Below are 56,195 nucleotides of genomic sequence, written 5' to 3'. Positions count from 1 at the left end.
AGAGGCAAAGGCGGACTTCTCTCAGCCCCTTTGCGCCGCAGACGACAGCGATCATGTCCGGCTTGAAATTCGGATTGGCCTGAGCGAAGTCGCGGCGAATATCGTCCGGTGATGCAACCTGAGTCTCAAACGGGTTGCGGAAGCGCTGCGGAATGTTGATGCCGTCGAATAGGCGATGCGCCGTCGCGAAGTAGCGCGCCGGGTCCATTCCCGAGCATGTGCCATGCGCCCGGTATTCGTGAATGACGAGCCCGCGGCTCGGCATGATGTCGAGCATGCTCGAGATGACGTTATCCGGCACGAAGGGACGCCGAGGCAGACGGCACTCGGACGGATAGCCGTAATTGTATTGCGGCCAGAGCCCATGCAGGATGAACGAATAGCGCCGCCCATCGCGTCGGTTGCATTGCGCGTCGTCGTCCTGGCCTTTTTCCGCGCAGTACGTCGGGCTCCACGAAAGCACGAGTGCGTAGTAGTCGAACTGTCCGGGCACGTCGCGGTCGCCGCCGTTGCCGTAGCTGTTCCGGCCTCGATCCCTGTAGCCGTCGCCGCTGCTATAGCCGTTGCCGCCGCCCTCGGAACGATTGTCGGCGGTCTCCGTGCGATCGGCTGAACTGGTCTGATTGCCCGTCGCGACGGACACGTTCTGCTGCCGCGTCATATGCACGGCAAACCCTGCGATGAGCAGAAGAACGATGGCAGTCAGAAGTAGATGCGGTTTCAACATGTCATGGTCTCAAGCGGCACGGGGCAGGGAATAGAAACGAGCGAATGAATTTTTACGCAGCCTTCGCAGCCAGCGCCGCAAGGATGCGCGCCCAGCTTCGCGCCCCCTTCTCGAAGCTTCGCATGTTGTACTTTTCGTTTGGCGAGTGAATGCGGTCGTCGTCGAGGCCGAAGCCGATCAGCAAGCTGTCCATGCCGAGCGCATCACGGAAGGACGTGACGATCGGGATCGATGCGCCGCTGCCCATCAGCACGGCGGGCTTGCCCCATTCTTCTTCGAGTGCTTTCGCGGCCGCTTGCATCGAAGGGTCCGCAGTGTCGAAGCTCACCGCGCCGGAACCATGATGGCCAAGCCACGTCGCCGTGCAATCGGCGGGAAGCACGCTCTCGACATAGTCGTGCAGCGCCGTCATCACCTTGTCCGGGTCCTGTCCTGCGACGAGCCGGCACGTGATCTTCACAGACGCCTTCGCCGGAATGACCGTCTTCGATCCGATGCCCTGATAGCCGCCGGTCACGCCGTTGAACTCCAGCGTCGGACGCGACCAAAGCTGCTCGATGACCGATCTGCCTTTTTCACCTGCAGGCGTTTTGAGGCCGACCGAACCGAGGAAGGCTTCGCCCGTCAAGCCGAGTGTTTTCCATTGCGCGAGCTGCTCCGGCGCAGGCTCTGTCACGCCGTCATAAAATCCCGGCACGGCGATGCGACCGTTGTCATCATGAAGCGCGGCCATGACCTTCGCCAGCGCGCGGATCGGATTCGTCACTGGCCCGCCGTAGATACCCGAATGGAGATCGCGGCCCGGACCGCTGATAACGAGTTCGTCGCCGACGAGACCGCGCAGCATCGTCGTGATCGCAGGTGTGTCCTTGTCCCATTGTCCGGTATCGCAGACGAGCACGAGATCGGCTTTCAGCTCATCGCCGTACTTGGCGAGAAATTCGGGGAGCGATGGCGAGCCGCATTCTTCCTCGCCTTCAATCAGCACCGACACGGCAATCGGAAGCTTTCCGGCGACGGTCATCCAGGCGCGGGCGGCTTCGAAGAAGGTCATTAGCTGACCTTTGTTGTCCTCCGCGCCGCGGGCGACGATCACCTCGCCGTTGTGAGGTTCGCTCGTAACGCGCGGCTCGAACGGCGGCGACTTCCAGAGATCGAGCGGATCGGCGGGTTGCACGTCGTAGTGCCCGTAGAAAAGAACATGCGGGATGCCGGGCTCGCGGTGCGTGCGATCATGCGCGACGACCATCGGATGCCCGCTTGTTGGCACAACCTTAGCCTCAGCAAAGCCGATGTCTTTGAGCGTCGCGGCACACCAATCCGCGGCTTTGCGGCAACTTGTCTTGAACGCTGGATCGGTCGAAACGCTATCGATGCGCAAAAGCTCGAACAGCCGCTCGAGCCCGGCAGCCTTTGATTGACCAAGTGTATCGAGAACGGTTTCCAGCGCGGTCATCTTAGTAGACTTTCCAAAAGGCGAACGAAGCCAGGAAGGCTTCAGCTAGGAATACGGAACTCCATTTGCTATGGCACGTCTCCTGACGCGGATCATGGCAGCATGAAGACCGCACCGGAGGTCTGATGGCACAGCCGGACACGGACGGCAAAAAGAAATGGGTTTACGCCTTTGCGCCAGGTCGCGCCGAGGGCGGCGCCGACATGTCGGAACTGCTGGGCGGCAAGGGAGCCAATCTTGCTGAGATGGCGACGCTGGGCCTGCCCGTTCCTCCCGGCTTTACGATTACGACCGAAGTTTGTGACGCTTTTTTCGCGGCTGGAAACAAGCTGCCCGAAGCACTGAAGGCCGACGTCACGAAGGCGCTCGACGAAGTCGGCACGACGGTCAACGCGCACTTCGGCGACTACAAACGGCCGCTGCTGGTCTCCGTGCGTTCCGGTTCGCGCGCGTCGATGCCGGGCATGATGGATACGATCCTCAATCTCGGCCTCAACGACAAGACGGTCGAAGGCCTGGCCGCGTTGACGGGCGATGCGCGCTTTGCGTTCGACAGCTATCGGCGCTTCATCCAGATGTACGGCGACGTCGTGCTCGGCGTCGATCACGGCGCGTTCGAGGACATTCTCGAGAACTTCAAGAACCTCAACGGATTCGCGGCCGACACCGATCTCGACGAAGAGTCCTGGCGCGAAATCATCGCCGACTACAAGGCCGCCATCGAGCGCGAGCACGGGAAGCCGTTTCCGCAGGACACCGGCGAACAGCTTTGGGGCGCCATCGCTGCCGTGTTCAATTCCTGGCACAACCCGCGTGCGCAAACCTATCGCAGACTGCACGATATCCCGGATGATTGGGGCACCGCCGTCACAGTCCAGGCGATGGTGTTCGGCAACCTCGGCGACAACTCCGCGACCGGCGTCGCCTTTACGCGCAATCCGTCGACGGGCGAGCGAGAGATATTCGGCGAGTACCTGCCGAACGCGCAGGGCGAGGATGTCGTCGCAGGCATACGCACGCCGCAGCCGCTGACGAGCAAAGGCGCACGCGAGGCTCCCGGAACGGCGCTCGAGTCCGCGATGCCTCGCGCATTCAACGAGCTCAAAGAGATTTTCGATCGGCTCGAGCGGCACTATCACGACATGCAGGACGTGGAATTCACGGTCCAGCTCGGCACGCTGTGGATTTTGCAGACGCGATCCGGCAAGCGCACCACCGAGGCCGCGCTGAAGATCGCCGTCGATCTCGCGGCGGAAGGCTTGATCAGCCAGGACGAGGCCATTCTGCGCATCGAGCCGGCGCAGCTCGATCAGCTTCTGCATCCGGCGATCGATCCGGCGGCGGAACACGATCTGATCGCGAAGGGATTGCCCGCGTCGCCCGGCGCCGCGTCCGGCGAAATCGTCTTTCATTCCGAGATGGCCGAAGCGCTCAAGGCCAAGGGGCGTGATGTCATTCTGGTTCGCTCGGAGACGAGCCCCGAGGATGTGCAGGGCATGCACGCGGCCGTTGGCATCCTGACCGCACGTGGTGGCATGACGAGCCACGCCGCGGTCGTTGCGCGCGGCATGGGACGGCCGTGCGTCTCAGGCGCAGGCACGCTGCGCATCGATACCAACGCTGGAACGATGCGCGCTGGCGCGCGCATTTTCAAATCCGGCGACATCGTCTCGATCGACGGCAGCACCGGCCGGGTTTATGCGGGCAAGGCGAAGATGCTGCCGCCGCAGCTGTCCGGCACGTTCGCGACCGTGATGCAATGGGCCGACGGCGCGCGCCGCATGAAAGTCCGTACCAACGCGGATACGCCGCGCGACGCGCGACAGGCGCGCGAATTCGGCGCCGAGGGTATAGGCCTCTGCCGCACCGAGCACATGTTCTTCGAGGAAGGCCGCATTCTCGCCGTGCGCGAGATGATCTGCGCCGAAGACGAAGAGGGGCGGCAACAGGCGCTCGACAAGCTGCTTCCCGTTCAGCGCGCCGATTTCGAAGAACTGTTCGAGATCATGGCCGGGTTGCCGATCACGATCCGTCTGCTCGACCCGCCACTGCATGAATTCCTTCCGCACGAGGATCGCGAGGCCGCGCAGGTTGCGGCCGCGCTGGGCATGGACCTGATGCGTCTCAAGGCGCGCGTCGCGGAGCTTGAAGAATTCAATCCGATGCTCGGCTTCCGTGGCTGCCGTCTCGGGATCAAATATCCCGAGATCACGCGCATGCAGGTGCGAGCTATCTTCGAGGCCGCGATCAACGCTCAGAAAAAGACGGGCGATGCCGTGCGTCCGGAGGTGATGGTTCCGTTCGTCGCGTATCGCCGAGAGTTCGACGTCCTGCGCGAGGTCATTATCTCGACCGCCGAAGCGGTGCAGCGCGAATTGGGCGTCGAAATCCCCTACGACGTCGGCACGATGATCGAGCTGCCGCGCGCGGCTTTGAGAGCCGCCGACATTGCCCGCGGGCCGGCGGGCGCGGACTTCTTCTCATTCGGCACGAACGATCTGACGCAAACCGCGCTCGGGCTCTCTCGCGACGATGCCGCGCCGATCCTTTCGAACTACCTCGAGCATGAAGTGATCTCGACGGACCCCTTCGTCACAATCGATCAGGGCGGCGTCGGTGAGCTTCTGAAAATTGGAGCCGAACGCGGCCGCGCCGTGAAGCCCGATCTCAAAACCGGCATCTGCGGCGAGCATGGCGGCGATCCGAAATCGATTGCGTTTTTCGAGGGCATCGGCCTCGATTACATTTCCTGCTCGCCGTATCGCGTGCCGATCGCTCGCCTCGCTGCCGCCCAGGCCGCAATCCGGCTGCGCGACGCCAGCAAGCCTCAGCCGTCGCCTGAGCAAGAGTAGTCGCGCAAATTAGGCTGATGAATCACAACGGGCCGTTCTGGTGACGATCGATATCGTCGAGGCTTGGCTGGCGCGGACGTGGGCCTTTGTTCTTCGGCAGGAACAATAGCCAGAGCACGACCGGCGGCACGAAGAAGCACCACGCCATCCAATAGGAATAGTCACGGTTTTTGATGCCGGCCAGAACGGCGGCAAGCAACGACGCCGTAACGGCCGTAATGCCCCAAGCCACGATCCACTGCATCGCCATCGAATCCTCACTTCAATCCGCCGTCGCTGTCAGTTGGTGCAAGCGCATCTGGCGACATTAGCCAGTTGGGCAGCGACTATGGCGAATTCATGCTTGAATTGCCGCCTGCTTCGGCGACGCGATGAAATCCAGTCCGAGATCAAGAACCGATGCTGAATGCGTCAGCGCGCCAACTGAAATCAGGTCAACGCCGGTTTGCGCGATTTCCGTAACGGTTTCAAGATTAACACCGCCCGAAGCCTCGGTGAGGCAGCGTCCGCCGATGATCGCGACGGCTTCCACGAGATTTGCAGGCGTCATGTTATCGAGCAGGACGCAGTCGACTTTTTCCCGCATCACGATTTCGAGCTGCGCCAGCGTGTCGACCTCGACCTCGATTTTGGTCATGTGTCCGGCAGCAGCCTTTGCCGCTTTGATCGCGCTCGCGATGCCGCCCGCGGCGACGATGTGATTGTCCTTGATGAGTACGGCGTCGAAAAGTCCGACGCGGTGATTGTAGCCGCCGCCGCAGCGCACGGCGTATTTCTCGAATGCGCGAAGTCCTGGCGTCGTCTTGCGCGTATCGACGATTTTCGCGTGCGTGCCCGCAACCTGGTCGACGTACTGTCGCGTCAGCGTCGCGATGCCGGAGAGCCGGCCGAGAAAGTTCAGCGCGACGCGTTCGGCCGTGAGCAATGCGCGTGCATTGCCCGAGACGCGCGCGATCACGGCTCCGGGCTTGACCGTTTCGCCATCGCCGATCTCGATCGTGAAATCTGTTTCCGGCTCAATGGCGCGAAACGCGGCTTCCGCGAGCGCAAGGCCCGCAACGACCCCAAGTTTGCGCGCGGCGATGACGGCGTTGGCCGTTGCGTTCGCCGCGACCGTTGCATTCGTCGTGATGTCGCCGGCGAGCCCGAGGTCTTCATCGAGCGCAACGCGAATAGCGGCGTCGACGAGAGTCTGCGGCAGCGACGGCAGGCTGCGTGTCGAGCTGCTCATGGTCGGCACGCCGCTGCGGACACGCTGCGGGACGCACGCGGCGCCGCTTCGGTCGCTTTCAGATCTTCAACCGTGATGAAGGTGCGTTTGGCGAATGCCGGATCGGCCGCGGGATAGTCGACGCGGTAATGACCGCCGCGGCTTTCCTTGCGCGCCAGCGCCGCCGCAGCAATCAGACGAGCGGTCAGGATCATATTTGAAAGCACCGTATCGTCGGCCGCTGACTCGTCGAGCTTCTTGAGAGCCGCAAGCGCAGCCTTCAGGCCCTTCGCGGAACGCTGAACGCCGACGTGCTTCGTCATGATCGCGCGCAGCGTGTCGATGGCTTCGCTGCGTTGTTCGGGCGCCGACGCGCGATTGCCCGGCACGCGGCGCGGGTGAACGAAATGCCCGACGCGATCGTGCGGCAGGTATGCGCGAATGTCGGCGGCGGCGCGCGCGCCAAAGACGACGGCTTCGAGCAATGAGTTCGATGCCAGTCGATTTGCTCCGTGCAATCCGGTCGACGCGACTTCGCCGACCGCCCAGAGTCCGGCGAGGCTCGTGCGCCCGCGAAGATCGGTAGCAATGCCGCCCATGTGATAGTGTTCCGCCGGCGCAACAGGGATCAAATCCTTGGCGGGATCGATGCCTGCGCGCTGGCAATGACTCCAGACCGTAGGAAATTCGTCCTTGAAATGCGCGCCGATCGCCTCGCGGCAATCGAGGAACACGCCGCGACCCGCGTTGAGTTCATTGAACACGCCGCGAGCCACGACATCGCGCGGCGCAAGCTCGCCGCGCGGATCGATCGCCAGCATGAAGCGTTCGCCGAGGGAGTTGACGAGCGTCGCGCCTTCGCCGCGCAGCGCTTCCGTCGCGAGCGGCGCGGGATCGATCCCGGCATCGATTGCTGTCGGATGGAACTGCACGAATTCGGGATCGGCAATCACCGCGCCCACACGTGCCGCCATCGCGATGGCTTCGCCTTTTGCGTAAGAGGGATTGGTGGTCAACGCGAACAGCGCGCCGACGCCGCCGGTTGCGAGCACGATCGCGGATGCTGGCACGAAAACGTAGCTGCCGGTTCCGTGCGTGCGCGATCTGATGAGGCGAATGCCTTCGATCCGGTCGTTGTCCGCGATCAGGCCGTCCGCTTCATAGCCTTCGAGCACGCGGATCGATGGCGTGTTGCGAACCGCCGCGATGAGAGCCTGCATGATCGCGGCTCCGGCGCGGTCGCCGGATACGCGGACGACGCGCTTCTCCGAATGCGCCGCTTCCTTCGAGAGAACGTAGTGACCTTCGAGGTCGCGATCGAAGGGAACACCGTAGCTCAGCAGATCGCGGATGCGATCCGGGCCTTCGTCGGCGACGACGTGTGCGACCTGCGTGTCGACGATGCCGCCGCCGGCTTCGATCGTGTCGGCTGCGTGCTTATCAGTGCTGTCGCCTTCGCCGACGGCAGCCGCGATGCCGCCCTGAGCCCACATGCTCGACGCACCCTCGCCGAGCGGCGCCGCGGCGATGACCGTCACCGGCAGCGGCGCGAGTTTGAGTGCGGTGAACAACCCCGCAAGCCCGGCCCCGATAATGACGACGTCGCCCGGGCCGGGCTTACCTTCGAAAGGGACGAAGGATCGTGCCTCCCGTTGTCTTTGTGCAGTCATTGCATCGCCTCCCCGTGAGTCGTCGCTCAAAAACTAATTGGTCAGGTTGACCATGCGCTCGACAGCGCGACGGGCTCGATGAGCAACATCCGGATCGACAGTCACCTCGTGACGCAAGTTGACGAGACTGTCGTAGATGTTCTCGAGGCTGATCCGCTTCATGTGCGGGCACAAATTGCACGGCCGGATGAATTCGACGTCCGGAACTTCGATCGCGACGTTCGATGCCATCGAGCATTCGGTGACGAGCATGACCTTCGGCGGGCGTTTGTCCTTCACCCACTGAATCATGCCCGACGTCGAGCCGGTGAAGTCCGCGGCGGCGATGACATCTGGCGGGCATTCGGGGTGCGCGATGATCTTGAGGCCGGGCTCGGCCTCGCGCATCGTCTGAAGTTCTTCGCCCGTGAAACGCTCGTGCACCTCGCACGCGCCCTTCCAGGTGATGACTTCGACCTTGGTCTGCGACTGTACCCACTTCGCCAGGTACTGGTCTGGTATGCACAAAACGCGGGGCGCGCCGAGGCTTTCCACAACTTTCACGGCATTGGACGACGTGCAGGTGATGTCACATTCGGCTTTGACGGCCGCCGATGTGTTCACATAGGTCACGATCGGAACGCCCGGATAGGCTTCGCGGAGCATGCGAACGTCTTCCGGCGTGATCGAGGACGCGAGCGAACAGCCGGCGCGCATGTCCGGAATGAGAACGGTCTTGTCCGGCGACAGCAGCTTCGACGTTTCCGCCATGAAGTGCACGCCCGCCTGAACAATGATCTTCGCATCGACGCGCGCAGCCTCCTTGGCGAGCTGCAGGGAGTCGCCGCGAAAGTCCGCCACGCAATGAAAGATTTCGGGCGTCATGTAGTTGTGCGCCAGGATGACGGCGTTGCGCTGTTGCTTCAGCTCGTTGATCGACTTGATCAGCGGCGCGTAATGCGGCCATTCCATCGGCGTCACGACGTGCTGAACGCGCGCGTACAGCGGCGCCATTTCGGCTTCGAGCGCCTTGGACCAGGAATAGGGCGGCACGGCTTTGGCGGCCGGGTGCGCTGCAGTGGCCGGTTTCGCCAGTCGCTCAAGGGTTTGAACCATTGACCCGTCTCCCGTAAGAGCGTATATGCTCTTAGTGAGCATATACGGGATAAAAACAACGTCGGCACCGCAAGCCGCACTTCACGCCCTAGAAATGCTCTCCAGGAGCACTCTTGGATGTTATTAACATAGTGGAGTTGCAAACAAATTTCCAGGGCGACGGTTCCGTCGGCCCTGGATTTGTCATGACAGCGTCGTGTGGATCAATTCCGAACCGGCGGAGCGGAAACTCTGACGCCCGGAGCCGGTCGCTCCAATAGAACCTCGCGGCGGAAGCGGAACAGCTTTGCCGGACGACCGCCCGTTCTGGTTTTGACATCGCCCGTCGGCTCGACAAGGCCCGCGCCTTCGACCAGCCGGCGAAAGTTCTGCTTGTGCAGATGCGGTCCCAGAATGGCTTCGACGGTCTTCTGCAGTTCGTAAAGCGTGAATTCGTCCGGCATCAACTCGAATACGACCGGGCGGTATTTGATCTTCGATCGGGTCCGGCTGATCGCGGTCGCGAGAATACGCCGGTGATCGGACTGCATCGCAAGCCCGAGCTTCGGGCGATCGGTCCATTCCCTCGCGGCGCCTCGGCCGTCACGCAATGCTTCGTCCACGAGGCCCGCCTCGTAGAGCATTTCGAAGCGCTCGAGCACCTTTTCTTCGTCCCACGCCATGCCGTCGAGACCGAAGCAAATGCGAACACGGTCGGCTCTCGGAATGGGCGATGAACCCGCCTTCGGAGCGCTGGGCTTCTCGGCCCAGGCTTTGAGGCGCGGCTCAATCTCGTGTGCGATGATCTCGGGACGCCCGCGACGCCAGTCTTCCCAGGGAAAATACTGATACCAGCTCCGCCAGACGCCGTTCGTCAGCCCATGATGGCCGACAGCCTGGGTCAGAGCGAGATAACCGATCGACACGACATGCGGAGACGCATCGTCCGTTTCGGTGTGACGGCCGCGATCTGCGAACGTGTAGAGCTGCTCGGCATAGCCGAGATCAAGGCCTGTCTGATTGTGAACCCAGGCCCGCAGTCCGCTTTCCAGCGTACGATGTTCAATTGGATCGAAAGGACCAAATGGCAGGATGTCGGTAGCGCCGATCCGGTCCGGCTCGCCGCGCACGACGAGCGCGACAGGCTCATTCTCGGCGACTGCAACGATAGCCGCATTAAGGCCAATGCCGACCGACGGAGAAAGCTCCGTGTCGGTATCTGGAGTCCGATGAGCTGTCTCGGGCGTCGGCTTTCTCCGGCCTGAAAGTTCCATGTTCATCTAGTCTTCCCCGTGCTCCCCATGAGGCGAGCTAGTGGGCGATCGTGGCGATTTTCAGATAGCCTGCGCAACTAAAACCTACACTTCTGCCGCAAATTGGCCCGATTGTCAGAGACGGCAAAGTGCTTTGAATTCAGCGACAAATCCGGCTTGGGCATCGCTAGTAGAATGCGGCGTGAGCCTCCTAAGTTCCCTGTCGATTACATCAGGGAGTTCGGGGCGGCCGAAAAAGCGTTTCGCCTCTTCGGGATCGAACCCGGCGAGCGTCACCGCTTCGTAGTAGGCGGCGATCGTATCGGCGCGCTTGATGGTGGAAATGACGTGGGCGTCCATCCGGCCTAAGCCGAAGCGTTCATGGATGGCGGCGAGCAGCTTCTGCTCGAACGCCTTGTAGTCGAGTCCGATGGCTGCTTTGAACGGGCTGATTAAATCCCCGATGACATATTCAGGCGCGTCATGGAGCAGTGCCGCGCACAACTCGCGCGCTCCGAATAGAGGCTCGATCGTCCGCACAATGTCTGTCACGACGAGACTGTGCTGAGCGACGGAAAACGCGTGCTCGCCGACGGTCTGTCCGTTCCAGCGCGCGACGCGCGCAAGCCCATGCGCGATATCTTCGATCTCGATATCGTCCGCCTGCGGATCAAGGAGATCGAGACGGCGGCCCGACAGCATCCGCTGCCATGCCCGCTTCGGAGGCGTATGTTCGCCGCTCATAGGCCGTCGATCTTGAGTGACTTCTGCAATTTGGCGCACGGCGCATGGCGAAAGCAGGTCACGATGTGATCGTTGACCATGCCGGTCGATTGCATGAAGGCGTAGAGCGTCGTCGAGCCGACAAAACGGAAGCCTGCGCTCTTCAATGCTTTGCTCATGCGTTTCGACGTGTCCGTTTCTGTCGGCGCATCCTTGAAATTTTGCAGCTTGTTGATGACCGGACGTCCGTCGATCAACCCCCAGAGAAAATGCGAAAACGGCATCTTCTCGCTGAGCGCGAGATAAGCCTTGGCGTTCGAGATCGTCGCTTCGATCTTGGCGCGATTGCGAATGATGCCTTCATCGGTCATCAGTCGCGCGATGTCGCGTTCGCCGAAGCGCGCGATGCGCTCCGCATCGAAATCGTGAAACGCCTTGCGGAAGTTTTCGCGCTTTCGAAGGATCGTGATCCACGACAATCCCGCCTGAAAGCCTTCGAGAGTGAGTTTTTCGAACAGCGCGCGATCGTCGGTCATCGGGACGCCCCACTCGTCGTCGTGGTAGCGCGCATACTCCGTGCCCGTCGCTCCCGCCCAGGGACAACGTTCGCGTTCGACCTGCCGGGTCATGATGGCAAGGCTGCCGAAGGCCGCGCCGCCGCCGATTTGCGATAACGACCGGCCGCGTCGGCATCGATGTCGATCGCAATACCATCGGCGCGCAGACGCTGATTTTTGTCTTGAGCTTCGATGGCGCGGTCGAGGCGAACCATCGCAAGCCCATGCAGTCCGTCAACCGTGCCGACGCGGCCGATGGCGACGTCGCCAAGATGGATTTCGGCTCCGGAGATCAGCGGTGCGGTGGCGGAAATTTTCACGACGCGCTTGCGCACGACGGTCTTGTTCTGCATTCGCGCGACGATTTCCTGGCCGACGTAGCAGCCTTTGGTGAACGAGACGCCGTTGAAGAGATCGTAATCCGCTTCGTGCGGATAGGCGTCGCCGAACTCGAAATCCTTGCCCGCTTCGGGAACGCCGAGGCGGACTCGTAAGGCGTCGTAATCGATATGCGCCAGCTCGACGACCTGCGCGTCGGCCGGCGGCGGCGATTGCATCAGCCAGCGGACGCCCATCGCCGGATGGCGCGGGTCATTGAAATGGACACACGCGCGCGTAGCGGTCAGCGCGGCGGCACCGTCGTCCCAGACGGCGTAGACGGCAAAGCCCGGCGAGGCGTCGGTGATCGTGACATCGGCGCGGAGCTTATACATCGTCAGGCGCTTGACGAGATCGGCGGCCTTGGCGGCGGCAACGTCGAGAAGATAGCCCATCTCGGTACGGACGATGAAGAAATCGAACAGGATTTTGCCTTGCGGCGACAGCAACCCCGCAAAGCGCGCTTCGCCCGCGTTCAGCCCCTCGATTTCGTTGGTGACGAGGCTCTGCAACAATTTTTCGCTGTCGGCGCCATCGACGCGAACGACGCCACGGTCGGTAAGTCGCGCGATCTTTACGCTGGACATTAGCGTTCGCCTCGATTGCAAACAGAGTGAGAGTTACGTATGCGGGGTTCAAGCCGAAGGCAAGTGTGAGGAGCGCCGGCAAAAATGGCCGATACATTCGATGTCTTGATCCGTGGCGCGACAGTCGTCAACCATGACGGGGAGGGCGTCCGCGATATCGCGATTTCGGGCGGCAGGATTGCGGAAATCGGCGACCTTGGCTCGGCCGGCGCGGCTGAAATCATCGACGCGGCGGGCCTGCATATTCTGCCGGGGGTCATCGATACCCAGGTGCATTTCCGCGAGCCGGGCCTGGCGCATAAAGAAGATCTCGAGACGGGGAGCCGAGCCGCGGTCGCTGGCGGCGTCACGGCCGTTTTCGAGATGCCGAACACGAAGCCCTTGACGACGACGGAAGATACGTTGGCCGACAAGGTCCGCCGCGCGCGTCACCGCATGTTCTGCGATTTCGCATTTTTCGTCGGCGGTACGCGCGACAACATTGCGGAAATTCCGAAGCTCGAAAAGCTCGAAGCCGCGGCCGGCATGAAAGTCTTCATGGGCTCGTCCACCGGCGACCTTCTGGTTGACGAGGAAGACGCGCTCGATCGCATCATCGCTAGAATTTCGCGGCGCGCATCGTTTCATGCCGAGGATGAAGACCGCCTCAAGGCGCGAATGCATCTGCGCCGCAAGGGCGATCCGTCTTCGCACCCCGAGTGGCGCGATCCGGAGGCGGCGCTGATCGCGACGAAGCGGCTCGTCGGTCTCGCCGAAAAGCACGGCAAGCGCGTGCATGTGCTGCACGTCTCGACGGCGGAGGAAATGGAGTTCCTGCGCCATCACAAATCCTACGCCACGGTCGAAGTCACGCCGCATCATCTGACGCTGCAGGCGCCCGAATGCTACGAGCGACTTGGCGCCTACGCACAGATGAACCCGCCGGTTCGCGACGCGCGCCACCGCGCGGCCATATGGCATGCGCTGCAGTCCGGCGTGGTCGATGTCCTGGGTTCCGATCATGCGCCGCACACGCGCGAAGAAAAAGAGCACACCTATCCCGACACGCATTCCGGCATGACGGGCGTGCAGACGCTGGTGCCGACGATGCTCGATCATGTGAATGCAGGGCGGCTGTCGCTGCAGCGCCTGGTCGATTTGACCAGCCACGGGCCGCAACGGCTGTTCGGCATCAGGAACAAGGGGCGGATCGCCGTCGGCTACGACGCCGACCTGACCGTGGTCGATCTGAAGCGCCGGGTCCGGATCTCGAACGACTGGATCGAAAGCCGCTGCGGCTGGACGCCATACGACGGCGCAACGGTAACGGGATGGCCGGTCGGCACGTTCGTGCGCGGTCACAAGGCCATGTGGGAGGGCGAAATCAACGGGCCCGCGCGTGGCGAGCCCGTTCAGTTCCTCGAAGGCTTCGTTCGCTGAGGTGCGCGCGAAGCGGATGAGCATCAGCCTTCGCTGCCGGCCTTCGCGACGCGTGCGAGCCCGGCGGGCAGCCGCTTCAACACGTGTACTGTCGTCCCGACACCAGCGATCGAGGCAAGGTGCGTGACGTTGCCGTTCGTCATGCGGATGCAGCCCGACGATGTCGCCGTGCCGATGGAGCTGACGTCGTTGGTGCCGTGGATGCGATAGAGCGTGCTGCCGAGATAGAGCGCCATCGCGCCAAGCGGATTGCGCACGCCGCCCTGCATGTGAACCGGAAGTCCGGGCTTGCGCGCGCGCATCTCCGCCGGCGGATACCAGTCGGGCCATGCGACCTTGCGCGAGATCTTTTCAACGCCCGACCATGCGAAGCCCTGCTTGCCGACGGCGATCGGATAGCGATACGCCGTCGTCGAGGAGAGAACGTAGTAGAGGCGGCGGCCGGCCGTATCGATGACGATCGAACCGGGGGCGTAGCTGTTCGGGAACGACACCTTGGGCGGGGCAACGGCCGAGATATTCGGTCTGCCGCCGCCCGTCAGCGTGCCTTCGCTCGCCGATGAGCGCGCGTTGTCGTCGTCTTCGTCATCGCGTCCGCTGTTTTGCGGGCGGTCCCAGTCCCAACCCATTCCAAACAGCGGTTGCGGCGCCCGTTCGGCGCGCTGGCTGCTACGCTTCTGCTTTTTGGGGGGAACGTATCCGTAGTTTTGCTGGAATGGATGGAAGGCTTGCGCCGGTGCGGCGACGGCGCAGCTCAAAATAGCGGCTGCAAGAATACTCATACGCGTCATCAAACAAACCCTTGCTTTGCGTCTCGCTTGTAGCGGCACGCAATAAAGCAAAAGAAGACGCGGTGGCCACCCCTCTGCGGCAATTCGCAGTCAATCAGAAATTGCATTCTGATTTCGGCGCACCGTCATTCGATGCGCTTGAACATCAGCCAATTGCCGTCAGCGGCGATGACGACGCACCACCACATCCAGCGCTTTTTATCATGCATCTCAGCGGCTTTCGCCGGACTGACGAGCCGATAGAGGTCGACTTCCTCAGCCGGCGTCAGCTTGTCGAGCGGACGCTCGGCGAGATAAGGCCAGATGTAGAGCAGGTTGTTCTCGATGTCGCTGCCGAAGGGCTTTGCCGCGGGCGGCATGTTCAGAAGCTCGATCAGGTTCGCGAGAATCTCCTGTCCCTTGCCATCGGCGGACTGTGTTTTGAGCGCTGCGATCGGATCGGTGGCGCCGGGTGCGCCGATATCCGGCGTCCTGCCGCTCATTTCGAACACCGCCTTCAACTCGTCGATATTTCCCGAGCGCGCCGCCGTCAGAATGGCGTCGCGCAGATCGGCGACGTGTTCGGGAAGTTTTGGAGCTTGCACGCTTTCCCCAGCCGCAGCTCGCGAGACGTGGACAAGAGCAATGGGCGTCACTACGAGTAGAATCAGAAGTGCACGACTAATCATCGGAGCGGAGGCGTAACGGCGCAGCCGGGATCGTCTCGCCTGCGAGGAGAGTTTACTTGATGAGCGTTCCAGCATAGTCACCGAACCAATCACTTCCACCTGAGGCTCAAGACATCGCGCAGCCGGGTAACGGTCAGCGCAAACTCCACTCCCGGACGCGAGCACGCCCGCCTTGATGGACTATATTCCCAATCCCCTCATTATCCCTATCGGCATCATCGTCGGGATTCTCATCGCGGCGCCTGTTGGGCCTGTCAACGTGCTGTGCATTCAGCGCGCGATCGAGCGGGGGTTCTGGGGTGGCATCGCAGCCGGCATCGGATCGGTGTTGGGTGATGGTCTCATCGCGCTCTGTGCCGGGCTTGGCGTTGGAACGATTTCGGGCGCGGTCGAAACACATCGAGCGATCATTCAGGCGCTCGGCGGAGTGGCGTTGATCGCGTTTGGCGCGCGCCTTTACTTCACGTCGCCACGGCTGCGGATCGTCTCGGAAGCCGAGGGCTCATCCGAAAGCCTCAGGGATTTCGTCTGGGACATTCCGCAGACGTTCTTTCTCACGATTACGAATCCTGGAGCGGTGCTCGGACTCTTTGCCGTCTTCGGCGGCGTCAGCACCTTCGTTGAAGTTCATTCCACGATTGACGTTCTGCTGATGGTGGCGGCGATCGTCGGTGGCAGCATGCTGTGGTGGATCACGCTGTCACACATCATCAGCCGCTATCGTCACCGGATCGACTTGCGCACGCTGGCGTTCGTCAACAGGATCGCCGGACTGCTGCTCGGCAGTTTCGGCGCGATCCTTATCGCCGAAGTGATCTGGAAAGGCGGAAGTTTCTGACCAGCGCTTAGTGGCTGACGCGAGCGATTACTGGTCGCGGCGCGTGAGCGTGAATTCGCCTTCGACGACGCGCTTCTCAAGTCCGCGCGTCAGATGAATGACCGCGTCTTCCCCGTAAATCGCGACGAGATCGGTGAGCGCCGTAAACAACGCGGCATACGCCATCTGCTGCGGTTCGACCCCCGTGTCGACGCCCTCATCCCAAGCGGCCAAAATCAGATCGAGCGCTTTGAGCGTCGGGTTTTTGGTGTCGATGTCTTCGAAACACTGCATACAATTTCCAGCCCGTTGTCCGCCCGTTGCGGGCGGTTCCCCTAACGGAGATTGTGGACTAGCACGAGCCTCGACGGAAGTTCTAAGCGGCCACAATTCACAGTAAACCGGCCGTTCAGCAACATCTGTCGCGCTGCGGTGCACGCGTGCGTCAGGGAAAGGCTTTGAGCAAGCCTTCAGACAGCGACGAGCCTTCCGAGAGAAATCGCGTGATCGCGGTCTGTGCCGAAGGGCTGCACGTATTATAGGTGCGGCTGTAGCTGCGATAACCTTGATTGAACGCGCGGGTGAGCTTGGCGCGGCGAAGCGCGCTCGATCCTTCCGCATCCATCAGGTCGCGCATTCGGTCGCGCCAGTACTGGCCCTCGTTGGCGCCGCAAAGCTCGCGCAGATAGTGAATCGCGCCGAGAATTTCCGAGAGACGGAGCAGGCGGTCGTCGTAAGGCTTGACGTCGGGCGCGGCCGTTGCTGCATTTGCGGTCAACCCTAGCGTGCCGAACGCGAGAAGAACCGCCAGAACGGCGTTCCGGCACGTGCCGCCAAGCGGAGCTTTTCTGACTGACCGTTGCATCGCGATTGCGCTTAAATCAGATTCTGGGCCGGCGGACGGCGGCATTCTTATAAAATATTCCGATGAGACGCGAAGGGCTTCGCAATGTGCTCCCGCTACAGTCTGATCTGCTCACCGGACGACCTCTGCCGGGCGTTCGGAAGCTTTGAGGTCGAGGATTTTCCGCCCCGCTACAACATCGCGCCGTCGCAGCCGGTCCTCATTCTCCGGGCGGGCGTCAAAGGCGGGCCGGAATTCCAGCTGGTGCGCTGGGGCCTCATTCCATCCTGGAGCAAGGACCCGGCGAAATTGAGCATGCTCGTCAATGCCCGCGCCGAAACGGCGGCCGAGAAGCCTTCTTTCCGTGGGGCGATGCGCCATCGCCGCTGTCTCATTCCGACGACCGGCTATTACGAGTGGACCGGCGGGCACGGCTCTCGGCAGCCCCATCTCATCAAAGTGGCCGACCGTCCCGTTTTCGCGATGGCCGGGCTGTGGGAGGGCTGGCTCGGAGCCGATGGCAGCGAAATCGAGACGATGGCGATCCTCACCACGGCGGCGAACCCCGACGTCGCCTCCATCCACGACCGCATGCCGGTGATTGTCGCGCCGGAGCATTACGAGCGGTGGCTCGATTGCAGTTCCGGCAGCGAGAACGGCGTTCTGGACTTGCTCGGGCCGCCACCCACAGGACGCATGACCGTCATGGCCATCAACCCGAAGCTGAACGACCCTCGCGCTGAAGGGCCAGACCTGCATCAGTCTCCGAACCCAACGCTTCTTTAGAATAGCGGGTCTTTAGAATAGCGGGGCCGGGACGTTGCCACGGCCCTCGGGAAGAGATTTTCGACGCCTCCGGTAACCATGCCGACTCGCGGTGCCGCGCATTCGCGGCTAATCTCCATTAGGTCAAGAGCTTGACGATATCCGCTCGTATCAACGGCGCGGTCGAGGGTGATGTTGGTGCGTTGAGAGCGCGCGCGTGATGGGAGACGAGGTAATGGCGTACAGGGGCGAGGATCTTGATCTCAGGACTCCGCAGACGTGGACGGGCACTCCGGCGGAACTCGTAACGCCTGCCGAGATGCAGGCGGCGCAGAACGGAAAGCGCGGCGTCTATCGCTCCGGTCCGATTCTCGTCGACGAAACGGTGCTTGCCTGCTGCAATCTCGCCTACGACGTTGCTGTCGCCCATCGCGCCGGCGAAGTCCGCATCGAGCATCTCCTCAACGCGATGACGCGCATCGATGCCGCGATCGCATCGCTCGAGGCGCGCGGCATCCGCGTGCCGTCGCTCCGGCGCGAGACGGCGGCGATCGTTGCGGGAGACATTCCGCCCGCTGGCGGCAACGGCTCCGTGTCGCCGCGACGCTCGGACGAATTCGCCGATCTGCTGCGCCTCGCCGCCGCGTCCGCGAGCCGTCGCAATTCCGCGGCCGATGTCGACGACCTGCTTCAGGTGCTGCTCGATCATCGCTCCGATTTGCCGGGCTCCGACATCGTGCTGCGCTTTGCACCGCGCGCGTCGTTGCGCGAGGTCAGCGAGCCGTTGCCGCCCTTGACGCGATCCAACGCCGATCTGCGTTACACGGCGTCGAGCGGCGTTCGCTACGTTTCGGACCAGACTCGGTCTTATCGTGGTGACAATTTGGGAAGTCCCACCGATGCGCTGCAGAACTCGCGCATCGAGGCGCTCGAGCAAATGGTTCGCGCTCTGAGCCAGGATTTTTCGAATGAGCGCAACATCATCTCGGGGCTCGTGCGGGATCTCGGACGCGACGCGCAAGCGCATCAGGGCGACCAGGACCACCGCCAGAACGTCCTGCTGGATCGCATCGGAACGCTGGAACAAGCCGTGCTTGATACACGCGGAACCTCCGCGCCCTCCGACCAATCCCTCGTTACCAAGCTTGAGGATATCGAGGCAGGTCTTGAACTCCGCTTGCAGGAGATGTCGCAATCCTGGAGCGTGCTCTCGCAGCGCCTGCAGGACCTCGAAGGCTCCATTCGTGAGCAAGCGCCGTCTAATGGCGCAACCGTGGAGGACCTGCGAAACGCCGTCGATCTGAAGCCGATTTCGAGCCGCCTCGACATCATCGAGGAAGCGCTTCTCGGCGATCATCAGCGTCGCGGCGACAGCAGCGGCGAACTCGGCGAACGCTTCGACAAACTGCATGGCGACGTCCAGCGCGCGCTTTCGACGACGACCGACGGCGGCCGCATCGAAACGCTGGTTGCCGGACTCGAACACATCAACGGCCTCGCCAACAGGCTCGACGATCAGCACCGCATGGTCGCGCAGGTCACCACGAACCTCGCCGAACGCGTCGCGGGCGTCGAGCGCGCACTGACGGGCGAGATCGAAACGGCGGCCGCGAAATATCAGGCGTACGCGAACGATCTCTCCGAGCTGCACGATGCGCTGATGAAGCTCAATCAGAACCAGCACACGCTCGCCGGATCGATGGACCAGTGGCGAACCGACTCCGCGACTGATGTCGCCAACATTCTGAACCGGATTGCCGAGGTCGATCGCGACGCGGCGCTGCCGGTCGAGACGCTCAACCAGATCAACGCCCACATGGACACGATGAACCGTTTCGTCGTGGCACGATACCAGCGGCGGCACGGCTTCTGGTACTGGCTGTTCGGCACCGACGACTGGATGGGCGCGAGCTGGCCTTCCAAGAAGGAGCCCGAAACGCCAGCCTGAGGTTCGTTTTGGTGCAGGAGAGAGCGAAGCGTTAAGCGTTCGGCGGCGGCGTGTGTTCGCCGTTAACCGCGCTGGCACGGACCGTGCGTCGCCGCGTGCTGACGGTTTCAATCCAGCACGCCCGGACGCCATGACAATTCATACGCATCTCGCCAGCTCGCCACGTCTCGCCGACATTCTTTCTCCCGACCGCAACAGCTTCGGCGTCCTGCGCTTCGCGATGGCGACGCTGGTGCTCGTCTCGCACAGCTACCTCTACGCAGCCGGAACGTCGGTCGCGGAGCCGCTGCAACCTTGGCTCGGGCGCTCGCTTGGCGAATGCGCCGTACGCGTCTTTTTCATCCTGAGCGGCGTGATGGTCGCGCAAAGCTTCGATCGCAGTCGCAGCCTTGTCGATTTCACCGTCGCGCGCGGGCTGCGGATTTTTCCGGCGTTGATCGTCTGCGTTCTTGCCGTCGCGTTCGTGCTCGGACCTGTCGTCTCCACGCTGCCGGCCGGCGCGTATTTCAAAAGCACGGAACTCTACGGCTACGTCGTCAAGACGCTGACGCTCGCAACCGGCTCCGCGCCGCTGCCGGGCGTTTTTGAAACGAATGCCTATGCGGACTACGTCAACTCGTCCTTGTGGACGCTGAAATACGAGGTGGCTTGCTACGTCGCGCTCGGCCTGCTCGGCGTCGCGGGGCTGTTCGACGAGAAGCTTCGCTGGTTCGCGGCTGCCGGTCTTGGCGCGATCGTCGCGACCGTCTCGCTGTCGTTGCCGGCCAATCCGGACGACTACGGCTTTACCCAGAACCTCCGCTACTTCGTCGTTTATTTCTACGGCGGCGTGCTGGCCTATCTGCTGCGCGACTATCTGCGGATCTCCGGCGCGCTGCTGCTGCCGCTGTTTCTGATGTTTATCGCCTCCGTGCAGACGTCGTTCGCGGAAGTGGGTGCCATGCTCTTTCTGGGTTACGGCGCGCTGTGGGCCGCGACGAAAACCTGGGGCCCGCTGCGCGGGCTCTGCAATCGCACCGACGCATCATTCGGCATCTACATCTTTGCCGGTCCCGTCCAGCAGGCGCTTCTCTGGCTGTTCCCCGCAATATCACCGGTCGTGCTGACGCTGGTGGCGTTCGCAATCGTGCTGCCGCTGGCGATCGCATCGTGGCGCTTCGTCGAAAAGCCTTCGCTGCAGCTGAGGCCGGTCGTCACGAATTGGATCAGGACAGCGGGCCGTCGCGCACTGCCGATCTTCGGCTGAGCCCGTCCGCGTTCACCAAATTCCGATCACTCACCGAAAACGGCCAACAAGGGGTTGTGCCTGACCGCTCGTCCGTGTTTTGATTAAGGAAGTGTTAACGGACGTCAGGGTGCGAGGATGTTGCGTCGGTATCTGATCGTGAACGGAACGCTGACCGCGCTGATGTACGGCGCCGTCTGGGCCTTCGCGCCGTCCGTCCCGCACCTCGTCCAGTCGGCGCAATCGTCGTTCAAGACGTTCGCCATCGATAGCCCTCTGCTGCGGCCGGTCGTCGATCGCATCATCGTCGGACGCTGAGAATTTCAAGATTTCAATCGCGCGGTGCGGCCGCTCGCGCCAATCTGTCGTTGATGGCTTCGCCGAGACCGTGAGCCGGAATGGGCGTGACGGCGATGGTCGCTGCGCCGCTGCCGTCGAGCTTGCGAAGCGCCGCGAAAAGGTTCGCCGCCGCTTCGATCAGATCGCCGGACGGGCTGATGTTGATCGTTGCCTTTGAAGGATGCTCCTCGACCGCTCCGAAGGCGAGCACCGCTTCGTGCGGCTCCCACGCCGTCGCGTTCAATCGAATTCTGCTGTTCGGCGCGTAATGGCTTCTGAGCTGACCGGGCGAGGTCAGATGCTCGCCGCTCTCGCTCGCGCGCGCGATTTTCTCGCCGAGGACCTTTTCGATCGCGTCCGCGGAAATCGCGCCTGGTCTGAGCAGAACGGGAGCCGCGCCCGCAAGGCTGACGACGGTCGACTCCAGCCCGCGCGGCGTTTGCCCGGCGTCGAGAATGACGGCGGCTCTGTCGCCCAGATCCGCCGCGACGTGCTCGGCGCGCGTTGCGCTGACATGGCCCGAGCGATTGGCGGAGGGAGCGGCGATCGGCCGTTGGGCTGCCTTGAGCAACTGGCGCGCAACCGGATGATCCGGAGACCTGAGCGCCACTGTCGGCAAGCCTGCGGAAACAAGCTCGCTGACGTCCGTCGTCTCGATGCGTGGCACGACAAGCGTCAGAGGCCCCGGCCAGAAGGCTTCCGTCAGCCGCCGCGCCGTTGCCGAGAACGATCCGATGATGACAGCCTGTTCCAACCCGAGCACGTGGACGATCAGCGGATTGAACGACGGCCGGCCCTTGGCGGCAAAAACGCGCGCCACGGCTTCTCCGTTGGTCGCATCCGCCCCGAGGCCGTAGACCGTTTCGGTCGGAAATGCCACGAGGGCGCCCGAGCGGAGCAGACCGCCGGCTTCCTCGATCCATTCCGCGTTCGCAGGCACGATCCTGCCTTGCATTCGTCCATCACCCGGTTTGCTACGGCTTCGCATCAAGCATAGTGTTCGGCAAACACGCAGAGGCCCGAGACACCACCCATGACTTATCAGGCTCCAGTAGACGACATCGTTTTCGCCCTCAAGACGGCAGCGGGTCTCGATGATCTTCTTCGTCGCGGGCTTTATGCCGGGCTCGATGCCGAAACGATACGCGCCGTCATCGAAGAAGCCGGAAAATTCGGCGCCGAAGTCTTAGCACCGCTCAATGCGCCAGGCGACAAGACGGGATCGAAATTTTCCGCAGGCTCCGTGACGACGCCGCCCGGCTTTCGCGATGCTTACCGGCAATTCGCGGAAGGCGGCTGGAGCTCGTTGCCCTGCGCCGAGGAGTTTGGCGGGCAGGGCTTGCCGGAGATCGTCTCGGCGGCGGTGGGCGAGATATGGAACGCATCGAACGTCTCATTCGGGCTCTGTCCGCTGCTGACGCAGGGCGCGATCCACGCCATCGAGGCGGGCGGCACCGACGCGATCAAAGCAAAATACCTGCCGAACATGGTGGCGGGCAAATGGACCGGCACGATGAACCTGACCGAGCCGCACGCGGGCTCTGATCTCGGGCCGCTCACGACGCGCGCCGTACCGCAGGATGACGGAACATACCGCATCACCGGCACAAAGATTTTCATCACCTACGGCGAGCACGATATGGCGGAGAATATCATCCACCTCGTGCTCGCGCGACGCCCCGACGCGCCGGCCGGAACGCGCGGCATCTCGCTGTTCCTCGTACCGAAGTTTCTCGTCAACGACGACGGATCGCTCGGCGAACGCAACGACGTCGTCTGCGCCGGGGTCGAGCACAAGCTCGGCATCATGGCGAGCCCGACGTGCGTAATGAAATTCGGTGAGAACGGCGGCGCGACGGGTTATCTGATCGGCGAGGAAAATCGCGGTCTCGCGACCATGTTCGTGATGATGAACGCGGCGCGATTGGGCGTCGGCTTGCAGGGCGTTGGCGTCGCCGAACGCGCGACGCAGCACGCGATCGCCTATGCCAGGGAGCGCCGCCAGGGCAAAAGCCTCGCGTCGAATGGATCGAGTGGCATGAGCCCGATCATCGAGCACGCCGACATTCGCCGCATGCTGCTGATGATGAAAGCGCTGACGCAAGCCGCACGCATGATCTGTTTCGCGACGGCGCGAGAGCACGACATCGCGCGTCTGTCGAACGATCCATCCGAGCGCAAGGCCGCGCTCGACAAGGCGGCGCTGCTGACGCCCCTCGCGAAAGCGTTCTCGACCGATATCGCCAACGAGGTTGCGTCCCTCGGCGTTCAGGTGCATGGCGGCATGGGCTTCGTCGAAGAAACCGGCGCCGCGCAGTATCTTCGCGATGCGCGCATCCTGCCGATCTACGAAGGCACCAACGGCATTCAGGCGATCGACCTCGTCACGCGCAAACTGCCGCTCGCAAACGGCGGAGTGGTGAGCGCGTACCTTGCCGAGCTTGCGGACGTCATCGCGAAAGTCCGCGCCTCCAACCGGCCCGAGTTCGGGCGCATGGCCCAGCGGCTGACCGAAGCGCTCAGCGGCGTCCAAACCGCAACGCTGTGGATGGGCCTGATGTTGAAAAGCGAACCCGAGGCGGCGCTGGCGTCGGCGACGCCCTATCTTCGCCTGATGAGTCTGACGGCAGGGGGCACTTATCTCGCGAAGGGAGCGCTGTCCGAGGATGCATCCTCGCCGCGCGTCGCACTCGCGCGCTTCTTCGCGGAAAATCTGCTGACCGAAGCCGCAGGGCTTTCCGAAACCGTGCAAGGGGGTGCCCAATCCGTGCTCGTCGATGCACATGGGCCGCTTTTCGCATGACGGGCGACGTCGAAATTTCAGCTTCCGACGGCGTCCAGGTCTTGCGCCTGACGCGGCCAGCAAAAAAGAACGCGCTGACCAGTGCCATGTATGGAGACCTGTGCGACGCCTTCGACAGAGGCGATAACGATCCCGCGATTGCAGTCCATCTGATCACGGGTTCGGCCGGTGTCTTTACCGCTGGGAACGACCTCGGCGATTTTCTGGCAACCGCGCAGGGCACCGGCGATCTCGGCGCCAACGTGCGCCGTTTCGTTTATCTGCTGCCGATGATCCGCAAGCCGCTGATCGCAGCGGTCGACGGCGTGGCGATCGGCGTCGGAACGACCATGCTGTTTCACTGCGATCTCGTTTATGCAACGCCGTCATCGACATTCGCCACCCCGTTCCTAAGTCTCGGTCTCGTTCCGGAAGCCGGATCGAGCGTGCTCATGCCCCGTCGCATGGGCTATGCGCGCGCCTTTGAAATGCTGGCGCTGGGTGAAACGCTTTCCGCCGAGCAGGCTGTGCAGGCGGGGTTCGTCAACAAAATCGTTTCGTTCGATCGGCTCGAAGAGACGGCTTTGACGTCGGCGCAGCGGCTCGCAAGCATGCCGCCCGAAGCGCTGGCGGTGACGCGCAGCCTCATGCGCGGCAACCCCGTCGAAATTTTGCAGCAAACGGACAAAGAGGTCAGAGCCTTCCGCGAGCGGTTGTCCTCGCCTGAAGCCCTTGAGGCATTTACCGCGTTTCTTGAAAAACGATCCCCCAATTTCCGCAAACCTGTGTAGCGCACTCTTACGCCCGAGCTTGCGGCGCGCTAGCATGCCCTTTGATCGCGCTTCAATAAGAGAGAACAAGAATGGCGTCGCTCAAGGGCAAAACCCTCTTCGTCACGGGCGCGAGTCGCGGCATCGGACTGGCGATCGCGAAACGCGCGGCGCGTGACGGCGCCAACATCGCGATCGTCGCGAAGACATCCGATCCCAACCCCAAGCTCGAAGGCACGATCCATACCGCTGCGAAAGAGATCGAGGACTCCGGCGGCAAGGCGCTGGCGATCGCCTGCGATATTCGCCACGAAGACGAGGTTCAGCGCGCCGTCGAGCAGACAGTTTCAGCGTTCGGCGGCATCGATATCTGCGTTAACAACGCCAGCGCCATTTCCCTGACGCCGATCGACAAAACGGACATCAAGCGTTTCGATCTGATGTTCGGCGTCAACACGCGCGGAACGTTTCTCGTTTCGCAAGCATGTCTGCCGCATCTCAGAAAGGCGAAAAACCCGCACATTCTGACGTTGTCGCCGCCGCTCGACATGAAGGCGCAGTGGTTCTCGGGTCACGTCGCCTATTCGATCGCGAAGTACGGCATGAGCCTTTGCGTGCTCGGCCTCGCCGATGAATTGAAAAGCGACGGTATCGCCGTCAACGCCCTCTGGCCGCGCACTGCAATCGCGACGGCCGCCGTGCGCAACATTCTCGGCGGCGATAAGATGATGCGCATGAGCCGTTCTCCCGAGATCGTCGCCGACGCCGCTCATCTTGTTTTTCTGCAACCGGCGAAGTCGTTCACCGGCAATTTTCTCATCGACGATACATTCCTTCATTCCGTTGGCGGCGTCACCGATTTCGAGAAATATCGCGTCGACCCATCGGTGCCATTGGTGCCAGACTTTTTCGTTCCGGCCGACAGCAGACCGCCACCCGGCGTGACGGTGGCGCCGTACTCGAATCTCAGCTGATTGCACGGCGAAAAGACTATCAAGAAACGGCAGGCTTCATGACGACGATTCTCATCACGCATCCGGCCTTTCTCAACCATGATACCGGCGAGGGGCATCCCGAACGCCCCGACAGAATGCGTGCGATTGACAAGTTTTTGAGTGACGCCAGCTTTGCAAAATTGGATCGCAGGCTAGCGCCGTTGCGGGACGATGATCTGGACTTCGTCGCCCTGGCGCACCGGCAGGACTACGTGCAGGGGCTCAAGCGGTTCGCCGAAACCGTCAAAGAAGGCCAGCACCACATCGATGGCGACACGGTCGTGTCGCCCGGCAGTTGGGAAGCGGCACGCCGTGCCGTCGGCGCCGGGCTCGATGCCGTCGACCACGTCGTCAGCGGTGCGGCCGCTAACGCCTTTTGCCAGGTGCGCCCCCCGGGGCACCACGCCGAGAGCAATCTCGCGATGGGATTTTGTCTGTTCAACAACATCGCAGTCGCCGCGCACTATGCGCGTGCGAAGCACGGAGTCGAACGCGTCGCGGTCGTCGATTTCGACGTCCATCACGGCAATGGGACGCAGGAAATATTCTGGTCGAACAAAAATTTGTTCTATGGCTCGACGCACCAGATGCCGCTATTTCCAGGAACTGGCGCGTTGCAGGAGACGGGCGCCGGCAATATCTTCAACGCGCCCCTCAGGGCCGGCGACGGCCGCTATCATTTCGAGGAAGCGTTTCGAGACCGAATTCTTGCGCCGCTCCATAATTTTGCGCCGGACCTGATTATGATCTCGGCCGGATTCGACGCGCATCAGCGCGACCCGCTCGGTGGGCTGGAACTCGTCGAGGAGGATTTTCGCTGGGCGACCGAGGCGGTGGCGGAACTCGCGCGCCGTCATGCAAATGGCCGACTCGTATCGATTCTCGAGGGCGGGTATGATCTCAGGGGGCTCGCGCAATCCGTCGCAGTGCACGTCTCGGCGTTGATGCAGGCCGGCTCCTGAGTAAAAGACGCTAACGCCAACACGATAGAGCCGCAGGGCAAAATTCATGACCGAACCGAAAGTACCGGCCAAGGCGCTCGACGACATCAAGGCGATGACGTTCGAGCGCGCGCTCAAAGAACTCGAAGCGATCGTCGGGCGGCTCGAACGTGGCGATGTCGATCTCGAGGAAAGCATCACGATTTATGAACGCGGCGAAGCGCTGCGCGATCATTGTGACCGCCTGCTGAAAGCGGCGGAAGCAAAAGTCGAAAAACTGACTTTGGGAGCCGACGGAACGCCGAAGGGAACGACCCCGCTCGACAAGGATAATGGCGCGCCATTTTGAGCTGTGACGTAAAAATTTCGCCCGCGCAGAGAATGTAGTACACATACCAGTGCGGCAAGCCCGCGCACTATTCATCTTGAGCGTCCGACCCGTTGGGGAGCGCACTGATCAGCGCTATGAACGGCATGAGCATCCGCCTATTTCCCGCAGGTTGCGATGATCGGCAGACTTTCCGTTAAGTTGGGGTAATTCCGTGAGCAAGACACCGCTACTCGATCGCATCGGGACACCTCACGAGCTTCGCCGGCTCGCCGAAGATCAGCTTCCGCAGCTGGCGGACGAATTGCGCGCGGAAATGATCGACGCCGTCTCGGTGACGGGCGGCCACTTGGGCGCAGGCCTTGGCGTCATCGAGCTGACGGTCGCGCTGCATTGGATTTTCAACACGCCGGAAGATCGTCTGATCTGGGACGTCGGACATCAGGCGTACCCGCACAAGATTCTGACAGGACGGCGCGATCGCATTCGCACGCTGCGTCAGCCGGGTGGGCTGTCGGGCTTCACGAAGCGCGACGAAAGTCCCTACGATCCATTCGGCGCCGCGCATTCCTCGACATCGATTTCGGCGGCGCTCGGCATGGCCGTGGCGCGTGACCTCAGCGGTGGTTCGAACAACGTCATCGCAGTGATCGGTGACGGCGCGATGAGCGCAGGCATGGCCTACGAAGCGATGAACAACGCAGGCGCGCGCAACGAACGCCTGATCGTCATTCTGAATGACAACGATATGTCGATCGCACCGCCGACCGGAGCGCTGTCGGCCTATCTCGCACGCGCCACATCCAGCGGGACGTATCTGCACCTTCGCGATTATGCCAAGCAGTTGGCCAAGATGCTTCCGAAGCAATGGGAACGCCGCGCCGCACGCGTCGAAGAATACACCCGCCACATCTGGCAGGGCGGAGCGTGGTTCGAGGAGCTTGGCTTCTACTACGTCGGCCCGATCGACGGTCACGACTTCAGCCAGCTGCTTCCGGTTCTGAAAAACGTCCGCGATGCCGAGCAGGCGCCGATCCTCGTTCATGTCGTGACGAAGAAAGGCAAAGGCTACGCGCCGGCTGAAGCTGCCGACGACAAGTATCACGGCGTCAACAAATTCAACGTCGTCACCGGCGCGCAGGTGAAGCCGAAGCCCAACGCGCCGAGCTATACCAAGGTTTTCGCCGACAGCCTGATCGCGGAAGCGCGCAAGGACGATCGCATCGTCGCGATCACTGCGGCGATGCCGTCCGGCACGGGGCTCGATTATTTCGGCAAGGAATTCCCCGAGCGGACGTTCGACGTCGGCATTGCGGAACAGCACGCGGTGACATTCGCGGCGGGCTTGGCGACCGAAGGCTACAAGCCGTTCGCGACGATCTATTCGACGTTCCTGCAGCGCGCCTACGATCAGGTCGTGCACGACGTCGCGATCCAAAAGCTGCCGGTGCGTTTCGCTCTCGATCGCGCCGGGCTTGTCGGCGCCGACGGCGCGACGCATGCGGGCTCATTCGATATCTCCTATCTCGGTTGCCTGCCGGATTTCGTCATCATGGCGGCGGCGGACGAAGCCGAGCTCGTTCACATGGTTGCGACGCAGGTTGCGATCGACGACCGGCCGAGCGCGTTGCGCTATCCGCGCGGCGAGGGCGTCGGCGTGGATCTGCCGCAAACGGGCGTCGCGCTCGAAATCGGCAAGGGGCGCATCGTTCGCGAAGGCTCCAAGGTCGCGCTGCTCTCGCTCGGAACGCGGCTCGCGGAATGTCTGAAGGCGGCCGATCAGCTGCAATCGTTCGGGCTGTCGACGACGGTCGCCGACGCGCGTTTCGCCAAGCCCTTAGATACGCGCCTGATCCGCGACCTCGCGCTCAATCATGAAGTGCTGGTGACGGTCGAGGAAGGTTCCGTTGGCGGCTTCGGCAGCTACGTTCTACAGTTCCTGTCGGATGAAGGATTGCTCGACCGTGGCCTGCGCGTGCGCACGAAAGTTCTGCCCGACGTGTTCATCGATCACGGCAAACCGGAAGTGATGTACGAAGATGCGGGTCTGAATGCGTCAGGAATCGTGAAAACGGTATTCGCCGCGCTCGGACGCGCAGACGTCGTCGGCGAGCGCGCGTAACGCAATTCTTTTTCGAGGCATAAAAAGGCATGGACGAAGCCCGGCAGAACCGGGCTTCGCTGGAAATTACTGCACCGTGATGGTGACGACCGGCGACTCGACCGGCGGATCGGTCGGGATGTGGTTTTTATCGCCGAGCAGAAGCTGCAGCGTATGCTTGCCGGGCTTAAGCTCGACGGTCGCTTCCGTCTGTCCCTTGCCGTAATGGACGTGATGCTCGTCCTTGGGGATCGCGGAATTCAAATCCGGAATGGCGGAATCGATGAGCAGATGATGATGACCGCTGTTCGGATTGTCGGTGCCGGCCGGTGCGATCTCGACGCCTTCGGCGCCGAATTTCACCGTGACGGGACTGGTAACGGTCGCGCCATCGGCCGGTTCGATGATAAACACCTTGGCGCCCGCGGGTGCAGGCGTGCGTTCGCCATCCGCCAAAGCACTTATAGGAAATGCCAATGCAAGAAATGCGCTGGCAAATGCGAGTCTCATGAGTTTCCCTCCAATTTCAGATACGGCTAAGTGGGAAGCAATCCAGCTATAATCAATGATGCAAAAATCGGCAAATATATGCGGCTTGATTTGGCACTCGTAGCGCGCGGACTGGCGCCGTCGCGTGCGCGCGCGCAAGATCTGATCCGGCGCGGCTTCGTCAGCGTTGCGGGTGAGCCGTGTCGCAAGCCCGCGATGGACGTTGCGGAGCCGAAGCTTGTCGAAGTCTCGAAGGACGCTCCCGGCTACGTATCGCGCGGAGCCGAAAAGCTCGCGGCCGCTCTCGATCAGTTCGGGTTCGATGTGACGGGCGTTGTTGCGCTCGATGTCGGCGCATCGACGGGAGGTTTCACGCAGGTTTTGCTCGAACGCGGCGCGGCGCAAGTTTTCGCCGTCGACGTTGGCAGCGCGCAGTTGCATGACGATGTGAAATCCGACGCGCGCGTCGTGTCGCTCGAGAACTGCGACGCACGCACCCTAACACGCGAGCATGTTCCGGCTCCCGTTGGAGCCGTCGTGATCGACGTCAGCTTTATTTCCGTTACAAAAGTTTTGGGCCACGTCTTGCCGCTCGCAGCCTCCGGTGCGTGGCTCGTTGTGCTGGTCAAGCCGCAGTTCGAGGTCGGGCGCGAGCGCGTTGGCAGCGGCGGCATCGTTCGCGATGAAGCGGCGCGTCGTGACGCTGTCGATTCCGTTCGCGCCTGGCTTCAGCAACAGCCCGGATGGCGCGTCATCGGCGAGATGGAATCTCCGATCTCCGGCGGTTCCGGCAACATCGAATTTCTGATCGGAGCGCGCCGCGATGTCTGACGAGTGCGAGCTACGGATCACACGTCTTGGCGCGCAGGGCGACGGCGTTGCCGAGACCACGGGCGCACCTGTGTTCGTGCCGTTCGCGCTGGCAGGTGAGCGTGTGATCGCCGATGTCGATGGCGCGCGCGGACGCTTGCTCCGCATCCTGCAGCCAAGCCCGGACCGTATCGCGCCGGTTTGCCGCCATTTCGGAACCTGCGGCGGCTGCGTCGTGCAGCACATGTCGTCTAACGTTTATCGTGCCTGGAAGCGCGATCTCGTCGTCTCCGCGTTCGCGGCGCGCGGGCTCGATGTGACTGTCGGCGATCTCGTCGAGCCGGGCGGGAAGCGACGCCGTGCGGTCCTGTCGGCCGAACGCAGCGACAACGGCGTCGCGATCGGATTCCATGAAGCCCAGTCGCATGCGCTGGTCGCGATCGCGGAGTGCCCCGTTCTCGATCCGAAGATCGTCGCCGCGATTCCGGCACTCAAAACTTTGATCGCACCGCTGATATCGAAGCTCGGCGCGCGTCTGACCGTAACAGCCACGAAGTCCGGTCTCGACGTGCTGCTCGATGGGATCGAGCGTAAGCTGACGCCCGATGTTCGCAGCCGGCTGGCGTCGGAAGCCAGCGCTCTGCAACTCGCGCGGCTCGCCATCGGCAATGATATCGTCGTCGAGACGTTGCCGCCGTTCCTCACATTCGCCACCGCCGACGTGGTTCTATCGCCCGGATGTTTCGTGCAGGCCGTCGCCGAAGCCGAGACCGAGATGGTGCGAAGAATTCTCGCCGCCGTCGGCAAAGTGAAATCCGTCGCGGATTTATTCTGCGGCGTGGGTGCTTTCACGTTTCCGCTCGCAGCCCGCGCGAAAGTTCTGGCCTTCGATGGCAACCAGCCGGCCATCGCGGCGCTCAACGCGGCGGCAAAAAAAGCGACGGGCTTGAAGCCGATCACCGCGCGCGTGCGCGATCTCTTTCGCGAGCCGTTGTCGCCGTTGGAACTCAACGAGCACGATGCCATCGTTTTCGATCCGCCGCGCGCAGGAGCAGAAGCGCAGGCGCAGCGGCTTGCAAGGTCAAAGGTCAAAACCGTCGTTGCGGCCTCATGCAATCCGGCGACTTTGGCGCGCGATGCGCGGCATCTCGTTGATGGCGGCTACAAAATCGAATCCGTAACGCCGATCGACCAGTTCGTTTATTCCGCACACGTCGAAGTCGTCGCCGTCTTCCGGCGCTAGGCAAGGCACGATGCGATGCCCGCTCGCCGTTCTTGACGGGGAGACGGACAGGGTGAGGGGCAGCCATATGTGCGAGGCAGTCCTCATCACCGCCGAGCGGTCCGCCCACTTCGCAAGCAGGAAAACAGAAGCGCCATTCCCCTCACCTTGCGAGTAAGCACCAGCGTTAACCTCCACTTTTCCCCTCCCCCTTGCGGGGAGGGGTTAGGGGTGGGGGTAGACGATCATGCGTGATGCAGCGGGATGCCCGGTCGTCTTCGATGTAACGCGTTAGCGCTCAAGCGACTCCGCGTTGCGTTTCATTCGACAAAAATTCAACAGGCGAAAATCCCGCCTCTATCCGTGGCTCAGCAAAAACCGAAAAAGCGCTAACGGCCCGTCTGCCCGCGATGGCGCAGGAAGTGATCGGCGAGCACGATCGCCATCATCGCTTCGCCGACGGGAACGGCGCGAATGCCGACGCACGGATCATGACGGCCTTTTGTGATGATCTCGGTGTCGTGGCCTTGCTTGTCGATGGTCTTGCGCGGCGCCAGGATCGACGATGTCGGCTTGACGGCGAAGCGGCAGACGATCGGCTGCCCCGTCGAGATGCCGCCAAGAATGCCGCCCGCATGGTTCGACAAGAAGATCGGCTTGCCGTCGTTGCCGATGCGGATTTCGTCGGCGTTCTCTTCGCCGGTCAGTTCGGCGGCCGACATGCCCGCGCCGATCTCGACGCCCTTGACAGCGTTGATCGACATCATCGCGCTGGCGAGATCCTGATCGAGTTTGCCGTAGAGCGGTGCGCCCCAGCCTGCCGGCACGCCTTCCGCCACGACTTCGATGATCGCGCCGACGGACGAACCGGCCTTGCGCACCTTGTCGAGATACTCGGTCCAAGTCTCCACGGCTTTCCGGTCCGGAGAGAAGAACGGATTGTTCGCGATCTCGTCCCAGTTCCAGGTCGCGCGATCGACCTTGTGCGGACCGATCTGAACGAGCGCGCTGCGGATCGTCACGCCGCCGAGAACCTTGCGCGCAACCGCACCAGCCGCAACGCGCGATGCCGTCTCACGCGCCGACGAGCGCCCGCCGCCGCGATAATCGCGGATGCCGTACTTCGCATCATAGGTGAAGTCGGCGTGCCCCGGACGGTACTTGTCTTTGATGTCGCCGTAGTCCTTGGAGCGCTGATCCGTGTTCTGGATTTCGAGTGCGATCGGCGTGCCGGTGGTGACCTGCCGACCCGAGGTATCGTTGAACACGCCCGACAGGATTTTCACCGCGTCGGCTTCCTGGCGCTGCGTCGTGAAGCGCGACTGCCCCGGCCGCCTGCGGTCGAGATGAACCTGGATGTCAGCCTCGTCGAGCGCGACGCCGGGCGGGCAGCCGTCGACGACCGCGCCGATGGCGGGGCCGTGGCTTTCGCCCCACGTCGTTACGCGAAAGAGGTGGCCGAAGGTGTTGTGAGACATCGCCTGATCGTTCGCTCGAATGGTGAGCCCGGCCGCGCATCGACAGCGATGGCACTGCAACAATTGTGTTGCCGGGTTGCGTCACAATCTTTCTTAGGAGCGGCGGCGAAAGGCGGCAAGCCCGCATCACCGGTAAAGCGCGTGACAAGTCTCCGCGACGCAGATTAACTCCGCCACAGTGCGCGTTCGCCACCCTTTTTCGCCAGGTGCGAGAGGGGCTGGCGGCAGCCGTAGCTTTGTATTCGCTTTGATCTGCAACCCGGCCGAGCACGCGATCGCTGCCTGACTGCAGCCCGCGTCGCATCGAAAGATCGGACGTTTCGGACGTCGCGAAACGCACTCTCGTAGCGCGTTTAAAAGACCGTTCCTCCCGGACTCGAGCATCCGTGGTCGAGGGGTCTTTCAGCATGCATCCGTCAACGGATGCCGAAGAGCCGGAGAGCCGCTTCTCCGGCTCTTTTGCGTTTCAAGCGGACTAAAGCCAGTCCATGACGCCGTCGCGCAGAACCAGGATTTTGTCCTGCGGCACATCGAGAAATGGCACGAGGCCGGGATCGGTGCCGAGGACTGCCCCGCGCGCGACGCGGCTGACGCCGCCGTGCGTGACGGCAACCGTGTCGCGTTCGAGACCTTCGATCCAGATTGCAATGCGCGCCTGCAATTCCGCGTAGCTCTCGCCGCCCGTCGGTTGCCAGCCGAAAGGGTCTGACGCTTTGGCCGCAACGCCATCGGGGTCTTTCGCGGAAAGCTCGGAGGCCAATTCGCCCTCCCAGTGGCCGTAGCTCAGCTCACGGATGGTCGCGTCGGTGCGGTACCCATCGATGTCGAGGCCGAGAGCCGCGCGCATGAGCTGCATCGTCTCGATGGCACGTCCAAGCGGGCTCGAAACGAAATCTGCGTCAGCGATGCCAGGGAGCCGCGCTTTCAAGGCGTCGCCCTGACGCCGTGCCTGTGCCCGGCCGATGTCGTTCAACGGAATGTCGCGCTGGCCTTGATAGCGCGCATCCCGGTTCCAGTCGGTCTGGCCGTGTCGGATGAGATAGAGCGTCAGCCCCGGCCTTAAACGTGCCGTCGCAACGCGGTCGCTCAAGTCTCGTCGCTCTTCACGACCGAGATGTCGGGAGCGTCCTCGTTCTTCATGCCCTGGATGTGATAGCCGCTGTCGACATGATGCACTTCGCCCGTCACGCCGCGCGACATGTCGGAAAGGAGATAGAGGCCCGCGCCTCCCACATCCTCGATCGAGACGTTGCGGCGGAGCGCCGAGTTATATTCGTTCCAGCGCAGGATGTAGCGGAAGTCGGCGATGCCGGCCGCGGCCAGCGTCTTGATCGGTCCGGCCGAGATTGCGTTGACGCGAATATTGTTGCGTCCGAGGTCGGCCGCGAGATAGCGCACGCTCGCTTCCAGCGCTGCCTTCGCGACGCCCATGACGTTATAATGCGGCATGACTTTTTCGGCGCCGTAATAGGTGAGCGTCAGCAGCGATCCGCCGTTCGGCATCAATTTCTCGGCGCGCTGGGCGAGCGCGGTGAACGAGAAGCATGAGATCAGCATGCTCTGCGTGAAGTTCTTTTCCGTGGTGTCGACGTAGCGCCCGTCGAGCTCGTTCTTGTCGGAGAAAGCAATGGCGTGAACGAGAAAGTCGAGCTCGCCCCATTCCTTTTTCAACGTCTCGAAGACGGCGTCGATCGACGATGCGTCGGTCACGTCGCACGGCAGCACCAGCTTCGTGCCGAGGTCGGCCGCGAGTGGCTCGACCCGCTTCTTCAACGCGTCGCCCTGATACGTCAGTGCGATCTCGGCGCCTTGCGATGCGCAGGCCTTGGCGATGCCCCAAGCAATCGACCGGTTATTGGCGACGCCCATGACCAAACCGCGTTTACCTGCCATCAATTGGCCAGCGGCTGCGGACGTGTTCGCCTGTGACCCCGCCATGGGTTCAAATTCCTTGAATTATTTCTGATGGGTGTTGGGCTGGCGCGCATCCTACACAAATGCGTTTGCCGGTCCAGATGGCGGGGCGGCATACATGCGCGGCGATTGGACCGGGGCGGGAACGTCGAAAACGCTCCCGCCAGATTGCGTAAGCTGCGGAAGTAAAAGTATTTTCAATGCGCTGGGACTTGCACTTCCTTGCCCGAGAGCTTCGGTCGCTCCGAGCCCGCGATGCGACCATCGTCGATCGTTATGATGCGGTCTGCATATTGCAGCGTCCGATGATCGTGGGTGACGGCAAGCACCGCGCGACGGGTGTCCTGTGCAACTTTCGCCAATAGCTCCATGACGGCCATGCCGTTCTTGGCATCGAGCGCCGCCGTCGGCTCGTCGGCGAGAATGACCGAGGGCGAACCGGCAAGCGCGCGGGCGATTGAAACGCGCTGCTTCTCGCCGCCCGACATTTTCGACGGCATGGCGTTGATGCGATGGCCGAGGCCAACCGCTTCCAAAGCCTCTGCAGCCTGATCGTAGGCGTCCGGACCCTTGAGATCTCGGAGGTCCAGCGCCAGCATCACATTCTCGACCGCCGTCAGTGTCGGCACGAGGTTGTAAGACTGGAACACGAAGCCGACGTGCTTGCGGCGCAGGTTCGCCAGTTCTTCCGTGTTCATATTATGTGTCTGGAAACCGGCGACTTCGAGCTTGCCTTGCGTCGGCGACAGGATGCAGCCGAGGATCGACAGAAGCGTCGTCTTGCCCGAACCCGAAGGACCCATCAGCAGAGTGAGTTCGCCGGTGTGGAGCTGAAGGTCGATGCCCTTCAGAACCTTGACTTCGTTCGGAGGCGTGCCGAGCACTTTCACGATGCCCTGGGCTTCCAGAATGACCTTGCTGTTCATTGGCGTGGACATTGTTGCTCTCCGGGCTTAGCGGCTGAAGACGACGGCCGGGTCGATCCGGACGACTTTGATGATGGCGCTGATCGCAGCGAATATGCACATTCCGACGGTGACGGCGAACAATCCGCCAGCCAGTTCCGGCGTCATGATGATCGTCAACTTGGTGTCCTGAGCACCGCGGATCGCCGCCAACGCCAGGATCATGCCGAGCGCATATCCGATCAGCCCCGACAACACGGCCTGCATCAGGATCACCTTTACAATGTAGCCCGCACCGGCGCCAAGTGCACGCAGCGTTGCGAATTCGTTGATGTGGTCCTTCGTGCTCGAATAAAGCGTTTGAGCGACGATCACTATACCAACGATCAGGCCGAGGAGAGCGCCTGCGATCAACGCCGCACCGGCGCCGGTCTGGAACAGCCAGTAATTCTGGCTGCGCTTGCGGAATTCATCCTGGGTCAGAACTTCCGTATCGGGAAGACGCTGCTCGATGGCGGAGCGCACCGCTTCGATATCGGCGTCCGCCGTCAGCATGACGCGCTGGTAGGAGGCCTGGTCCTGCTCGGCGCCCGAGAGCCGGCGCGCTTCCTCGATCGAGGTGAAGACGAAGGGCAGCGTCGTGAACGAGCGGATGCGCTTCGTGATCGCGACAAGCTCGACGGACGCGCCGTTGATTTCCGCGTGCTGGCCGAGACCGTTGACGCCGAGATCATTGAAATAGCTCTGATCGATGGCGACGGTGCCGGGCGCTTCGAGTGCGGCGCGGCTGCCCTGCACGATGTTCCACGGCAGCGCCTTCGGGCTATCGCCTGCGGTGCCGATCAGAAGGATCGTATTGCGGCCGCCCTGCGGCTTGCGCCAGCTCGAGAAGGACACGACCATGTCTTCCGAGCTTTCGACGCCGGGCGTCGAGAGAACCATGTGACGCTCGCGTCCCGAAAGGAACGACGGATCGTCGTAGCTCTTCGTGCCCAGCGGGATCACCCAAAGATCGGCGGGCGCTGCGTCGATGATCGCCGAAATCTTCTTTTGCGAGCCGAGATAGATGCCCGACTGCACGGCGACCAGAACCACGGAAAAGACGATGCCGACGATTGTCACGAAGAAGCTCATGCGATCATGAAAGAGATTGCGGTAGGCGAGCTTCATCACCATCGGTACCGGACGGCGACGTGAGCGTGGACGCTTGGAAGCCGTGCGCTGAGCGCTTGCGGCGGCTGGCATGTTGGCTGCGAGTTCCATGACCTGTCCTCCTCCTTGAGGGCGTTGGCCGAATTCGTGGCTGTTTCTGTTTGTCCCAATCGAGCCGGAAGCAGGTGCGATGCCGCTTCCGGTTTCGTTATTCGTTGCAGGGAACGTCGACCAGACCGGCGATCGCTGCCGAGTAGCGGCGGCAGATCTGCTTTGCAGGCGCCGTCTCGGACGTGTTCGATTTCGCCTCGGTCGTCGTCTTGTCGACCGTCGCGACTTTCTCGAGCTTCGCGGTCTCGGCTGTCGTCGTGTTCGTTGTTGCGGCCGGAGCTGGCGTTGAAGCCGGCGTGGTCGATGCCGTGGTCACGTCGCTCGTCTTGGCGATTTCCGTCGTGGTGGCCGGATCGCTCGAGAGCTTGTCTTCGAGCTTTGCGGTCGTGATGACCTGCTTGGGAGCAGGCTTGGCGACCGGCTTCGCGGTTGCGACTTTGCTGACCGGCTTGGCTTTGCGCACGGGAGCACGCTCGGCCTCGTACACGCGGCGGCGGCGCTCGTGCCGGCGGCTGTAGCCATCGTCCATCGAGTTCTGCGCCGAATGGGCGATGAAGGAACCGAGCGGGAAGCCGAAGCCGACGCGGAGACCGCCGGCGTTTGCGGCGCTGGTCAACGTGGTGCCGGCCAGCAGTGCGGCGGCGAGTGTGAGGGTGATCTTCGTCATTGGAGCCTCCTGAGGGCCTGAGCCGGGTTTCGTTGGATCTCGATGCCGGTCTTCACCGGCGATGGCTGCAGATTGCCCTGTCCATGCCGCGGCCGCTGTTCCGGCAGGAACACGCGTGCAAGCAGCTCAAGTTTTTAATTTATGTAATTATATCAGATGCTTGATCAGGCGGCCGAGACCGTGCTCAGCGCTCTGACATCGCTATGCGCTTCGGCAGTGACGCCGGTCAGGTTGGCGACGAAGCGGTCGATCGCGTCGACGACCAGGTGGCGCTGCCGGTCGACGGTGACGATGTGATAGCAGTCGTCGAGGACTTCGAGATCGACCGGGCCGCCGAGGCTGTCGCGGAGATAGGTCGCGTTGCTCATCGCGGCGTAATCGTCTTCGAGCGGATGAACGATCAGCGTCGGCTGGCGGACGTAAGAGACGAGCTTGCGCACCGCGCTCACCATTCTCCGGTGCTCGAACACCGCGCCGCCCGGCGTTGACGGATTGCCGGTTTCCGAGGTGCCGCGAGACACCCGCGCCCGTTGAATGAAGTCGCGAATGCGCTCGTCCTTGATGCCGTGCGGATCGTGATGCGGAAAGCTCATCAGGTTCGCGAACCACTTGAAGCGAACGAGAGGAAACAGCCGCGCATACCACGGGATCATCCAGCCGTTGAGCCAGAGCGTCGGCGCGAGCAGCGCAGTTCCATTGACCTTCGTAGGATTTTTCGCGGCGAGCAGAACGGCAAGCACGGCGCCTGCCGACAGACCGCCGGCGATGACGACGTCGCACTCTTGCCGGAGTTCATCGAGCGCCATCTCCGCACTGCGGTACCAGTCCGTCCACGACGTTGCTTTCAACTCGGTTTCGCTGCCGCAGTGACCGGCAAGTGTCGGGCAATGAACAGTATAGCCTTGCTTCGCGAGCCCGCTGGCGACGAAACGCATCTCGACGGGTGTTCCGCAAAGGCGATGCAGCAGCAGAATTCCGACTTTTCCGCCCTTGATTTTGAAACTCGCGTCTGTCGCCATCGTCGCCTCTCGAGGTGCATGTTTGTTCGATGTTTCAAGGATTAGTTGGACGCGTCGCTGGCGGCAGTTCCGCTCGTGACAGGGCTCACGCGGCCGTCTGCATCGCGGGCATCGTGATCACCGGCTGCGGCTTCGGCGCGGTCGCTGCATCGATCGCGAGCAGCAGGCGCTGGGCGTTGAATCCGAAGCGCGTGTTGAGGCGTTCTTTCGATGCCGCCGCGATCGCAGCCGGGATCACCTTGAATCCGCGCGCAAGAAGCAGGTCTTTGAGGCGGCGCGCCGCGAAGACATCGACGAGCGCGCGCAGCCGCAGCGCAATCGCGACGCGAATATCCGGGTCCGTTTGAACGTCCGACCAGAGAGACGTCTCTAGCTCGCGCAGATCGTGCTCGCTCAAACCTGTGAGAAGGGCCAGTCCTTGGCCCTTTTCGATCAGCATCTGCATCGGACGATTGAGATCCGATGCTTCGACTTGCGGAATGTCGGTCGGATCGAGCTTGGCTGCCATGGCGAGTCTCCCTCCGCAAAGATCAGAGAGCGACGCCGCCGAACGCCGACCACGGCGATCCGGCAAGCACGATGATGTCGCGCGCATTGAGATCGCCAAGCTCGAAATGGACTTCCTGTCCTTCGAGATCGGCGTGGCGATTGAGGATTTCATCGTGCTTGAAGCGATAGGCGTGACCGTCCTCGGCGGCGATGATGCCGATACCGATATCGCTGCGGAATTTCTTGATTTCTCCGTACATGATCGTTCTCCGATGTGAGCTTCTGTTTCCGAAGCTCAAGGATGCGGAGAATTTCGCGCGCACGCTGTTCCGGGCGAGACAGGGTTCATGCGTGCACGGATCGACGTACGACTTTTTCGGGCGGGAGGCGGACGCGACAACAACAAAAAAGGAGAGGAGCGAGTGGGACAACTCGCTCCTCCCCGGCAGGACCTGCGGCAGCTCCGCTAAGGAGGAAGCGCACCGCCACTGGTCCATTGCTCGTCTGCGCAGGCTTCCGGAAGAAGCGTCTCTGCGCAGAATTTCGTCATTTGAAGAAAGCGTCGGCGCGCATGCCGGGCAGCAGTGGCGGGTTGCCTTGCAGGTCGATCGTCACCGGGAGCACTTCGACGTCGACCGGCCGGCGAGCGCCGCGCAGGGCGAACTGCGGCGAGGTGAGTGACGGCGCGAGTTCCGCAACCGTGCCCTCGAATTCCTTGCCCGGATAGGCGTTGCTCTTGACGACGACTTTTCCGCCGACCTTGATTTTCGAAACGTCGATCTCGTCGACTTCAGCTTTGAGACGAACGACCGACATGTCGCCGAGCACGGCAAGCGTCTGGTCGGGTGACGGCGCGACCATCTCGCCGGCCTTTGCAGGCAGCTGCAAAACAGTGCCGCTGACCGGCGCAAGGATGCGCGTTTTCTCGAGCAGAGCTTCCGCGACGGCAACGTCGGAACGCGCCGCCTGTAGCGCCGATTCCAGCCGGTTCGGAGCCGGAATGTTCGATTTCGCCTGAGCCTTGGCATAGGCGGACCGTTCGTCTTGCAGCTTGTCCTTGGCCTTGGCGAGACCGTCGCGCGCATGAACGACGCGCTGGTCTGTGCCGTTGCCTTCGCGGCGCGCTTGCAATTCATATTCGAGTTCGAAGCGCGCGTTCGTCAGTTCGCGTTCGGTAGCGAAAACATTGTCTTCGGCTTCGCGAAGCTCGTCGCGGGCTTTGTCGAGCGGCTGCGCATCACGCTCGCGTTTGCGCGAGGCAACTTCGGTTTCTGCCGCTTGCAGGCGTGCACGGGCTTCGTCATCGTCAAGGCGGATCAGAAGCTCGCCTTCCTCGACCTTGTCGTTCTGCTTGACGGCGACTTCCGCGATGCGCCCGAGCAAGGCCGATCCGACGCGAACGGTTCCCGATTTCGGTTCGATGCGGCCAGGAGCGGCGGCGAGCCATTCGACGCGCGTTACAGCCTGTTCCGATTTCAGCGTGTCGTCCCCGGACTTCGCGCCGAGCAGGTCGCTGTGAGAAATGTTGACGGCTCCGAACGCGCCTGCGCCCGCCGCGATCAGCGCGAACAGCGACAGCTTCAGGAAAATTCTGCGTTTCGGTCGGGTGTAGGTTTCATCTGCGCTCATGACTTCATCCTCCTTAGGGATTTGCATGAGCATTGACGTAAGGGACTTGGCTCAGCATCGCTGTTTCCAGCGGAACAGGCCGAGCGGCTTTCAGAAAATTGTTTGCAGAACCGAAAATGAAAAAGGGCTCCGGGGTATGCCCGAAGCCCATTTTTGGGTTTGCAGACCTCTGCTGCGATTGCGCTTACTGGCACATCTCACGCAGCGTCCAGCCGACGATGCGGCAGCTTTCCGTGCCGTTGGCGTTGATCGAGCATTTGCGGTTCGGAAGGCGCTGATAATCACAATAGTAATTGCCGGAATGGCCGGAGTAACCGTGCATCGGCTTCGCGAACTGATAGTCCTGAACGAAAACTTCCTTGGCGCCGCCGCGGGCATTGGCGGCGGAAGCGCTTGCAAGAGCTGCGAAGCCGGCTGCGATCGCGAGTGCGGTTTTGAACGATGCCATTGTTGTGTCCTCCATTGGGGCTGATTGGCCGTGAACTCATGTTCTGGAGGCAGTTCTAAAGTGAGCAGCCAGGCGCGGCTGTTCCGGCCGGAACACCAGAGCAAAGGTCAGGTTTTTTGGAAGAGCTGGAGCGGCGAGGGGGGGTGATCATCCCGCCCTTTGCCTGTATCGTGACGGCGGGAATGGCCTGCTCGAACGAATGCGGAAAGCGGTGACATGGGAAAGATTTGGTCGATGATCGTCAGCCTCGTCGCGATGTGGACGGCCGCGCCAAGCGCCGCGCCATCACATCCGGTCAATGGCCTCGCCTATGATTTCGAGTTTACCGGGATCGACGGCAAGCCGATGCCGCTTTCGGCGTATCGCGGCAAAGCCCTGTTGATCGTCAACACGGCGTCGTTCTGCGGCTACACCAAACAGTACGCGGGTCTGCAGGATCTGTGGTCGCGATACGAGAAAGCCGGGCTCGTCGTCATCGGCGTTCCGTCGAACGATTTCGGCGAGCAGGAGCCGAAGTCCGAGGGCGAGATCAAGACGTTCTGCCAGGGCGCATTCGGCGTGACGTTTCCGCTGACGTCGAAGCAGCACGTCGTCGGCCCTGACGCGCACCCCTTCTACAAATGGGCGGCTGAGGCGATGGGGCCGTCCGGCGTGCCGAACTGGAATTTCCATAAGTATCTGGTCGGGCGCGATGGACGCCTGCTGCGATCGTTCTCGACCAAGCTCCCGCCGGAATCGCCGGAGATCACCGGCATAATCGAGAAAGCTCTCGCGGAGAACGCGGCCTCGCTGGAAGCCGCGCCGAATTGATCCTTCGGATGGAGAATCGGCTGGCGGCTTAGCGCGCGGGCCCTGTTTCGACCGGCAAGCCGTTGTCCTGGCCCCACTCGGCCCAGCTGCCGTCGTAGACGGCCGCATTGGTCTGTCCGAGAACCGCAAGCGCCAAAGCCAGCATGGACGCCGTAACGCCTGACCCGCAGGTGGTGACGACCGGCCGCGAAACGTCGATGCCAGCGGTATTGAACAGATTGCCCAGTTCTTCCGGCGACTTCAGCGTTCCATCGGCATTGAGAAGCTCTTGCGACGGAACATTCTTGGAGCCGGGAATGTGACCGGCGCGCAAACCCGGACGAGGCTCGGGATCGCGGCCTTCGAAGCGCGCGGCAGGGCGCGCGTCGACGATCTGCGTGCCGGGCTTCTGGAACAAGGCCCGCATTTCCTCGAGTTCGCGGATGATCTCGGTATTCTGCAGCGGCGTGTAATGGCGCTCGTAGCGTTTCGGGGCCGGGCCGTCCTCGAGCGGCCGTCCTTCCGCCTTCCACTTCCGCAGCCCGCCGTTCAGCACCGCCACGTCCTGATGTCCCATGGCTCGGAACGTCCACCAGACGCGGGCTGCCGAGAAGATGCCCGACGTGTCGTAGACGACGATGCGTGCGCCGTCGCCGATGCCCATTTTCTTCATGCGGGATGAGAACTTGACAGTCGACGGAAGCATGTGCGGAAGCGACGATTTCTCATCCGAAAGATCGTCGATGTCGAAAAAGAGGGCGCCCGGAATATGCTCGGCCAGATACTCCTTCTTGGGGTCGCGTTTGGCGGTCGGGAGATGCCAGCTGCCGTCGAGGATGACCAGATCTGGAGAGGAGAGGTGGCTCGCAAGCCAATCCGTTTCGACGATCCAATTTTTGGCAGACTTCGGCAAGACGCACCCCGTGCATGGCTTGGATGGAATTTATTCCGGCGGCTCAGAGCAGATAGGCAAATACCGCGCGCGTCGCAAGTTGCTGAATGCCGCGAACGCCTGCCGCGCCGCATCATTTTTTGAACGAAATTCAGTTGAAACCGAGAGGCGGACGCCCTCCGTCCTGAGCGGTCCGGCAGACATCATTTGTTATTGTTGTTTGAAGCTTTGCATTGTCCAGGATCGCTGCCGGGGCGACAGGTAATTCCATTGCAGAGGTCTCCAACCACACTCGCAAAAGCGGGTACGGCGATGTTTCCCAAGATCATTTCCTTAGGACTGGCGGGAATACTGGCTTATTTACTGGTCGAGAGCGACTTGGACCTGGAACAGGCCTATTATTTTCTGCTGCTCCCGGCTTCGGCTATTTTGAGCTACTTGGTTCTGGGTGCGGCGGATTGAGCTTTGCCGCTGCGCCGACGCGGCGCGGACGCCGGTCTGATTTTCTACATTTCTGCATTGTTTTCGCGGTCGCTCTTGCGTATGACAGCGGCTTCCCCGCCGCTCGTGTGCCGGACGCCCTCCGCAAGGGGCAGGACACTCGCGCCAATCGAGGAATTCTGGATGTTTGCGGCCGCCTTGCGCAGCCCGTAATCAACGGTTCACAGAGAGCGGGAAAGGTGAGATCGGAACGTCTTCAGCGGGCGTGGCGGAACTGGTAGACGCACTGGATTTAGGTTCCAGCGGCGCAAGTCGTGGGGGTTCAAATCCCTCCGCCCGCACCAGCGCGGCGCCTTCAAAGGCACCGCCTGAGCTTTGTAGACGAGACGCTATCTCCCTAGATAATTTGTCGATCGGCGAGGCGCGGCACCAAGGTGTCGGCCTCCAATCAGGAAACGGACGATGCAGGTCACTGAAACAGCGAGAGACGGACTGAAGCGCACCCTGCAGGTGGTGGTGGGGAAGGCCGAGCTTGGCGAGCGCTTTTCCGAACGCCTCGTGGAGCTCAAGGACCGCGTACAGATCAAAGGCTTCCGCCGCGGCAAGGTGCCGATGGAGCACTTGAAAAAGCTCTACGGCAAATCGCTGATGCAGGAAGTCCTGGAGCAGACGATCAACGACACGAGCGCGAAGGCCGTCAAGGATCGCAACGAGCGCCCGGCGCAGCAGCCGAAACTGGAACTGCTCGGCGTAGAGGATGGCGGCATCGAACGCGTCGTCAACGGCGAAACGGATCTTTCCTACACGATGGACTTCGAGGTGCTGCCGCCGATCCCGGTTGCCGATCTCGGCGTGCTGCAGCTCGAGAAGCTCGTCGCCGACGTCGATGACTCGGCGGTCGATAAGGCGCTGTCCGACCTCGCAGAACGCAACACGTCTTACGAGCCGGAAGAAGGCCGCGTTGCGAGCGAGGGCGACCTCGTGACCATGAATTTCGTTGGCCGCATCGACGGCGAAGCGTTTGAAGGTGGTTCCGCCGAAGGCGCGAACCTCGCGATCGGCAAGAAGCAGTTCATTCCGGGCTTCGAAGAAGGCGTCGTCGGCATGAAGGCTGGCGACCAGAAGGTCGTCACGGCGACGTTCCCGGAAGATTATCCGATGGCGAATCTCGCAGGGAAAGCCGCTGACTTCGACGTCTCGGTCACGGCCGTCGCGAAGCCGAAGAAGCCGGAAGTCGACGAGGACTTTGCGAAGGGCCTTGGCGCCGAGGACTTGAAGACGCTCCGCGGCTTCGTCACGGACCAGATCAAGCGCGAATACGATCAGGCGTCGCGGGTCAAGCTGAAGCGCGAAATCCTCGATGCGCTCGATAAAGCGCACGATTTCGAGCTTCCGTCGTCCCTTGTCGATTTCGAATTCAACAATATATGGACTCAGCTCGAGAACAATCTCAAAGCCGCCAACAAGACCATCGCGGATGAGGGCAAATCCGAGGAAGATCTGCGCGCTGAATACCGCGCCATCGCGGAGCGCCGGGTTCGTCTCGGCCTCGTGATCGGCGAAATCGGCGAAAAGAACAAACTGCAGGTTTCCCAGGACGAGCTGCGCCGTGCTCTGGTCGAGCAGGCGCGTCGCTATCCGGGCCGCGAAAAGCAGGTCTACGAATTCTACGAAAAGACGCCCGGCGCGCTCAACGAGCTGCGCGCCCCGATCTTCGAGGAGAAGGTGATCGACCATGTGATCGCCGAGGCCAAGCCGGTCGAAAAGAAGGTGTCGAGAGACGAGCTTCTGAAGGCGGTCGAGGAAGCGACCGAAGCGGAAGCTTGAGATGCAATTGACCGAGCGCCGCAGCCGGCGCTCGGACCGTGTGCTACGAGCGTGCGAACTAGAGCGGCGAATCTGACCGGCTTACCCCTTTCGGGGATCGCCGGTTGAAATCAGGAAAGACCGAGGCGATGCGCGATCCCATCAACACCGTGACGAACACGTTCTGGCCCATGGTCGTCGAGCAGACGACGCGCGGAGAACGCGGCTACGATCTGCCGTCGCGCCTCCTGAAAGAGCGCATCATTTTCGTGACGGGTCCGGTCGAAGACCACATGGCGGCATCGATCTGCATGCAGCTGCTGTTCCTCGAGTCCGAGAACCCGAAAAAAGAAATCTCGATGTACATCAACTCGCCGGGCGGCGTCGTCACCGCCGGCATGGCGATCTACGACACGATGCAGTTCGTGAAGCCGCCGGTTGCGACGCTGTGCATCGGGCAGGCCGCGTCGATGGGTTCGCTGCTGCTGTGCGCGGGCGCCAAGGACATGCGCTTCGCGCTCCCGAACGCGCGCATCATGGTGCATCAGCCATCGGGCGGTTTCTCCGGCCAGGCGTCCGACATCGAGCGGCACGCGGAAGACATCATCAAGATGAAGCGCCGCCTGAACGAGACCTACGTGAAGCACACCGGTCAGAGCTACGAGATGATCGAAAAGACGCTCGACCGCGACTACTTCATGACCGCCGACCAGGCCCGTGATTTCGGCATCATCGACAAGGTTCTTGAAAGCCGCGACGAAGTCGACGTCGCCGCGCTCGAGATCAAGAGCCCGAAAGAGTAAGTGCATCGACAAGGCGAAGGCCTGTGGACACGCAGGCCCTCGCTCCACAAGGATTATGCGGGTAGAACAAAGGACGTACATCCGCCATTGTTTATATGAACTGTTAGGGTGAATAGCGATGTTGCCACATCGTTCACCAACTGTGGCAATACCGCCGCTTGCGAGGCAGGGCCGGGTGGGCTCCATTAATCCATTCTTGATCTGCCGAACGCTAGCGTGAGAGATTGAATCCCGTGATTTTACGTCGCCGCACATCGGCAATTGCCGGGACGTAGCAGCGGGCCAAAGCAAGAACATCGGGGCGCCGGTGGGTTTGCACTGAAAGTGAGAGAAAATGGCTCAAGAGAAAAACACTCTCTACTGCTCTTTCTGCGGCAAGAGCCAGCATGAGGTACGCAAGCTTATCGCCGGCCCAACGGTGTTCATCTGCGATGAATGCGTCGAGCTGTGCATGGACATCATTCGCGAGGAGAACAAGAACACTCTCGTCAAGTCGCGTGACGGAGTGCCGACGCCGCAGGAAATCTGCAACGTTCTCGACAGCTACGTGATTGGCCAGTTCCACGCCAAGCGCGTTCTTTCGGTCGCCGTTCACAACCACTACAAGCGGTTGAACCACGCGACGAAGAACAACGACGTCGAACTCGCGAAGTCGAACATCCTGCTCGTCGGTCCGACAGGTTCGGGCAAGACGCTGCTGGCGCAGACGCTCGCCCGCATCCTCGATGTGCCGTTCACGATGGCCGATGCGACGACGCTCACCGAAGCGGGCTACGTCGGCGAGGATGTCGAGAACATCATCCTGAAGCTGCTGCAGTCTGCCGACTACAACGTCGAGCGGGCGCAGCGCGGCATCGTCTATATCGACGAAGTCGACAAGATCAGCCGCAAGTCTGACAATCCGTCGATTACGCGCGATGTGTCGGGCGAGGGCGTGCAGCAGGCGCTTCTGAAGATCATGGAAGGCACGGTTGCCTCCGTGCCTCCGCAGGGCGGCCGCAAGCATCCGCAGCAGGAATTCCTGCAGGTCGACACGACGAACATCCTGTTCATCTGCGGCGGCGCGTTCGCGGGTCTGGAAAAGATCATCTCTCGCCGCGGCAAGGGATCGTCGATCGGCTTCTCGGCTCGCGTTACGGGGCCAGACGAGCGCCGCACGGGCGACATTCTGCGTGGCGTCGAGCCCGAGGATCTGCTGAAGTTCGGCCTGATCCCGGAATTCATCGGCCGTCTGCCGGTCATCGCAACGCTCGAAGACCTCGACGAGGCAGCCCTCGTTCAGATCCTGACCGAGCCGAAGAACGCGATCGTCAAGCAGTACCAGCGCCTCTTCGAGATGGAAGACGTGAAGCTCACGATCACGCTCGACGCTCTGCGCGCAATCTCGCGCAAGGCGATCGAACGCAAGACCGGTGCTCGCGGCCTTCGCTCGATCATGGAGGGCATCCTGCTCGACACGATGTACGATCTGCCGACGCTCAAGGGCGTCGAGGAAGTCGTCATCGGACCCGAGGTGGTCGAAGGTTCGGCGAAGCCGCTCCGGATCTATTCCGACCGGGTCGAGGAAAAGGGCTCCGCATAATCGCGATAAATACGTATGGCCGGGGGGAAATCCCCGGCTCTTGTTTAAGGGGGCTTGATCCCCATTTGTTCGGAGGGAGTGGCAACAAGAGCCAGCCGGGGCATTTCCTCCGCAACCGGTATTTAGCAATTGGGTCTCACCCCGCGCTCGCGCTTCACGAGAATGCCGACCGTCGCCATAAAAAGGGACGGGACGCGTGGCTCCTAAGGTGGAACGAGCGTGGATCGTGCTGGTAGCCTCACTGGTGCCAGCGTACGGCGATAGGTAGTCAAATGAGCGAAGATAAAAAGACCAGGGAAAAGGCCGTCGGCAAGGAACTGTTTCCGGTTCTTCCGCTGCGGGACATCGTCGTTTTCCCGTACATGGTCGTGCCCCTTTTCGTCGGCCGTGAAAAATCGATTGCGGCATTGGAAGAAGTTATGCGCGCCGACAAGCAGATCCTGCTTGCCGCGCAGAAGAACGCCGGCGACGACGATCCGTCACCCGACGCGATTTACGAGATCGGCACGCTTGCCTCCGTGCTTCAGCTTCTGAAGCTGCCCGACGGAACCGTGAAGGTTCTGGTCGAAGGCAACGCGCGCGCCAAGATCACCCGCTACACCGCGAACGCCAACTATTTCGAAGCTGAAGTCGAGCGCGTGGCCGAAGTGCCGGGCGCCAAGGACGAGCTCGAAGCGCTGGCGCGTTCGGTCGTGACCCAGTTCGAGAGCTACGTGAAGCTCAACAAGAAGGTCTCGCCCGAGGTTCTGAGCAACGTCGGTCAGATCGAGGATTACGCGAAGCTCGCGGACACGATCGCATCGCATCTCGCGGTCAAGATTTCCGACAAGCAGGACGTTCTCGAAACCGCCAGCATTTCCGAGCGGCTCGAGCGCGTCTACACGCTCATGGAAAGCGAAATCTCGGTTCTGCAGGTCGAGCGTAAGATCCGTTCGCGCGTCAAGCGCCAGATGGAGAAGACGCAGCGCGAGTACTACCTGAATGAGCAGATGAAGGCCATTCAGAAGGAACTCGGCGACTCCGACGAGCGCGACGACATCTCGGAATTCGAAGAGAAGATCGAGAACACGAAGCTGTCGAAAGAGGCCAAGGACAAGGCGCTGGCTGAGCTTAAAAAGCTCAAGCAGATGTCGCCGATGTCGGCCGAAGCGACGGTCGTGCGCAACTATCTCGACTGGCTGCTCTCGATCCCGTGGGGGATCAAGGGCAAGGTCAAGAAGGATATTGCCGAAGCGCAGACGATCCTCGACCTGGAGCACTATGGCCTCGAGAAGGTCAAGGAACGCATCCTTGAGTATCTCGCGGTTCAGGCGCGCACCAACAAGCTGAAGGGGCCTATCCTGTGCCTCGTCGGACCTCCCGGCGTCGGCAAGACCTCGCTTGGCAAATCGATCGCGAACGCAACGGGACGCGAGTTCGTCCGCATGTCGCTTGGCGGCGTGCGCGACGAGGCGGAAATCCGTGGCCATCGCCGGACCTACATCGGCTCCATGCCGGGCAAGGTCATCCAGTCGATGAAGAAGGCGAAGCGGACCAACCCGCTTTTCCTCTTGGACGAGATCGACAAGATGGGTCAGGACTTCCGCGGCGATCCAGCAGCGGCGCTGCTCGAAGTGTTGGACCCTGAGCAGAACGCGACGTTCAACGATCATTACCTCGAGGTCGACTACGACCTTTCGAACGTGATGTTCGTGACGACGGCGAACACGCTCAACATCCCGCCCGCCCTGATGGACCGCATGGAGATCATTCGCCTTGCGGGCTACACGGAGGACGAGAAGCTTGAGATCGCGAAGCGCCACTTGATCCCCGAGCAGATCACAGCGCACGGCCTCGAAGCCGGCGAGTGGACTATCGAGGACAGTGCGCTGAAGGAAGTCATTCGCCGTTACACGCGCGAAGCGGGCGTTCGTTCGCTTGAACGTGAAATCGCCAAGCTGGCGCGTAAGGCGGTGAAGGAAATCCTGACGTCGTCGAAGTCGTCGATCGTTGTCACGGCCGAGAATGTCCACGACTTCCTCGGGGTGCCGAAGTATCGCTACGGCGAAGCCGAACTCGAAGATCAGGTCGGCATCGTGACGGGTCTTGCCTGGACCGAGGTCGGCGGCGAACTGCTGACGATCGAAGGCGTCATGATGCCCGGCAAGGGCCGCATGACGGTCACCGGCAACCTGCGCGATGTGATGAAGGAATCGATCCAGGCCGCGAACGCGTACGTGCGCTCGCACTCGGTCGATTTCGGAATTCATCCGTCGCTGTTCGAAAAGCGCGACATCCACGTGCACGTGCCGGAAGGTGCGACGCCGAAGGATGGACCGTCCGCAGGCATCGCGATGACGACGGCGATCATCTCCGTGCTCACCGGAATTCCCGTTCGCAAGGACGTGGCGATGACGGGCGAGATCACGCTGCGCGGTCGCGTGCTGCCGATCGGCGGCCTCAAGGAAAAGCTCCTTGCGGCTCTGCGCGGCGGCATCAAAACGGTCATCATTCCGGATGAGAACGCCAAGGACTTGGCGGAGATTCCGAACGAGGTCCAGACCAAGATGGACATCATTCCGGTTTCCAAGCTGGAAGAGGTCTTGAAGGTCGCGCTCGTCAGAATGCCGGAGTCGATCACCTGGGATGAAGTCGCGGAAGCGGAAGCTCTCGAGGCGAAAGATGCCGACAAGACAGGTTCGCGCGTAACGGCGCACTGACGATTTGTCGAAAGATAAGCGACTTGGTTATTGCCCCCGTGCGTCAAACGCGCGGGGGCTTTTATTTATGTTAAATGCGAGCATTTGCATGCGCTTTTGTCCGGAAATACGGGCGTTTTCCGCTTGACGGACGTTGGAGATTGGGCGCTTTTACCGACCCATGCACGGTCGAAACTCCCCCACGGTGACCGTCCCGGGCTTCTGCCCGATGAAACCCAATCTCCGACACTAGAGGACTGATGAGATGAGCAAGAAAGATTTGATCGACGCTGTCGCGCGTGACTGCGAACTCACCAAGGAAAAGGCCAGCGGCGTCGTCGATGCCGTGCTCGCGCATATCCGCGAAGCGATGAAGGAAGGCCACGAAGTCCGCATTCCGGATTTCGGCACGTTCAAGGTTGCCGCTCGCAAAGCCCGCGAAGGCCGCAATCCCGCAACCGGCATGACGATCCAGATCCCAGCGTCGCGCGTGCCGAAGTTCACGCCCGCGAAGGGTTTGAAGGACGCGCTCAACTGAGGCGTTCGTTATCGGAATTTCGAGGCGCGCCTGAAAATGGCGCGCCTTTTTTGTTTTGCAACACACGACGGTTCAAACGAGGAGTCGCCGGACGCGTATCAAGGCTGCGAAGCTGGACGCTCTGATGCTGCCTGCGCCTTCGGCGTAATTTTGAAATTCGCCGATGCGCGGATGCTCGTCATTTCCATCGCCTGACCATATCCGCGCTGCGGCTGGCTCGACACGTTGATGCTGGTAAGGCTGCAGGTCGCGGCAATGGTCGCAAGCAGGTTCGCGCACTCACGTCCCGCCATTTCGTAGGCTTGCCGCCGGCCTCGCTCCGATTCACCGTCCGCGACGTCGGTTGGGCCGTTGGGCGGCAGCGTGAACGTATAGCTGACTGACACGCTCACAGCCTGATTGCGATTGGCATCGACGTCATACGGCTCAGCATGGGCACAGACGCTAAACAGCGTCAGCAGTGCAGCCGCGGTGAGTCCAAACTTGCTGACGGTCATTGCGCACGCCTCCCTCATCGGTCCGGCATGAGGATATCAAAGGCGATGCCGCATTTGCTTGCGCGGCGGGGCAAATTTGCGCCGGCGGTTAATGGCTAGGAAATATCGGGCGCGGGTTTGCTACAGCCTATACGTCGCGGACTCTTTGCCGGCGGACGGATGAGAGACCATCTTGCGGGCCCGGCCATACCTGCCTAGAAGATGCGTCGTACGGGCGGTTAGCTCAGTGGTAGAGCGCCTCGTTTACACCGAGGATGTCGGGAGTTCGACCCTCTCACCGCCCACCATCTTTGTTGGTCCCTGCGACTCCGCCGAGCGGAGCCGGACGCAGGGACGGCCTTGTTGAAGCTTTGATCCAGTCCAGCATGAGCGCCATCAGCTCTCAGCTAACGAGGAAGCACGCCAATGTCCGTATCGATGTATGCCATCGCCATTCCCACGTTTCAGAAACAGCTCGCATCTCTCGAAGCCATTCTCGACAAGGCCGCCGAGCATGCGTCGGCCAAGAAGATCGACATGGCGGTCTTGCTCGCCTCGCGGCTCTATCCCGATATGTTCAACCTGACCCGGCAGGTGCAGCTGGCGACCGATTTCGCGAAGGCCGCCCCGGCGCGCCTCGCAGGCCTCGAGGTCCCGGGCTTCCCCGATAAGGAAACGACGCTGCCGGAGTTGAAAGAACGCCTCGCTCGAACCCAGGCGCTGCTCGCGGGCTATAAGCCTGAGCAACTCGATGGCTCCGAAACGAAGCAGCTGACGCTGAAGATCGGCGGCCAGGAAATGACGATCTCGGGCCAGGATTACCTGCTGCATGTCGCGCTGCCGAACTTCTATTTCCATTGCGCCACCGCATACGGAATCCTGCGGCATAACGGCCTCGAGATCGGCAAACGCGATTTCGTCCGCAGATAGATGCCGGGGGAGGCGCGATTGTCGCCCGCGGACGCGAACAGCGGCTTGACGCCTGCGCGCCCATCACGTATTCGGACGCTGTGACGACGGGCGCTTCGGCGCCCGTGACTTTCTGGATTGCGGGAGTAGCTCAGTTGGTTAGAGCGCCGCCCTGTCACGGCGGAGGCCGCGGGTTCAAGTCCCGTCTCTCGCGCCATTCCGTTCGCAGCTCATGAACATGTAGCTCGCTGTAACGGGTGCGCCGAACCCTCTTCTTCGCATTCGCAATTTATGCCGCCGCGACAAGCGGCGAAGCCGCCGCCGTCTCGGTCGGCGTTACGGGCTATATTGCCGTTGATCCAGCTTTGACCGGCAAAGGGCGAGCACCTTGTCCACGTCGGAACCCGGAACGGGATGGCTGAAGTAGAATCCTTGCAGCTCGTTGCAGCCGGCGGCCGTGACCGTCTGAGCCTGGTCGAGCGTCTCGATCCCTTCGGCAACGGTACTGATCTGCATCTGCTTGCCGAGCCCGGCGACGGCCTGGATAATGGCCTCGCAGTCCTTCCGCTTCCCGACGTCGAGATCGCGCACGAAGCTGCGGTCGATCTTGATCTTGTCGAAGGGGAAGCTGCGCAGATAACTGAGCGACGCGTAGGCCGTGCCGAAATCATCGAGCGCGATGCGAGCACCGAGCGTGCGCAGATTATGCAAGATCGCGCGCGTGTTGATTTCATCGCGAAGGAGCACGCCTTCGGTGATCTCGAGTTCAAGCCGATGCGGCGCGAGCCCTGAAATCCGCAGTGCGTTGACGACCGCCTGATAGAGATTGCCTCGCTCGAATTGAATCGGCGACAGGTTGACCGAAACGCGGATCGTGTCAGGCCATTTGACGGCCTCCTGGCAGGCACGGATCAACGCCCATTCGCCGATTTCGACGATCAATCCGGTTTCCTCGGCGATCGGAATGAAGTCGGCGGGCGCAATCATTCCGCGTAGCGGATGATGCCAGCGCAGCAGCGCTTCGAACGCAATGACGTCCCGGTTCTCCGTATCGACGAGCGGCTGATAGTAGAGCTCCAGCTGGTTCTGATCGAGAGCGCCGCGCAGATCGGACTGCAGTTCGTAGCGCGAATTCGCGTCATCGGCGATGTCCGGATCATAGAAGAAGGCAATGCCCTTGCCGCCCGCTTTCGCTTTGTAAAGCGCGAGGTCGGCGGCCTTGAGCAGCTGTTCCGCCGTTTGTCCATGAAGCGGAGCGAACGCGATGCCGATGCTTGCGCTGCACGAAACCTGCTGCCCTCCAAGATCATGCGGCTTGCAGATTTCCTTCAGAAGGCGCTGCGCCATGCGTTCGGCATCAGCTTTGCGAACGACGCGGGACGCGGATTGCAACACCGCGAACTCGTCGCCACCGAGCCGGGCGACGATATCGTTCTTCCGCACCGCGCGCTTGAGGCTTTTGGCGACGCTTTTCAAAAGCGCGTCTCCGACCGGGTGCCCCAGCGTGTCGTTGACGGTTTTGAAGCCATCAAGGTCGATCCAATGCAGCGCCAGCGTCTGAGAGGGCGCGAGATTTCTCAGCGCTTCGTCGAGCGCCTCGTGGAATTGCAGGCGATTTGCGATTTCAGTGAGCGGATCGTGCCGTGCCAGCCAGTGGATTTTCTGTTCCGCTTGGCGGCGTTCGGTAATGTCTTCCTGGATGTCCACCCAGCCGCCGCCTTCCAACGGCTTATTGGTGACGAGAACGATGCGTCCGCTTTTGAGATGCTGCGTGTGCGTGAATGTTTCGCCGCGAGCAAGCGCGGCCACATGGCGCTCGATCCAGGCCCGCTGCTTTTTGCGTTCCTGCGGATTGTCCAGACCCGTTTCGCGTTTGACGTGATTACGCACCAATTCCGCGAGCGTCGTGCCCGGACGTGTCAGATGCTGCGGAAGATCGTAGAGTTCTTCATACATCCGGTTGCAGACGATGAGGCGCTGATTGGCGTCGAACATCGACAAGCCGCGCGCCATGTTGTTGAGCGCAAGCTCGAGACAGCGATTGAGTTGCGCGATCCGATCGCCATCGTTCGCCGCAGCCGGCAATTGAGTTTTGGCAGGCGGACGCCGGCGCGTGGCCTTGGCGGGCTTTTTTTGAGATCGACGATCGCTTGGTTTTTGCGATCGGCTGACACCTGAATGTTGTTTTGCTGTTTTTTTGGCGTCGGTCGGCATCTGCGCATTCCACTCGCACTTAAGTTGGGTGCGCTAAATATAGTGCAATCTGTAAGCGAGTGATTAAAAGTAAGTCCGAATTTGGCGATTTCCTATAAACGTTCAATATATTTTTACGCAATTGCGCAGTGCAATAAATAAATTACTCGAAATAATGATCTCCAATTCGCTAATATCTCTGCCAATTCGGCAACAACGCTGGCCGTAGTATTGTCGTCGATATGACTGCGCCCGGACCGATGACCGTCGAGGCACCGGGCCGCGAACAGGCGCCAACGCGGCAGCATCCTGAATGCCGACATCGCCATGGCCTTCGGCGATGCAACAAACGCCCCTGCGTGGCGCGCATGCGTCGAAGAGCTTTCATGTGTTCCGCGGGGAACAATCGCCGCTTCCAGGATCTGCTCCAATGGCCCGGCGACAGTCCGTATGCTAAGTTTCACGATCATATTTCAGGATAACAATTTTCATTAGAGGCAGTGCGATGGCCCGTTATGCGTTCATGAAATCCCTATTGTTGTCCGTCAGCGTTGGCGGCTTGCTGCTGGCCGCCGTGGGACCGGCGCAGGCGGCCTCGGGAGACAGGATCGGCGAATCCGTCGTCATCACGAACGTGGTCATGGCGGACTTCGCCGAAAAGCAACGCAAGCTCGCGAAAGGCGATGAAGTTCGCCAGGACGAGTCCATTGAGGTCAACACCGACGCGCAGGGCGAGTTCAGGCTGGACGACGAGACGAAGCTCGCCCTCGGCCCGGGGTCGCGGCTCGTGCTCGATAAATTCGTCTACGACAGCGACAAGAAGGCCGGCTCCATCGTCGTCAACATGATGAAGGGCGCGTTCCGGTTCATCACTGGCGCCGCGGCGAAAACAACGTACGTCATCAACACGCCCAACGCATCGATCACCGTGCGCGGGACGATCTTCGATGTCTATATCCTTCCCGATCGCTCGGTTTGGGTCTTGCTGCACGAAGGCGCGCTCGAGGCGACCGGCAAGAGAAACGTGTGTCACGTTCTCGAACGTCCCGGTCAGCTGATCCGTATTTCCGACGACGGCACCGTCGAGAAGCCGGTAAACTGGCCTCAGCTGCCGGACAACGCGACCGTCGCGTTCGACACGGCGTTTCCATTCGTGACCAACGCGCCCGCGATTGATCCCAATCCGATCCTCACGCGTGCGATGATCGTCGATGGCGCGTTTCCTCCCTCGGAGGAAAAGGCTTGTCTCAATCCGCATCCGCGCTTTGGAGTGAAGAAGGCCAGCACGCCGCGCAAGGCAGCGCCTCCCGCAAAGAAAACCAAAGCGGCACAGAAACCAGTTAAGCCGAAACGTACCGCGAGCCGGCCGAAGAACGATGACGACGATTGGGGCAACGGTGCGCGCGGAATGGATATTGTCATCGGCGGCGGCGGCATCCGAATCCCGAACCGGGGCAACTACGGCGGTGGCGGCTACGGTGGCGGTAACCGGCCGAGCGGCGGTCTCCGAGGACGCTAGCATCGAAGTCGCCGCT

At 61.7% G+C, this 56,195-nt stretch carries 54 protein-coding genes and 3 tRNA genes (1 of these 57 running past the window's edge); 27 read left to right on the top strand and 30 right to left on the bottom strand.

Going from position 1 to position 56,195, the window contains the following annotated elements; all coding sequences use genetic code 11:
• Positions 1-727 carry the 5' portion of a ribonuclease T2 family protein gene (locus HDEN_RS09880; protein WP_013215964.1) on the bottom strand. The gene continues 230 nt to the left of window position 1, outside the view, so only the first 727 of its 957 coding nucleotides appear in the window; the start codon lies at positions 725-727; its stop codon lies beyond the left edge, outside the window.
• A 52-nt stretch (positions 728-779) separates the two neighbouring features.
• Complete coding sequence (locus tag HDEN_RS09875; protein ID WP_013215963.1) at positions 780-2,183, bottom strand: dipeptidase; 1,404 nt, start codon at positions 2,181-2,183, stop codon at positions 780-782.
• A gap of 125 nt (positions 2,184-2,308) precedes the next feature.
• Between HDEN_RS09875 and ppdK the strand changes: the two genes are divergently transcribed.
• The gene (ppdK, locus tag HDEN_RS09870; protein ID WP_013215962.1) at positions 2,309-5,035 is read left to right on the top strand and encodes a pyruvate, phosphate dikinase; all 2,727 of its coding nucleotides are present in this window, start codon (positions 2,309-2,311) and stop codon (positions 5,033-5,035) included.
• Positions 5,036-5,057: 22 nt separating this feature from the next.
• On the opposite strand, the gene HDEN_RS09865 is transcribed toward ppdK, so the two are convergent.
• From HDEN_RS09865 to ygfZ, 8 genes are all read right to left on the bottom strand, one after another.
• Positions 5,058-5,285: a hypothetical protein gene (locus tag HDEN_RS09865; RefSeq protein ID WP_013215961.1), complete on the bottom strand. Its 228-nt coding sequence runs from the start codon at positions 5,283-5,285 to the stop codon at positions 5,058-5,060.
• 87 nt (positions 5,286-5,372) lie between these two features.
• The gene (nadC, locus tag HDEN_RS09860) at positions 5,373-6,266 is read right to left on the bottom strand and encodes a carboxylating nicotinate-nucleotide diphosphorylase (protein WP_013215960.1); all 894 of its coding nucleotides are present in this window, start codon (positions 6,264-6,266) and stop codon (positions 5,373-5,375) included.
• The gene (locus tag HDEN_RS09855) at positions 6,263-7,915 is read right to left on the bottom strand and encodes an L-aspartate oxidase (RefSeq protein ID WP_013215959.1); all 1,653 of its coding nucleotides are present in this window, start codon (positions 7,913-7,915) and stop codon (positions 6,263-6,265) included. The genes nadC and HDEN_RS09855 overlap by 4 nt, the downstream gene beginning before the upstream one ends.
• A 33-nt stretch (positions 7,916-7,948) precedes the next feature.
• A complete protein-coding gene (gene nadA / locus HDEN_RS09850) occupies positions 7,949-9,010 on the bottom strand; it encodes a quinolinate synthase NadA (RefSeq protein ID WP_013215958.1) in 1,062 nt (353 codons plus the stop codon).
• Between the two features lie 203 nt (positions 9,011-9,213).
• On the bottom strand, positions 9,214-10,269 hold the full coding sequence (locus HDEN_RS09845) for an NUDIX hydrolase (protein WP_013215957.1): 1,056 nt from the start codon (positions 10,267-10,269) through the stop codon (positions 9,214-9,216).
• A gap of 108 nt (positions 10,270-10,377) precedes the next feature.
• Positions 10,378-10,986 carry a YfbR-like 5'-deoxynucleotidase gene (locus HDEN_RS09840; RefSeq protein ID WP_013215956.1) on the bottom strand — a complete coding sequence of 203 codons (609 nt, stop codon included), beginning with the start codon at positions 10,984-10,986 and terminating at the stop codon, positions 10,378-10,380.
• Entirely contained in the window at positions 10,983-11,594 is a 612-nt protein-coding gene (locus HDEN_RS09835) for a DNA-3-methyladenine glycosylase I (RefSeq protein ID WP_013215955.1), read from the bottom strand. Before HDEN_RS09835 ends, HDEN_RS09840 begins: the two co-directional genes overlap by 4 nt.
• On the bottom strand, positions 11,591-12,487 hold the full coding sequence (gene ygfZ, locus HDEN_RS09830; protein ID WP_013215954.1) for a CAF17-like 4Fe-4S cluster assembly/insertion protein YgfZ: 897 nt from the start codon (positions 12,485-12,487) through the stop codon (positions 11,591-11,593). Before ygfZ ends, HDEN_RS09835 begins: the two co-directional genes overlap by 4 nt.
• A gap of 84 nt (positions 12,488-12,571) precedes the next feature.
• Between ygfZ and HDEN_RS09825 the strand changes: the two genes are divergently transcribed.
• Positions 12,572-13,906 carry a dihydroorotase gene (locus HDEN_RS09825; protein ID WP_013215953.1) on the top strand — a complete coding sequence of 445 codons (1,335 nt, stop codon included), beginning with the start codon at positions 12,572-12,574 and terminating at the stop codon, positions 13,904-13,906.
• A 23-nt stretch (positions 13,907-13,929) separates the two neighbouring features.
• On the opposite strand, the gene HDEN_RS09820 is transcribed toward HDEN_RS09825, so the two are convergent.
• Positions 13,930-14,688: a L,D-transpeptidase gene (locus HDEN_RS09820; RefSeq protein ID WP_245256608.1), complete on the bottom strand. Its 759-nt coding sequence runs from the start codon at positions 14,686-14,688 to the stop codon at positions 13,930-13,932.
• A 134-nt stretch (positions 14,689-14,822) separates the two neighbouring features.
• Entirely contained in the window at positions 14,823-15,281 is a 459-nt protein-coding gene (locus HDEN_RS09815) for a hypothetical protein (protein WP_245256607.1), read from the bottom strand.
• A gap of 259 nt (positions 15,282-15,540) precedes the next feature.
• Here HDEN_RS09815 and HDEN_RS09810 point away from each other — a divergent pair, with 259 nt between their 5' ends.
• Positions 15,541-16,203 (top strand): LysE family translocator, encoded by a 663-nt coding sequence (locus tag HDEN_RS09810; RefSeq protein ID WP_013215950.1) that lies wholly within the window; start codon positions 15,541-15,543, stop codon positions 16,201-16,203.
• Between the two features lie 27 nt (positions 16,204-16,230).
• Here HDEN_RS09810 and HDEN_RS09805 read toward each other — a convergent pair whose 3' ends face one another.
• Together HDEN_RS09805 and HDEN_RS09800 are read right to left on the bottom strand one after the other, a co-directional pair.
• On the bottom strand, positions 16,231-16,476 hold the full coding sequence (locus HDEN_RS09805; protein ID WP_013215949.1) for a hypothetical protein: 246 nt from the start codon (positions 16,474-16,476) through the stop codon (positions 16,231-16,233).
• Between the two features lie 151 nt (positions 16,477-16,627).
• A complete protein-coding gene (locus tag HDEN_RS09800; protein ID WP_041921630.1) occupies positions 16,628-17,047 on the bottom strand; it encodes a TIGR02301 family protein in 420 nt (139 codons plus the stop codon).
• 84 nt (positions 17,048-17,131) lie between these two features.
• On the opposite strand from HDEN_RS09800, the gene HDEN_RS09795 reads away from it, so the two are divergent.
• The 4 genes from HDEN_RS09795 (at position 17,132) to HDEN_RS09780 (ending at position 21,282) form a co-directional block, all read left to right on the top strand.
• Positions 17,132-17,812, top strand: coding sequence for an SOS response-associated peptidase (locus HDEN_RS09795; RefSeq protein ID WP_013215947.1), 681 nt, complete (start codon positions 17,132-17,134; stop codon positions 17,810-17,812).
• A gap of 214 nt (positions 17,813-18,026) precedes the next feature.
• A complete protein-coding gene (locus HDEN_RS09790; protein ID WP_013215946.1) occupies positions 18,027-19,739 on the top strand; it encodes a hypothetical protein in 1,713 nt (570 codons plus the stop codon).
• Between the two features lie 130 nt (positions 19,740-19,869).
• Complete coding sequence (locus tag HDEN_RS09785; protein ID WP_013215945.1) at positions 19,870-20,985, top strand: acyltransferase family protein; 1,116 nt, start codon at positions 19,870-19,872, stop codon at positions 20,983-20,985.
• A gap of 117 nt (positions 20,986-21,102) precedes the next feature.
• On the top strand, positions 21,103-21,282 hold the full coding sequence (locus tag HDEN_RS09780) for a hypothetical protein (protein ID WP_013215944.1): 180 nt from the start codon (positions 21,103-21,105) through the stop codon (positions 21,280-21,282).
• A gap of 13 nt (positions 21,283-21,295) precedes the next feature.
• On the opposite strand, the gene HDEN_RS09775 is transcribed toward HDEN_RS09780, so the two are convergent.
• Positions 21,296-22,258, bottom strand: coding sequence for an L-threonylcarbamoyladenylate synthase (locus HDEN_RS09775; protein ID WP_041921628.1), 963 nt, complete (start codon positions 22,256-22,258; stop codon positions 21,296-21,298).
• A gap of 78 nt (positions 22,259-22,336) precedes the next feature.
• On the opposite strand from HDEN_RS09775, the gene HDEN_RS09770 reads away from it, so the two are divergent.
• From HDEN_RS09770 to dxs, 6 genes are all read left to right on the top strand, one after another.
• Positions 22,337-24,106, top strand: coding sequence for an acyl-CoA dehydrogenase family protein (locus HDEN_RS09770; RefSeq protein WP_013215942.1), 1,770 nt, complete (start codon positions 22,337-22,339; stop codon positions 24,104-24,106).
• Positions 24,103-24,876: a crotonase/enoyl-CoA hydratase family protein gene (locus tag HDEN_RS09765; protein ID WP_013215941.1), complete on the top strand. Its 774-nt coding sequence runs from the start codon at positions 24,103-24,105 to the stop codon at positions 24,874-24,876. Before HDEN_RS09770 ends, HDEN_RS09765 begins: the two co-directional genes overlap by 4 nt.
• A 71-nt stretch (positions 24,877-24,947) precedes the next feature.
• Positions 24,948-25,829 (top strand): SDR family oxidoreductase, encoded by an 882-nt coding sequence (locus HDEN_RS09760; protein WP_013215940.1) that lies wholly within the window; start codon positions 24,948-24,950, stop codon positions 25,827-25,829.
• Between the two features lie 38 nt (positions 25,830-25,867).
• On the top strand, positions 25,868-26,812 hold the full coding sequence (locus HDEN_RS09755) for a histone deacetylase family protein (protein WP_013215939.1): 945 nt from the start codon (positions 25,868-25,870) through the stop codon (positions 26,810-26,812).
• Positions 26,813-26,858: 46 nt separating this feature from the next.
• A complete protein-coding gene (locus tag HDEN_RS09750) occupies positions 26,859-27,140 on the top strand; it encodes an exodeoxyribonuclease VII small subunit (RefSeq protein WP_013215938.1) in 282 nt (93 codons plus the stop codon).
• Between the two features lie 193 nt (positions 27,141-27,333).
• Positions 27,334-29,241: a 1-deoxy-D-xylulose-5-phosphate synthase gene (dxs, locus tag HDEN_RS09745; protein WP_013215937.1), complete on the top strand. Its 1,908-nt coding sequence runs from the start codon at positions 27,334-27,336 to the stop codon at positions 29,239-29,241.
• 66 nt (positions 29,242-29,307) lie between these two features.
• Here the strand turns inward: dxs and HDEN_RS09740 are convergent, their stop codons facing one another.
• Positions 29,308-29,730, bottom strand: coding sequence for a DUF4399 domain-containing protein (locus HDEN_RS09740; RefSeq protein ID WP_013215936.1), 423 nt, complete (start codon positions 29,728-29,730; stop codon positions 29,308-29,310).
• A 78-nt stretch (positions 29,731-29,808) separates the two neighbouring features.
• Between HDEN_RS09740 and HDEN_RS09735 the strand changes: the two genes are divergently transcribed.
• Together HDEN_RS09735 and HDEN_RS09730 are read left to right on the top strand one after the other, a co-directional pair.
• Complete coding sequence (locus HDEN_RS09735; RefSeq protein WP_041921974.1) at positions 29,809-30,540, top strand: TlyA family RNA methyltransferase; 732 nt, start codon at positions 29,809-29,811, stop codon at positions 30,538-30,540.
• Complete coding sequence (locus HDEN_RS09730) at positions 30,533-31,762, top strand: class I SAM-dependent RNA methyltransferase (RefSeq protein WP_013215934.1); 1,230 nt, start codon at positions 30,533-30,535, stop codon at positions 31,760-31,762. Before HDEN_RS09735 ends, HDEN_RS09730 begins: the two co-directional genes overlap by 8 nt.
• Positions 31,763-32,130: 368 nt before the next feature.
• Here HDEN_RS09730 and aroC read toward each other — a convergent pair whose 3' ends face one another.
• The 11 genes from aroC to HDEN_RS09675 form a co-directional block, all read right to left on the bottom strand.
• Entirely contained in the window at positions 32,131-33,219 is a 1,089-nt protein-coding gene (gene aroC / locus HDEN_RS09725) for a chorismate synthase (RefSeq protein WP_013215932.1), read from the bottom strand.
• 475 nt (positions 33,220-33,694) lie between these two features.
• A complete protein-coding gene (locus HDEN_RS09720) occupies positions 33,695-34,309 on the bottom strand; it encodes a histidine phosphatase family protein (RefSeq protein WP_013215931.1) in 615 nt (204 codons plus the stop codon).
• Entirely contained in the window at positions 34,306-35,157 is an 852-nt protein-coding gene (gene fabI, locus HDEN_RS09715) for an enoyl-ACP reductase FabI (protein WP_013215930.1), read from the bottom strand. The genes HDEN_RS09720 and fabI overlap by 4 nt, the downstream gene beginning before the upstream one ends.
• 173 nt (positions 35,158-35,330) lie before the next feature.
• Entirely contained in the window at positions 35,331-36,071 is a 741-nt protein-coding gene (locus HDEN_RS09710; protein ID WP_013215929.1) for an ABC transporter ATP-binding protein, read from the bottom strand.
• A gap of 15 nt (positions 36,072-36,086) precedes the next feature.
• Positions 36,087-37,301 carry an ABC transporter permease gene (locus HDEN_RS09705; protein WP_245256606.1) on the bottom strand — a complete coding sequence of 405 codons (1,215 nt, stop codon included), beginning with the start codon at positions 37,299-37,301 and terminating at the stop codon, positions 36,087-36,089.
• A 97-nt stretch (positions 37,302-37,398) separates the two neighbouring features.
• A complete protein-coding gene (locus HDEN_RS09700) occupies positions 37,399-37,968 on the bottom strand; it encodes a hypothetical protein (RefSeq protein ID WP_013215927.1) in 570 nt (189 codons plus the stop codon).
• A gap of 164 nt (positions 37,969-38,132) precedes the next feature.
• Positions 38,133-38,987: an alpha/beta hydrolase gene (locus HDEN_RS09695; protein WP_013215926.1), complete on the bottom strand. Its 855-nt coding sequence runs from the start codon at positions 38,985-38,987 to the stop codon at positions 38,133-38,135.
• A gap of 85 nt (positions 38,988-39,072) precedes the next feature.
• On the bottom strand, positions 39,073-39,495 hold the full coding sequence (locus tag HDEN_RS09690) for a hypothetical protein (RefSeq protein WP_013215925.1): 423 nt from the start codon (positions 39,493-39,495) through the stop codon (positions 39,073-39,075).
• A 22-nt stretch (positions 39,496-39,517) separates the two neighbouring features.
• Positions 39,518-39,736, bottom strand: a complete 219-nt coding sequence (locus tag HDEN_RS09685) for a hypothetical protein (protein WP_013215924.1) — start codon at positions 39,734-39,736, stop codon at positions 39,518-39,520.
• A gap of 286 nt (positions 39,737-40,022) precedes the next feature.
• Positions 40,023-41,105 carry an HlyD family secretion protein gene (locus HDEN_RS09680; RefSeq protein WP_013215923.1) on the bottom strand — a complete coding sequence of 361 codons (1,083 nt, stop codon included), beginning with the start codon at positions 41,103-41,105 and terminating at the stop codon, positions 40,023-40,025.
• Positions 41,106-41,289: 184 nt separating this feature from the next.
• On the bottom strand, positions 41,290-41,553 hold the full coding sequence (locus HDEN_RS09675; RefSeq protein ID WP_013215922.1) for a hypothetical protein: 264 nt from the start codon (positions 41,551-41,553) through the stop codon (positions 41,290-41,292).
• 216 nt (positions 41,554-41,769) lie between these two features.
• On the opposite strand from HDEN_RS09675, the gene HDEN_RS09670 reads away from it, so the two are divergent.
• A complete protein-coding gene (locus HDEN_RS09670; RefSeq protein WP_013215921.1) occupies positions 41,770-42,363 on the top strand; it encodes a glutathione peroxidase in 594 nt (197 codons plus the stop codon).
• Between the two features lie 28 nt (positions 42,364-42,391).
• Here HDEN_RS09670 and sseA read toward each other — a convergent pair whose 3' ends face one another.
• Positions 42,392-43,255 (bottom strand): 3-mercaptopyruvate sulfurtransferase, encoded by an 864-nt coding sequence (gene sseA / locus HDEN_RS09665; RefSeq protein WP_013215920.1) that lies wholly within the window; start codon positions 43,253-43,255, stop codon positions 42,392-42,394.
• Between the two features lie 291 nt (positions 43,256-43,546).
• On the opposite strand from sseA, the gene HDEN_RS18365 reads away from it, so the two are divergent.
• From HDEN_RS18365 to HDEN_RS09635, 7 genes are all read left to right on the top strand, one after another.
• Positions 43,547-43,696 carry a hypothetical protein gene (locus HDEN_RS18365; RefSeq protein WP_169305491.1) on the top strand — a complete coding sequence of 50 codons (150 nt, stop codon included), beginning with the start codon at positions 43,547-43,549 and terminating at the stop codon, positions 43,694-43,696.
• A 238-nt stretch (positions 43,697-43,934) separates the two neighbouring features.
• A tRNA-Leu gene (locus HDEN_RS09660) sits at positions 43,935-44,019 on the top strand.
• 118 nt (positions 44,020-44,137) lie between these two features.
• Complete coding sequence (gene tig / locus HDEN_RS09655) at positions 44,138-45,502, top strand: trigger factor (RefSeq protein WP_013215919.1); 1,365 nt, start codon at positions 44,138-44,140, stop codon at positions 45,500-45,502.
• 128 nt (positions 45,503-45,630) lie between these two features.
• Entirely contained in the window at positions 45,631-46,284 is a 654-nt protein-coding gene (locus HDEN_RS09650; protein ID WP_013215918.1) for an ATP-dependent Clp protease proteolytic subunit, read from the top strand.
• A 334-nt stretch (positions 46,285-46,618) separates the two neighbouring features.
• A complete protein-coding gene (clpX, locus tag HDEN_RS09645) occupies positions 46,619-47,866 on the top strand; it encodes an ATP-dependent Clp protease ATP-binding subunit ClpX (protein WP_013215917.1) in 1,248 nt (415 codons plus the stop codon).
• Between the two features lie 272 nt (positions 47,867-48,138).
• Positions 48,139-50,565, top strand: coding sequence for an endopeptidase La (gene lon / locus HDEN_RS09640; RefSeq protein ID WP_013215916.1), 2,427 nt, complete (start codon positions 48,139-48,141; stop codon positions 50,563-50,565).
• 244 nt (positions 50,566-50,809) lie between these two features.
• Positions 50,810-51,082 carry an HU family DNA-binding protein gene (locus HDEN_RS09635; protein ID WP_013215915.1) on the top strand — a complete coding sequence of 91 codons (273 nt, stop codon included), beginning with the start codon at positions 50,810-50,812 and terminating at the stop codon, positions 51,080-51,082.
• Positions 51,083-51,180: 98 nt separating this feature from the next.
• Here HDEN_RS09635 and HDEN_RS09630 read toward each other — a convergent pair whose 3' ends face one another.
• A complete protein-coding gene (locus HDEN_RS09630; RefSeq protein ID WP_013215914.1) occupies positions 51,181-51,579 on the bottom strand; it encodes a hypothetical protein in 399 nt (132 codons plus the stop codon).
• Between the two features lie 212 nt (positions 51,580-51,791).
• On the opposite strand from HDEN_RS09630, the gene HDEN_RS09625 reads away from it, so the two are divergent.
• The 3 genes from HDEN_RS09625 (at position 51,792) to HDEN_RS09615 (ending at position 52,684) form a co-directional block, all read left to right on the top strand.
• Positions 51,792-51,866 (top strand) — tRNA-Val (locus HDEN_RS09625).
• A 118-nt stretch (positions 51,867-51,984) separates the two neighbouring features.
• A complete protein-coding gene (locus HDEN_RS09620) occupies positions 51,985-52,488 on the top strand; it encodes a DUF1993 domain-containing protein (RefSeq protein WP_013215913.1) in 504 nt (167 codons plus the stop codon).
• A 119-nt stretch (positions 52,489-52,607) separates the two neighbouring features.
• Positions 52,608-52,684 (top strand) — tRNA-Asp (locus HDEN_RS09615).
• Positions 52,685-52,803: 119 nt separating this feature from the next.
• Here the strand turns inward: HDEN_RS09615 and HDEN_RS09610 are convergent.
• The gene (locus HDEN_RS09610) at positions 52,804-54,552 is read right to left on the bottom strand and encodes a putative bifunctional diguanylate cyclase/phosphodiesterase (RefSeq protein ID WP_245256605.1); all 1,749 of its coding nucleotides are present in this window, start codon (positions 54,550-54,552) and stop codon (positions 52,804-52,806) included.
• Positions 54,553-55,165: 613 nt separating this feature from the next.
• Here HDEN_RS09610 and HDEN_RS09600 point away from each other — a divergent pair.
• A complete protein-coding gene (locus tag HDEN_RS09600) occupies positions 55,166-56,179 on the top strand; it encodes a FecR family protein (RefSeq protein ID WP_013215911.1) in 1,014 nt (337 codons plus the stop codon).
• Positions 56,180-56,195 lie beyond the last annotated feature (16 nt).

It is taken from the genome of Hyphomicrobium denitrificans ATCC 51888 (assembly GCF_000143145.1).
Taxonomy (GTDB): Bacteria; Pseudomonadota; Alphaproteobacteria; order Rhizobiales; family Hyphomicrobiaceae; genus Hyphomicrobium_B; species Hyphomicrobium_B denitrificans.
Note: the sequence above shows the minus strand (reverse complement) of the source record. Positions and strands in the feature narration are given on the sequence as shown.

What these genes read in the sequence shown, in the direction of transcription:
- HDEN_RS09875 (WP_013215963.1), bottom strand. Translation starts at nt 2,183, where the DNA reads ATGACCGCGCTGGAAACCGTTCTCGATACACTTGGTCAATCAAAGGCT.
- ppdK (WP_013215962.1), top strand. Translation starts at nt 2,309, where the DNA reads ATGGCACAGCCGGACACGGACGGCAAAAAGAAATGGGTTTACGCCTTT.
- HDEN_RS09865 (WP_013215961.1), bottom strand. Translation starts at nt 5,285, where the DNA reads ATGGCGATGCAGTGGATCGTGGCTTGGGGCATTACGGCCGTTACGGCG.
- nadC (WP_013215960.1), bottom strand. Translation starts at nt 6,266, where the DNA reads ATGAGCAGCTCGACACGCAGCCTGCCGTCGCTGCCGCAGACTCTCGTC.
- HDEN_RS09855 (WP_013215959.1), bottom strand. Translation starts at nt 7,915, where the DNA reads ATGACTGCACAAAGACAACGGGAGGCACGATCCTTCGTCCCTTTCGAA.
- nadA (WP_013215958.1), bottom strand. Translation starts at nt 9,010, where the DNA reads ATGGTTCAAACCCTTGAGCGACTGGCGAAACCGGCCACTGCAGCGCAC.
- HDEN_RS09845 (WP_013215957.1), bottom strand. Translation starts at nt 10,269, where the DNA reads ATGAACATGGAACTTTCAGGCCGGAGAAAGCCGACGCCCGAGACAGCT.
- HDEN_RS09840 (WP_013215956.1), bottom strand. Translation starts at nt 10,986, where the DNA reads ATGAGCGGCGAACATACGCCTCCGAAGCGGGCATGGCAGCGGATGCTG.
- HDEN_RS09835 (WP_013215955.1), bottom strand. Translation starts at nt 11,594, where the DNA reads ATGACCCGGCAGGTCGAACGCGAACGTTGTCCCTGGGCGGGAGCGACG.
- ygfZ (WP_013215954.1), bottom strand. Translation starts at nt 12,487, where the DNA reads ATGTCCAGCGTAAAGATCGCGCGACTTACCGACCGTGGCGTCGTTCGC.
- HDEN_RS09825 (WP_013215953.1), top strand. Translation starts at nt 12,572, where the DNA reads ATGGCCGATACATTCGATGTCTTGATCCGTGGCGCGACAGTCGTCAAC.
- HDEN_RS09820 (WP_245256608.1), bottom strand. Translation starts at nt 14,688, where the DNA reads ATGAGTATTCTTGCAGCCGCTATTTTGAGCTGCGCCGTCGCCGCACCG.
- HDEN_RS09810 (WP_013215950.1), top strand. Translation starts at nt 15,541, where the DNA reads ATGGACTATATTCCCAATCCCCTCATTATCCCTATCGGCATCATCGTC.
- HDEN_RS09805 (WP_013215949.1), bottom strand. Translation starts at nt 16,476, where the DNA reads ATGCAGTGTTTCGAAGACATCGACACCAAAAACCCGACGCTCAAAGCG.
- HDEN_RS09800 (WP_041921630.1), bottom strand. Translation starts at nt 17,047, where the DNA reads ATGCAACGGTCAGTCAGAAAAGCTCCGCTTGGCGGCACGTGCCGGAAC.
- HDEN_RS09795 (WP_013215947.1), top strand. Translation starts at nt 17,132, where the DNA reads ATGTGCTCCCGCTACAGTCTGATCTGCTCACCGGACGACCTCTGCCGG.
- HDEN_RS09790 (WP_013215946.1), top strand. Translation starts at nt 18,027, where the DNA reads ATGGCGTACAGGGGCGAGGATCTTGATCTCAGGACTCCGCAGACGTGG.
- HDEN_RS09785 (WP_013215945.1), top strand. Translation starts at nt 19,870, where the DNA reads ATGACAATTCATACGCATCTCGCCAGCTCGCCACGTCTCGCCGACATT.
- HDEN_RS09780 (WP_013215944.1), top strand. Translation starts at nt 21,103, where the DNA reads ATGTTGCGTCGGTATCTGATCGTGAACGGAACGCTGACCGCGCTGATG.
- HDEN_RS09775 (WP_041921628.1), bottom strand. Translation starts at nt 22,258, where the DNA reads ATGCAAGGCAGGATCGTGCCTGCGAACGCGGAATGGATCGAGGAAGCC.
- HDEN_RS09770 (WP_013215942.1), top strand. Translation starts at nt 22,337, where the DNA reads ATGACTTATCAGGCTCCAGTAGACGACATCGTTTTCGCCCTCAAGACG.
- HDEN_RS09765 (WP_013215941.1), top strand. Translation starts at nt 24,103, where the DNA reads ATGACGGGCGACGTCGAAATTTCAGCTTCCGACGGCGTCCAGGTCTTG.
- HDEN_RS09760 (WP_013215940.1), top strand. Translation starts at nt 24,948, where the DNA reads ATGGCGTCGCTCAAGGGCAAAACCCTCTTCGTCACGGGCGCGAGTCGC.
- HDEN_RS09755 (WP_013215939.1), top strand. Translation starts at nt 25,868, where the DNA reads ATGACGACGATTCTCATCACGCATCCGGCCTTTCTCAACCATGATACC.
- HDEN_RS09750 (WP_013215938.1), top strand. Translation starts at nt 26,859, where the DNA reads ATGACCGAACCGAAAGTACCGGCCAAGGCGCTCGACGACATCAAGGCG.
- HDEN_RS09740 (WP_013215936.1), bottom strand. Translation starts at nt 29,730, where the DNA reads ATGAGACTCGCATTTGCCAGCGCATTTCTTGCATTGGCATTTCCTATA.
- HDEN_RS09735 (WP_041921974.1), top strand. Translation starts at nt 29,809, where the DNA reads ATGCGGCTTGATTTGGCACTCGTAGCGCGCGGACTGGCGCCGTCGCGT.
- HDEN_RS09730 (WP_013215934.1), top strand. Translation starts at nt 30,533, where the DNA reads ATGTCTGACGAGTGCGAGCTACGGATCACACGTCTTGGCGCGCAGGGC.
- aroC (WP_013215932.1), bottom strand. Translation starts at nt 33,219, where the DNA reads ATGTCTCACAACACCTTCGGCCACCTCTTTCGCGTAACGACGTGGGGC.
- fabI (WP_013215930.1), bottom strand. Translation starts at nt 35,157, where the DNA reads ATGGCGGGGTCACAGGCGAACACGTCCGCAGCCGCTGGCCAATTGATG.
- HDEN_RS09710 (WP_013215929.1), bottom strand. Translation starts at nt 36,071, where the DNA reads ATGTCCACGCCAATGAACAGCAAGGTCATTCTGGAAGCCCAGGGCATC.
- HDEN_RS09705 (WP_245256606.1), bottom strand. Translation starts at nt 37,301, where the DNA reads ATGGAACTCGCAGCCAACATGCCAGCCGCCGCAAGCGCTCAGCGCACG.
- HDEN_RS09700 (WP_013215927.1), bottom strand. Translation starts at nt 37,968, where the DNA reads ATGACGAAGATCACCCTCACACTCGCCGCCGCACTGCTGGCCGGCACC.
- HDEN_RS09695 (WP_013215926.1), bottom strand. Translation starts at nt 38,987, where the DNA reads ATGGCGACAGACGCGAGTTTCAAAATCAAGGGCGGAAAAGTCGGAATT.
- HDEN_RS09690 (WP_013215925.1), bottom strand. Translation starts at nt 39,495, where the DNA reads ATGGCAGCCAAGCTCGATCCGACCGACATTCCGCAAGTCGAAGCATCG.
- HDEN_RS09685 (WP_013215924.1), bottom strand. Translation starts at nt 39,736, where the DNA reads ATGTACGGAGAAATCAAGAAATTCCGCAGCGATATCGGTATCGGCATC.
- HDEN_RS09680 (WP_013215923.1), bottom strand. Translation starts at nt 41,105, where the DNA reads ATGAGCGCAGATGAAACCTACACCCGACCGAAACGCAGAATTTTCCTG.
- HDEN_RS09675 (WP_013215922.1), bottom strand. Translation starts at nt 41,553, where the DNA reads ATGGCATCGTTCAAAACCGCACTCGCGATCGCAGCCGGCTTCGCAGCT.
- HDEN_RS09670 (WP_013215921.1), top strand. Translation starts at nt 41,770, where the DNA reads ATGGGAAAGATTTGGTCGATGATCGTCAGCCTCGTCGCGATGTGGACG.
- HDEN_RS18365 (WP_169305491.1), top strand. Translation starts at nt 43,547, where the DNA reads ATGTTTCCCAAGATCATTTCCTTAGGACTGGCGGGAATACTGGCTTAT.
- tig (WP_013215919.1), top strand. Translation starts at nt 44,138, where the DNA reads ATGCAGGTCACTGAAACAGCGAGAGACGGACTGAAGCGCACCCTGCAG.
- HDEN_RS09650 (WP_013215918.1), top strand. Translation starts at nt 45,631, where the DNA reads ATGCGCGATCCCATCAACACCGTGACGAACACGTTCTGGCCCATGGTC.
- clpX (WP_013215917.1), top strand. Translation starts at nt 46,619, where the DNA reads ATGGCTCAAGAGAAAAACACTCTCTACTGCTCTTTCTGCGGCAAGAGC.
- lon (WP_013215916.1), top strand. Translation starts at nt 48,139, where the DNA reads ATGAGCGAAGATAAAAAGACCAGGGAAAAGGCCGTCGGCAAGGAACTG.
- HDEN_RS09635 (WP_013215915.1), top strand. Translation starts at nt 50,810, where the DNA reads ATGAGCAAGAAAGATTTGATCGACGCTGTCGCGCGTGACTGCGAACTC.
- HDEN_RS09630 (WP_013215914.1), bottom strand. Translation starts at nt 51,579, where the DNA reads ATGACCGTCAGCAAGTTTGGACTCACCGCGGCTGCACTGCTGACGCTG.
- HDEN_RS09620 (WP_013215913.1), top strand. Translation starts at nt 51,985, where the DNA reads ATGTCCGTATCGATGTATGCCATCGCCATTCCCACGTTTCAGAAACAG.
- HDEN_RS09600 (WP_013215911.1), top strand. Translation starts at nt 55,166, where the DNA reads ATGGCCCGTTATGCGTTCATGAAATCCCTATTGTTGTCCGTCAGCGTT.